Genomic DNA, 57,109 nt, shown 5'->3' with positions numbered 1-57,109 from the left:
ATCACCGGCACGCTGATCAACAGCCTCCAGTTCCACGACAAGCAGTTCGGCCTGGAGACCATGTGCGTCGGCGGCGGTCAGGGCATGGCGATGGTCGTCGAGCGCCTCAGCTGACCTGAACCCGGCTATCCAATCGTGATCGAATCTCCCCCAGGATGTGACGTACATCTCGGGGGAGATCGATTTTCGCAGGTCAGGCCCATACCCGGGCCATATTGGGGCTAAACGCCCGGCCAAAAGACCTGTCCAATTCGTGACGTAATGCACTGACAGGTGGTTCGTCCAGGCTTCAAGCTGATGTAGGAAGTCGGGGGTCGACTTGAAACCGGGAGTACGTCAGTGAGCGCCATCCCTCTTGCTTTGCTGCTCGCCACGGCCGCTGCCACGGCCGTCGGTGCCGCCACCCTGCACAACGTCCGGGGTCTGCGACGACAGATCGCGGACCTGCGCGAGGAGGTCGCACGCGGTCGCGCCATGGGCGCGCACCCCGGCGTGCCCGCCGCGCGCACCACCTCCGACATGGACGCCATACGCGTCGCCGTCGCCGACGCCCTCGCCGAGGAGCGGGAGCGCGAGCTGGCGGAGGCGCGGGCGTTCTGGGCGGCGCAGGAGGCGCGCGACACCTCGGACCTGCCGCCCTTCCTGGCGGGCGGCAGTGCTCTCAGCGAGGAGTTCTTCCTGCCGCGGCAGGCCGATTTCGCGGGCCTGGAGCCGGTCGTCGAGTCGGCCCTGGAGCCGGAGGACGAGTTCGCGGGTGAATCGCCCGAGCTGGCCGCGGCGCGGCGCAGGCACCCCTCTCACCCGGACTTCGTGCCGGTCCAGTCGCCGGTCATCAGCGACCACGAGCGCACGGTGGCGTGCCTGGAGGAGCTGGCGCACACCCGCACGGCGCTCTCCGACGTCCGCCCGGGCCCGCTCGGCACGCTCGACGTCTACGTCTTCGCCGACGGCACGACGCTGTGCATGACGCCGGGCCACCGCGAGACGGCGGAACAGCTCGCCGCGGCGCTCCGCGACGGCGACACCCCGGTGCTGCTCGGCGGCTCCGGCGTCTCCGGGGCGTACGCCCTGACCTTCGAGTGCGCGGGCGACAACGTGTACATCCTCGCGGACCGGGTCATAGCATCGGCCTAGTTCTTCCAGCGCCCCGAAACCCCCGGGACTCTGGCCCGCAGGGGCTCGGTGGGCTCAGACCCCGGCTCTCCTGACGGCCGCCTCGACCAGTTCGACGGCCTCCCCCAACTCACCGGCCCCCCGAAGGGCAACCGCCAAATCACGTGCGGCGACCGTCACTTGGTCCGCGGCGGCGAACATTCCGGCATCCGGCATCTCCCGCACCACCGTCCCCGGGTCCTCCAACCGCTGGGCCCGCGCGGACAGTTCCCTGGCCAGGGCCAGGGCCTCGGCGGCAGCACCCCGCTGCAGCCGGCTCTGCGGGGCGGCCCGCAGCCGGTCCGCGAACTGATCCACCGCGGCTGTCAATGGCGTCGTATCAAGCACTTGGCGACTGTAGCTGTTTACAAGGGAGCGACGCTCAGGCACGGTGGCGTGGAAGGACAGGCCACATCGAAGCGTTCCGGAGGCGCCGATGTCCCAAGTCTTCTCCCCGGAGACCCACCGAAATCTGCTGGCACGCATCCCCCACTGCACCGGTCGTGAAGTCTCCGACTGGCTGCGAACCGTCGAAGAGGGCCCCTGCTTTCTTCGCTTCGAAGAGAAGGTCAGCTGGCTCCGCGGGGAGCACGATCTCGCGTACGGCCATGCCAAAGCGATCATCCATGAGTACGACCTGAGGCGTGCCGCACGCCGGTTCGGCTAGCGCTCCCGACTCCCCCCACAAACGGCAAAGGGCCCGCGCACCCGAAGGTGCGCGGGCCCTGGACCGCCCGGGCGGCCGGTCGCCCGGTCAGGCCCTAGTCGTTGCCCTGCAGGATCGCGATCAGCCGCAGGAACTCCATGTAGATCCAGACCAGCGTCATGGTCAGACCGAAGGCGGCGAGCCACGCCTCTTCCTTCGGGGCGCCGTACGCGATGCCGTCCTCGACCTGCTTGAAGTCCAGGGCCAGGAAGCACGCGCCGAGCAGGATGCCGATGACGCCGAAGAGGATGCCGAGGCCACCGCTGCGGAAGCCGAGGCCGTCACCGCCGCCGAACACCGAGAACAGCAGGTTCACGGCCATCAGCAGGATGAAGCCCATCGCGGCGGCCATGACGAAGCCGTAGAAGCGACGGTTGACGCGGATCCAGCCCGCCTTGTACGCGACGAGGACCGCCGTGAAGACGGCCATCGTGCCGAGCACGGCCTGCATGGCCGCGCCCTCCGCGATGTAGTTGTCGACGACGCTCGACAGGACGCCGAGGAAGACACCTTCCAGCGCCGCGTACGCCAGGATCAGCGGCGGGGACGCCTTGCGCTTGAAGGCCTGGACGAAGCCGAGCACCATCGCGACGAGGCCGGAGCCGATCGCGATGCCGTACGACTTGCCCAGGTTGGCCTCGTCGACCGGCAGCAGCGCCCAGGCGAGCGCGGCGGTGACGATCAGCAGACCGAGGGTGGTGGCGGTGCGCATGACGACGTCGTCCATCGTCATGCGGCCGGTGGTGGCGGGCGCCTGCGGGGCGCCTTGCTGCAGGTCCTGCTGCGCGTACGGGTTCTGCGCGTACGGGTTGCCGGCCGGCGCCTGGCCGTACGGGTTGGCCTGCGTACCGACCGCGGGGCCCCCGGCCTGCGGCTGTCGCGCGTTGAACTGCGCGTAGCCGTTGTCGCGGCTGAATCCCCGTCGCGAGAAGACCGGGTTGCTGCTCCTCATCTCACTCCTCCATGGCCACCGTGTATGGCCTTGCCCCAAGAGTAATGGTCTGGCAAAGATCCGACCCTAGTGCTCAGGGAGGATCTTTCCCATCCTGTTACGAGGAACGCGGGACAGCCCCGCGATGTTCCGCTCACCGAGGGATCACAGCGGGAAGCCGGTGTAGGCCTCGGCAAGATCGGCCTCCGCCGCCTTGGAGGTGGCCAGGCGGTCGAGCCGGGCGAGCTGGATCCGGTCGTCGAAGGCGGTCGCGTCGGGCGCGCGGTGCAGCATGGTCGTCATGGCGTAGCTGAACCGCTCGGCCTGCCACACGCGCCGCAGGCAGCTGTCCGAGTACGCGTCGAGCGGCCCGGCGTCGCCCTTGTCCAGGTACGCGGCGAGGGCGCGGGCGAACGTGACGACGTCGCCGACGGCGAGGTTGAGGCCCTTGGCGCCGGTGGGCGGGACGATGTGCGCCGCGTCCCCGGCGAGGAAGAGCCGGCCGTGCCGCATCGGCTCATGGACGTAGCTGCGCATCGGGGTGACGGACTTCGACGTGATCGGTCCGCGCGCGAGCCGCCAGTCCGGGTCGTCGACGGCCAGGCGCCGGTCGAGTTCGTCCCAGATCTCCTCGTCGGACCAGTCGTCGGCGTTCGTGTCCGCCGGGACCTGGAGGTAGGCGCGGGTGACGGCCGGGGAACGCATGGACAGCAGGCTGAAGCCGCGGTCGCTGTGGGCGTAGACCAGCTCGTCGTGGGAGGGGGCGACATCGGCGAGGATGCCGAGCCAGCCGAAGGGGTACGTGCGCTCGTACGTCCGCGAGAGGGCCTCGGGGACCGCCGCGCGGGCCACGCCCCAGAATCCGTCGCAGCCCACGACGTAGTCGCACTCCAGGACGTCCTCGCGGCCTTCGTGGCGGAAGCGGACGCAGGGGCCGGCGTTCCCGGCGTTCTCGGCGTTCTCGGCGTTCTCTACGGACAGCGCCTCCGCCTCGAACAGGAGCGGGCCGCCGTCAGCCAGTTGCGCCGCGATGAGGTCCTTGCAGACCTCGGTCTGCGCGTAGACCATCACCGACCGGCCGCCGGTCAGGGCCGGGAAGTCCACGCGGTGGCGGCGCCGGTCGAACCGCAGCTCTATGCCGTCGTGCGGCATCCCCTCGCGGTCCATGCGCGCGCCGACCCCCGCGGCGCGCAGGACGTCGACGGTGCCCTGCTCCAGGATCCCGGCGCGCTGGCGCCGCTCGACGTAGGCCCGGTCACGGCTCTCCAGGACGACCGATTCGATCCCGGCGTTCTGCAGCAGCCTGGCCAGGAGGAGGCCGGCCGGGCCCGCTCCGATGATCCCGACGGTGGTGCGCATACGGATCCCTCTCGCGTCATTGCGTTCGCCTGGTGAACTTTCGTTCATTCAGACTCGTGCGGATCCTCCGCCTCCTGTCCTACGGGTGTCAATGGTTGTGCGGGCAGCACGATGCGACCCGCGCGCGTGGGACGGTCGCGCGGGTTGATGAGGGCAATCGGGGGAAAGTGGAGACGAGGGTACGAAGAAGTGAATCGGAGGTGCCCGGAACCGGACTTGAACCGGTACGCCCGCGAAGGGCAGCGAGGTTTAAGCTCGCCGTGTCTGCATTCCACCATCCGGGCAGGGTGTTGGGCTCCGCTTCGACCGTCCGAGCCTATCCGGCGGCATCCCCCGGTCAGCGGAACAACGACCCGATGTTGTCTTATTTTATTGACGTCTGAGGGTGCATCAGCACATGACAGTGGCCATACGCACTTGCCGGAGGCCCTTCCATGCGCGCCGACCTGTTTTTACGGATTGACGGGATTTCACCTGCGGTCGCCGGCCCGGCCGGGCGCCGACCTCTCAGGGTTCCGTGTCATCCCCAGGTATGACACCCGCTCCGCCGGTCCGACCGAAGTCGCCCCTCGGAACGGGAACTGCGGCTGACTTCACGGGCCCGGTCGGCCGAGACGATGGATTCGTCCCCCGCAGTCGTCCCGACAGGAGCACCACCCGTGACCACCACTCCCCTCGCCGGCCGGACCACCACGTCGGCGGCCCGCGCCACAGATCTCTCCAAGGTCTACGGACAGGGTGAGACCCAGGTGGTCGCGCTCGACCGGGTCACCATCGAATTCCGGCAGGCCGAACTCACCGCGATCATGGGCCCGTCCGGCTCCGGCAAGTCGACCCTGATGCACTGCGTGGCGGGCCTCGACACCTTCTCCTCCGGTTCGGTGCGCATCGGCGAGACCGAGCTGGGCTCCCTCAAGGACAAGCAGCTCACCAAGTTGCGCCGGGACAAGATCGGTTTCATCTTCCAGGCGTTCAACCTGCTGCCGACGCTGACCGCCCTGGAGAACATCACGCTCCCCATGGACATCGCGGGCCGCAAGCCCGACAAGCAGTGGCTGGAGAACGTGATCCGGATGGTCGGCCTCTCCGACCGCCTCCGCCACCGCCCCGCGCAGCTCTCCGGCGGCCAGCAGCAGCGCGTGGCGGTCGCCCGCGCCCTGGCCTCCCAGCCCGACATCATCTTCGGCGACGAGCCCACCGGAAACCTGGACTCGCGCTCCGGCGCGGAGGTTCTCGGCTTCCTGCGCAACTCCGTACGGGAACTGGGGCAGACCGTCGTCATGGTCACGCACGACCCGGTGGCGGCGGCGTACGCGGACCGCGTCGTCTTCCTCGCCGACGGCCGCATCGTGGACGAGATGTACGAGCCCACCGCGGACTCCGTCCTGGACCGCATGAAGCGCTTCGACGCGAAGGGCCGCACGAGCTGACCCCGGCTGCGCCGGTGCCCCCTCGCCTTCACGCCCCGCGTGCGTGATGCGCCCCGTCAGGGGCGCGGGGAACTGCGCGACCAGCCACGACGCACTCGCACTCGCCATCACATCCTCAGCCGGCAACGGCGCGAAGGCCACGGGGCTCCGCCCCGGACCCCGCTCCTCAATCGCCGGAGGGGCTTGATCTAGGACTGAGCAGACCCATGTTCAAAACCGCCCTGCGCAACGTCTTCGCGCACAAGGCCCGCCTCCTGATGACGGTGCTCGCCGTCATGCTCGGCGTCGCCTTCGTCTCCGGCACCCTCGTCTTCACCAACACCATCTCCGCCGCCATGGAGAAGCAGTCGTCCAAGGGCTTCGACCAGGTCGACGTCGCCCTCACCCCCGGCTACATCGAGGGCGGGGACGACAAGGTCGGCGAGGAGGCGAAGCTGACCGACGCCACCCTGAAGAAGGCCGAGAGCGTGCCCGGCGCCGCGTCCGCGTACGGCGTGCTCAGCGGGTACGCCGCCGTCGCCGACCAGAACGGCAAGCTCGTCGGCAACGGCTTCTCCACCAAGGGCGGCAACTACTGGGGCTCCGGGAAGAACCCCGACGGCCGCTACCCGCTCACGGCCGGCACCGCCCCGCACGGCAAGAACCAGGTCGCCCTCGACTCGGAGACCGCCAAGCGCGCCGGGTACAAGGTCGGCGACCAGGTACGGATGTCCATCGACGGGCCGGTGCTGACCCCGACGGTCACCGGCATCTTCACCACCGACGACGGGAACGTCTCGGCCGGCGGCTCCCTCGCCCTCTTCGACACGGCGACCGCGCAGCAGCTCTTCCACAAGCCGGGCGCGTACGACGAGATCGACGTGAAGGCAGCCGCGGGCACCAGCCAGGACCAGCTGCGGGCCGGGCTCGACAAGGCGCTCGGCAAGGACACCGTCGAGTCGAAGACGGGTCAGCAGCTCGCCGACGAGCAGGCCAAGATCATCTCCGAGTCGATGAGCTCCATGAAGCAGCTGCTGCTCGGCTTCGCCGGCGTCTCGCTCTTCGTCGGCATCTTCATCATCGCGAACACCTTCACCATGCTGGTCGCCCAGCGCACCAAGGAACTCGCCCTGATGCGGGCGGTCGGCGCATCCCGCCGCCAGGTCACCCGGTCCGTGCTGCTCGAGGCGTTCGTCGTGGGCGCCGTCGCCGCCGTCACCGGCCTCGCCGCCGGCATCGGGATCGGCGCGGGCATGCGCTCCCTGATGAACTCGACGGACGCGATCATCCCGGCCGGGCCGCTGGTCATCTCCGTCAACACGGTCGTCTCCGCGCTGGTCGTCGGCATCCTCATCACGATGCTGGCCGCCTGGCTGCCGGGCCGCCGCGCCGCGCGGATCCCGCCGGTCGCCGCGATGAACGCGGTGCACGCCGCCCCGACGACCAAGTCCCTGATCCTGCGCAACACGCTCGGCTCGCTCGTCTCGGCCGTCGGTATCGCCGCCGTGCTCGTCGCGACGACCATGAAGGGCTCCGACGGTCAGGCCCCGATGGCGCTCGGCGCCGCGCTGCTCGTCATCGGCGTCTTCATCCTGACGCCGCTGCTGTCCCGCCCGCTGATCGCCGCCGCGGCCCCCCTGCTGCGCGCCTTCGGCATCTCCGGCAAGCTGGCCCGGCTGAACTCCGTGCGCAACCCGCGCCGCACCGCCGCCACCGCCTCGGCCCTGATGATCGGCCTGACCCTCATCACGGGCATCACGGTCATCGCGGGCAGCGTCCAGTCGGCCATCAACAAGATGGCCGCCGACTCCATCAAGGCCGACTACGTCGTCTCCATGGCGAACGGGAACGCGCTCTCCCCCGACGTCCGCGAGACCCTCGACAAGACCTCCGGCGTCACCGCGGTCAGCGGCCTGTCCCACGCGGACTCGCAGGTCGGCGGCGACTCCGAGTACCTGAGCGGCGTCAACGGCAAGACGATCGACCAGCTCGTCGACCTCCCTTTGAAGAGCGGCAGGTTCACGGTCGGCGGCACGAGCGTCGTCGTCGACGACAAGACGGCGAAGGACCACCACTGGACGGCCGGCTCGGACTTCACCGTCACCTATGAGGACGACAAGAAGCAGCATCTGACCGTCGCGGGCGTCTACACGGCCAACGACATCCTCAGCGGCATCATGGTCGACTCCGCCACCCTCGACCCGCACACCACCGACCCCGCCACCGCCATGGACCAGGTCATGGTGAAGATGTCGGGCGGCACCTCCGACGCCACCAAGGACAAGCTGACCAAGGCCCTCGGCGAGAACCCGGCGGTCAAGATCCAGGACCGCCAGGACATCTCCAACGAGGTCGCCCAGATGTTCACGCTGATGCTGAACATGCTCTACGGCCTGCTCGCGATGGCGGTCATCGTCGCCGTGCTCGGCGTCGTCAACACCCTGGCGATGTCGGTGTTCGAGCGCCAGCAGGAGATCGGCATGCTCCGCGCGATCGGCATCGACCGCAAGGGCATCAAGCGCATGGTCCGCCTGGAGTCCCTGGTGATCTCGCTGTTCGGCGGTGTGCTCGGCATCGGCCTGGGCGTGTTCTTCGGCTGGGCAGCGGGACAGCTCATCGGCAACGCCATGCCGACGTACGAACTGATCCTGCCCTGGGGCCGGATGAGCCTCTTCCTCACGCTGGCCGCGGTCGTCGGCATCCTGGCGGCCCTGTGGCCGGCCCGCCGCGCCGCCCGCCTGAACATGCTCGCGGCCATCAAGGCCGAGTAGCGCGGGGGCAGTTGCCGCACCTACGCAAATGGGGCGCATCGGTGACGTTCGGTCACCGGGGCGCCCCAACTGCGTACGGGCGAAAGCTAGTTGTTCCAGGTACGCGCCCGCAGTGCCATTCCGGACGTGCCGCTCTGCGGTGTCCGGACCGCGAGGATCTGGTTGACCCCGATGCGGTTGCGCTCGAAGCTCAGCGCGCTGGCGGCCATGTAGAGGCGCCAGATGCGGGCCCGGCCGGGGCTGACGAGCCGCAGGGACTCCGCCCAGCGGGCCTCCAGGTTGCGCACCCACTGGCGCAGCGTGAGCGCGTAGTGCTCGCGGATCGACTCGACGTCCCGCACCTCGAAACCGGCGCGCTCCAGGAGGCCGGTGGTCGTGCCGACCGGTGCCAGCTCCCCGTCGGGGAAGACGTACGCGTCGATGAACTCGTCGACCTCGTACGCCGACTCGTCCTCCTGGGGCCGCCGGGCGATCTGGTGGTTGAGCAGCCGGCCGCCGGGCTTCAGCAGGGCGTACAGGTCGGACGCGTACTCCAGGTAGCGCTCCGAGCCGACGTGCTCGGCCATCCCGATGGAGGAGATCGCGTCGTACGGGCCGTCCCGTACGTCGCGGTAGTCCTGCACCCGGATCTCCACGCGGTCGGCGAGGCCTTCCTCGGCGACGCGCTTCCTGGCGTACGCGGCCTGCTCCTGGGAGAGGGTGACGCCGACGACGTTCACGCCGTGCTCGCGGGCGGCGTGGACGGCCATGGAGCCCCAGCCGCAGCCGACGTCGAGCAGACGCATGCCGGGCTTCAGGTCCAGCTTGCGGGAGATCAGCTCCAGCTTGTCGTGCTGGGCGGATTCGAGCGTGGCGTCGGGCGATTCGAAGTACGCGCACGAGTAGACCATCGAAGGGCCGAGGACCAGCTCGTAGAAGTCGTTGCCGACGTCGTAGTGGTGGCTGATGGCCTGCTTGTCGCTGCCCTTGGTGTGGCGGTGGAGGCGGCCCCTGCGGCGCATCTCCTCGGCGGGCGGGGCGGGCGGCAGGAACGGTCCTGCCAGCTTCGCGAGGTCGGCGACACCGGCCCGCACCTTGGGATCCCTGAGCGTCTCGACGAGGCTTCTGCGCTCGCCCTCCGCGCTCGGGTCCCGCTCCCAGATCAGCCCGGCGATGACATCGAGCGCCTCGTAGAGGTCGCCCTCGACGTCCAGGTCACCGGCGACCCAGGCACGGGCCAGACCCAGCTCGCCCGGCTTCCACAGCAGGCGGCGCAGGGCGCGACGGCCACGCACCACGAGCACGGGGGCATCCGGGGGGCCGGCCTCCGAACCGTCCCAGGCGCGCAGCCGCACCGGGAGTTCGGCACCGAGCAGCTGCTCGGCGATGTTCTTCAGCCGCTGTGCGGCGTCCTGCATGGCGCACACCTCCGTGACAGGGGGAACTCCCGGAACGGTCCAACACCACGTAAACACCAAGTGGCCGCTTCCGCAGTCCCGTTATTGCGTCACAGATAGGCAAAATACCTGTAGCCACCACGTACATGTTCGCGGAAACGACCGAAGGGACCGCCCGCACCACGGATGGCGAGCGGCCCCTTCGGGCGTGTACTGCGCAAGCGCTACGACGAACTCCGGAGAACCGGGGTCAGGAGGCCTTGGCCTTCTCCTCGACCTTCTCCGGCGCCTTCTCGGCGGCCGGCTTGGGCGCCGGAGCCGGCTTGGCGGCCTCGTAGAACTCCTCGCGCGGAGTCTCCAGGGCGCCGAGCGCGGTGATGTCGCGCTTCTGGAACATGTTGATCGTCCACTCGGCGATCACACGGATCTTGCGGTTGTACGTCGGCATGGCGAGCCCGTGGTAGCCACGGTGCATGTACCAGGCGAGACGGCCCTTGAGCTTGATCTTCATCTTGCCCATGACGATCATCGCGACGCCCTTGTGGAGGCCGAGACCGGCGACCGCACCCTTGTTGGCGTGCTTGTAGTCGCCCTGCGGGAAGCCCCGCATGCCGGAGACCACGTTGTCGGCGAGGACCTTGGCCTGGCGCATCGCGTGCTGGGCGTTCGGCGGGCACCAGGCGTTCGGGTTGCCGTTGGCGCGACCGACGAGGTCCGGGACCTGGGCGTTGTCGCCCGCGGCCCAGATGTAGTCGGTGCCCTGGACCTGGAGCTTCTCGCTGGTGTCCACGTGGCCGCGCGGGCCGAGCGGGAGACCGAAGCGGGCGAGCGCCGGGTTCGGCTTGACGCCGGCGGTCCACACGATCGTGTTGGAGTCGGCCTCCAGGCCGTTGCTCAGCACGACGTGACCGTCCACGCAGGAGGGCATCGTGGTGCTGAGGTAGACCTCGATACCGCGGGACTCCAGGTGCTTGCGGCCGTAGACGCCGAGCTCCGGGCCCACCTCGGGCAGCACCTTGTCGGCGGCGTCGACCAGGATGAAGCGCATGTCCTCGCGCTTCACGTTCTTGTAGAACTTGGCCGCGTCGCGTGCCAGGTCCTCGACCTCACCGATCGTCTCGGCGCCCGCGAAGCCGCCGCCGACGAAGACGAAGGTGAGCGCCTTGCGGCGGATCTCCTCGTCCGTCGTGGACTCGGCCTTGTCGAGCTGCTCGAGCACGTGGTTGCGCAGGCCGATGGCCTCCTCGACACCCTTCATACCGATGCCCACCTCGGCCAGGCCGGGGGTCGGGAAGGTGCGGGAGACCGCGCCGAGCGCGATCACCAGGTAGTCGAAGGGCACCTCGTACGCCTCGCCGACGAGCGGGGCGACCGAAGCGACCTTGCGGTCCTGGTCGATGGTGGTGACGCGGCCGGTGAGAATCTCGGCTCCCGGCACAGCGCGTCGCAGCGGGACGACGACGTTGCGCGGCGAGATGCTGCCGGCGGCGGTCTCGGGGAGGAAGGGCTGGTACGTCATGTACGAGCGCGGGTCGACGACCGTGACGGTCGCTTCCGCGTAACGCATCTTCTTCAGGATGCGTCGCGCCGCGTACAGGCCTACGTACCCACCCCCGACAATGAGGATCCTGGGACGCTCCGTGGTGCTCATGCCATCGAGTATCCACCCGTCTGGAGGGGGGTGCTCGTGCGCCCCTTCACAAGGACGGGTGGGGCCTCTGCTACACTTCGCCGCCCACGTGACCCATGTCATGGCCGGCCGAGGGAACCACGGTCCACCGCCAGTCGTTGCTCACCCCTCTTGAGCAGCCACAGTGAGCATTCGGACCCGCTGGACCACTCCCCGTTTTCACCTTCGCGCAACACTCCGGCAACCCCCGGAACCCCTCACGCCGGAGTCCTTGGAGAGCCCCGAACGGGCCCGAGGTCCCGAAACCGCGTCCAACGGGACCGATTTCCTTGTGAAGAACTTCACGAAGTTTCCCGACGGGGTGTCGCGAGAGCGTGTCGCGGACCCCTTTCACGGTGCTCAGACGGTACGCGACCTGCTCAGGCGAGACCCTTCCGGGCCCCGTGATCAGGCGATCGACCAGGCGATTCCGTCGAGGATGTCGTGCTCGCTGACGACCACCTCGTGGGCGCCCGTCCACTCCATGACCAGGCGCAGCACGAGGGCGCCGGAGGCGATGACGTCGACGCGGCCCGGGTGGATCACCGGGTGCAGGGCGCGCTGGTCGTGCGTGGAGGTCTGCAGCCAGTCGGTGAGCTCGGCGACCTTCTCGTAGGAGATACGGGCGTGGTGGATCGCGGCCGAGTCGTACTCCTTCAGGCCGAGCGCCAGCGCCGCCACCGTCGTCACCGAACCGGCCAGGCCGACGAGGGTGCGGGCCGCGGTCAGCGGGACCAGCTGCGTCACCAGGTCCAGCCCCTCGGCGATGTCCTCGCGGATCGCCTCGATCTGGGCCGGGGTCGGCGGGTCGCTGACCGTACCGTCGTCGGCGACGAGGTGCCGCTCCGTCATGCGCACGCATCCGACGTCGACGGACTTGGCCGCGTGGACGGTGTCGTCACCGACCACGAACTCCGTCGACCCGCCGCCGATGTCGACGACCAGGTAGGGCGTGTCCATGTCGGCGCGGCCGGTCAGTTCCCTCGTCGCGCCCGTGAAGGAGAGCTGTGCCTCCTCGGCGCCCGTGATCACCTCGGGCTCGACGCCCAGGATGTCCAGGACGCCGCGGACGAAGTCGTCCCGGTTCGACGCGTCGCGGGACGCGGACGTGGCGACGAAGCGGACGCGCTCCGCGCCGTGCTCCTTGATCACGGCGGCGTACTCGCGGCAGGCCGCGAAGGTGCGCTCCAGCGCCTCGGGGGCCAGACGCCCCGTCTTGTCGACGCCCTGACCGAGCCGCACGATCGTCATCCGGCGGTCCAGGTCGACGAGTTCACCCGTCTCCGGGTCCGCGTCCGCGACGAGGAGCCGGATCGAGTTCGTACCGCAGTCGACGGCGGCGACCCGGGTCATTCCGTCACCTCCGCGGACACGCACGCGCCCTTCTTCCACCACTGCGGCAGCATCGCGATCGCCTCGTCGCCCAGCGGGTTCACACCCGGTCCTGCCGCCAGCGAGTGCGCCACCAGGACATGGAGGCACTTCACGCGGTCCGGCATGCCGCCCGCGCTCGGGAAGTTCTCCAGGACCTCGATGGCGTCACGGCGCGCGATGTAGTCCTCGTGGGCCGCGCGGTACTGCCGCGCCAGCTCGGGGTCCGTGCCCAGGCGCTCGGTCATCTCCTTCATGACGCCGTTCGCCTCCAGCGTGCCGATGGCCGAGGCCGCGCGCGGGCACGTCAGGTAGAACGTCGTCGGGAACGGCGTGCCGTCCTCCAGCCGCGGGGCCGTCTCGACGACATCCGGGTTGCCGCAGGGGCAGCGGTGCGCGATGGCCCGCAGGCCGCGCGGCGGGCGGCCGAGCTGCTCCTGGAACGCGCGGATGTCGGCGTCCGTGGGCGCCGTGGACTCGGTCTGGGGCGGGGGCGTTTCCATGCCTGTCTTTCACTTCGGTGTATGCGGGGGCGGTACGAGTGTGCGGGGCGGTACGGGGATCAGTTTGCCCGGTCGGCCTTGTCGACGCCGTCCCAGACGTTCGAGTACCAGGGGCGGTCGGTCTCGCCCTGCTCGGCGCGGTCCGCCGCGGTGGACCGCGCGTCGGGCACCACGTACCCGGTCTCGCCCGGCATCACCATGTGCAGGCGCTCGCGGATCCGCTGCTCGGCGTACGCGTCGTCCTGCCAGCGGGCCTTCTCGTCGCGGAGCCGGTCGACCCGGTTCCTGGCCTCCTGCTGCTGACGCTGCAGATCCTCGATCTCGCCGCGCTGGGAGACGTACTGCCTTATCGGGTACGCGAGCGCGACCACGAGCGTGCAGACGACGAGGGCGAGCAGCGCCGCGCGGCCCGTGAGGCGGGAGCGGCGGGCCTGGCGCTTGTTCTGCGAGCGGTAGACGCGCTCCGCGGTCTGTTCGCCGAGCAGCCGCAGCCGGGTGGCCGTGGAGAAGCGGGCCGAGTCGTCGTGGCCCCTGCTTCGGAGCTTTCCCGGCATCGCCTGTTGCCTCCCCGTTCTGGGTCCCCGTCTGGCTGCCTACGTACGTACGTCCTCGCACACGGTACGGGACCGAGTGCGAGGACGTACGGAACTACCGGCTCACGCGGGGGCGGGTCAGCCCTTGTAGCGCGGGAAGGCCGAGCGACCGGCGTAGACCGCCGCGTCGTCCAGGATCTCCTCGATGCGCAGCAGCTGGTTGTACTTGGCGACACGCTCGGAGCGGGCCGGGGCGCCGGTCTTGATCTGGCCGCAGTTCGTGGCGACGGCCAGGTCGGCGATGGTGACGTCCTCGGTCTCGCCGGAGCGGTGGGACATCATGCACTTGAACCCGTTGCGCTGGGCCAGCTCGACGGCGTCCAGCGTCTCGGTCAGCGAGCCGATCTGGTTGACCTTGACGAGCAGGGCGTTGGCCGAGTTCTCGTCGATGCCGCGGGCGAGGCGCTCCGGGTTGGTGACGAACAGGTCGTCGCCGACGATCTGGACCTTCTCGCCGAGCTTCTCGGTGAGGACGGTCCAGCCGGCCCAGTCGTCCTCGTACAGCGGGTCCTCGATGGAGACGAGCGGGTACGCGGAGACGAGCTCCTCGTAGTACTCCGTCATCTCGGCGGCGGACCGCTCCTTGCCCTCGAACTGGTACTTGCCGTCCTTGTAGAACTCGGAGGCGGCGACGTCGAGCGCGAGAGCGACCTGCTGGCCGGGGATGTAGCCGGCCTCCTTGATCGCCTCGACGATGAGGTCGAGGGCCGCGCGGTTCGACTCCAGGTTCGGGGCGAAGCCGCCCTCGTCGCCGAGACCGGTGGACAGGCCCTTGGTCTTCAGCACCTTCTTGAGGGTGTGGTAGACCTCGGTGCCCCAGCGCAGCGCCTCGGAGAAGGACTCCGCGCCGATCGGGGCGATCATGAACTCCTGGATGTCGACGTTGGAGTCGGCGTGCGACCCACCGTTCAGGATGTTCATCATCGGGACGGGCAGCAGGTGCGCGTTCGGGCCACCGAGGTAGCGGAACAGCGGCAGGTCGCTGGCCTCGGACGCGGCGTGCGCGACGGCGAGGGAGACGCCCAGGATGGCGTTGGCGCCGAGCGAGCCCTTGTTGTCGGTGGCGTCCAGGTCGAACATCGCCTGGTCGATCAGGCGCTGCTCGGTGGCGTCGTAGCCGACGAGCTCCGGGCCGATCTGCTCGATGACGGCGAGGACGGCCTTCTCGACGCCCTTGCCCTGGTAACGGTTGGGGTCACCGTCACGGAGTTCGATGGCCTCGAAGGCACCGGTGGAGGCGCCGGACGGAACAGCAGCACGACCCGTGCTGCCGTCGTCGAGGCCGACCTCGACCTCGACCGTGGGGTTGCCTCGGGAGTCCAGGATTTCCCGGGCTACGACGACGTCGATGGACGGCACGAGCATCTCCTTCTGGGATGTGACACAACAATGCGGGCGGCTTGGCCCGCACCCATGAGCGTAACCGGCTCCGAGGCATCGGCCAGCCGACCGCCCGTCCTGTGGACAACGCCGACAGCGAAATGTTCCTTAACGGAACAAAGACAGCGACCTCCGTCCCGGATGCCGGGACGGAGGTCGCCGAAATGAGCGGCCCGCGGGGACGGGGGCGGCGTCCGGACCCCGCATCCGCCGATGCCGGGTCCACATCCCCCTGCGAGTCCCTATAAGAAGGGGGCTTACTTCAGGTGCAGCTGCTGACCCGGGTAGATCAGGTCGGCGTTGCTGACGATGTCCTTGTTGAGCTTGAACACCTTCTGCCAGTTGGTGTCGTGCGCCTCGGCGATCTTGCTGAGCGTGTCGCCGGTCTTCACCTTGTACTCGCCGTCGCCCTTCTCGACCTTCTTGCCGGTCGGGGTGGTGACGGTGTCCTTCTTCGACTCCTGCTGCTGCGGCTGCTCGCGCTGCTCGGAGCGGGTCGTCGTGGAGGACTCGGAGCGCTCCTGCTGCTGCGGCTGGGACTGCTGCGAGGAGTCCGCCGAGGAGTCCGCCGGGGCGGAGTTGCTCGTGTCGGCGCCGGACAGGCCCACACCACAGCTCGGCCAGGCACCCTTGCCCTGCGCCGCGAGAACCTTCTCGGCGACCGATATCTGCTGCGCCTTGGACGCCTGGTCGGCGGAGGACGCGTAGGAGGTGCCGCCGTACGCGGCCCAGGTGGAGGACGAGAACTGGAGGCCACCGTAGTAACCGTTGCCCGTGTTGATGGACCAGTCGCCACCGGACTCGCAGCTCGCGACCTGGTCCCACTCGGAGGTGGAGGCGGCGGAGGCCGAGGTGGCACCCATCAGCGGAACGGCGACAGCGGCACCGGCGACACCAGCGAGCGTGGCGACGCGGACGGCCTTGGACGGGCGGCGGTGCTTGCCCTTGCTGGAAAGCAGCATGGAGAGATCCCCTCACCGACGCCTACGAGGTGAGCTGTCGGGTTCGGACCAGTGAGTGTCCGGCCGCGCATCCTTGTGCGCGGCTTAACCCCAAGCCGGTTTCCCGGCACTTACCTTGGGTCCCCCGCTCCTGCCTACGGCGCTGACGCGTCGACTGTTCCCGTACGGACGTCGGCAGGATTCGGCGTGACGTCCATCGGGGCCCGCTGTGGCGAGCGGTGACGACGTTAAGCAGGCGATCCGCCCGATTTCAAAGACGATCAGGGTGTTTGAGACTCATGTCTCACTCTCGCAAAAGTGGACATACGCACCCCAACCGTCCCCGAACTCCCGCTACTTTTCGACCGATTCGAGGCCAAGATCCAGACTCTGACCAGGAAGAATGAGGTCGGGGTCGGAACCCACCGTCTTCTTGTTCAGGTCGTAGAGCGCATCCCACCCGCCGTGGACGTCCTGAGCGTCCGCGATGTCCCAGAGACTGTCGCCGGAACGGACCGTGTACGTCCCGCCGGTGCGCACCTCCTCGCGCGAGGCGTGCCGCCCGTCGGAGGTACGGGAGTCGGAGGTGTCGTCGGCGGCGGGGTCGCCACGATGGCGGCCGGCGGTGTCGGACCCGGACTCACCGGAAGCGGCGTCCGAGGGGGACGGCGTCGCGGAGGAAGTGGGGTCGGACCGACCGGGCTTGCCGGCACTGTCGGAGCTTTCGCCGTCATCGCCTGCGGCTTCATCGGTCGAGCCGTCGCTCGCCTCGCCACTCGCCTCGTCGCCGGGGTCGCCACTCGCCGTGTCACCCGAGGTATCCGCCGAGCTGCCGGCTGACGGGGCGTCCGACGCGTCGATACCCACGGACGGGTCGGACGAGCCCGACCCGTCGTGATTCTTCTCTCCCGAATCGGCCGAGTCGTCCGATTCGGACGGCTTCGGGGAGACGCTCGCGCCCGGGTCGACATCGGCCGACTCGTCGCCCTGGGTGAGACCCGCCACGATCGAGCAGCTCGGCCAGGCGTTGGGGCCCTTGGCGTCGAGGACCTTCTCGGCGACGGCTATCTGCTGCGAGCGGCTGGCCTCGTCGGCGCTCGGGGCGTAGTCGAGGCCGCCGTACTGCTCCCACACCTCCTGGGTGAACTGCAGTCCGCCGTAGTACCCGTTGCCCGCGTCCAGGCTCCACTGCCCGCCGGACTCGCACTCGGCGAGCTTGTCCCAGGTGGTGGTGGAGGCGGCGCTCGCGCTGGTCGCGGCGAGCAGCGGGATCGCGATGGCGCTGCCTGTGACGCCGACGGCGACGACGAGAGCAGGGGCCTGACGGGGGCGACGGTGTCGACCGTTCCCGGAGAGCATGCGGTTGCCTTTCGCGAGACTGATGCAGCAGCACGCGACAGGGTGATGTGGTGGTGCTTGTTGTGCATGTGTCGCGATGACTGGTGAACGTAGCGGGACTCGAACGCTTGTCACAAGTCGATGCAGCGCAGATCACGTCAAAGTCACAGAGTTGACGGAGCGTCAGTTCGGCGGCCCGATATGAAGTCCGCCGCCCGGTCGGCTCATGGGCCTTGACTTGGCATGAACTCATTCCGCGAGCGGCCGGGAGCGGCGCCGCAGGTGACCTCCAGTGCCGGAACCAATTGCTCGCGCTGAGCTTCGGTCCCTCCGCCGCTCGCATTCAGTACGTGCGTCAGCGGGGCCCGGAACCCCCTCTTGACCCAGGAGTTCTGACGGTCCTTGACCAGTGCTGGCGCGCCGCACTGCTCCGGAGGCTCACCCCACAGACACCCAGTGCGCAGCCGGTGGAGGATGCCGTTCAGCTGCGTCCGGATGCCTACAGGTCCGCGGGCGAACTGACGCCTCGGAAAGAAAGCCGCCATCGCTTCTTCCGCCAACGCCCACTGCGACGCGGTCACCTCGGCAGGCACGAGCACACCTGTCCGCATGTGCCACTCCGTCACCTCGCACCCCACTCCGGTCCGCTGCCGCACCCGCTCAAGAGGCGTGGCCCGCACATCCAGAACGTTGCATACTCGGCGCAGCTCTGGCCGGCTCTGGGGCCGCTCGTCTTAAGGGGAACTCGACGCCCGGCCGGGCTGTTCACGGTCGAATCCATGATTTCCGGCCGGCCACCCATGTCGGGATACCGCGAGCGCGGTCCGCGCCGACTCCGGTTACGGTCACCTGGTGAACGCCCCGAATACCGCACCCGAACTCTTCACCTGGGAGTTCGCGACCGACCCCTATCCGGCATACGCCTGGCTCCGGGAGCACTCCCCCGTCCACTGGACGAAGCTCCCCAGCGGAGTCGAGGCGTGGCTCGTGACCCGCTATGGCGACGCGCGCCAAGCCCTCGCGGACGGCCGGCTGTCGAAGAACCCCGATCACCACGCCGACGACGCCCAGGGCAAGAACAGAACCGGCATCCCCGGTGAGCGCAGCGCCAACCTCATGACGCATCTGCTCAACATCGACCCACCGGACCACACCCGGCTGCGGCGCCTCGTATCCAAAGCGTTCACCCCACGCCGCGTCGCTCAATTCACGCCACGGGTACAGGAGTTGGCCGACGGCCTCATCGACCGGTTCGCGGGCGCCGGTGAGGCCGATCTGATCCACGACTTCGCGTTCCCGCTCCCGATCTACGCGATCTGCGACCTCCTCGGTGTCCCTGCCGAGGACCAGGATGACTTCCGCGACTGGGCGGGCATGATGATCCGGCACGGCGGAGGGCCTCGTGGCGGGGTCGCCCGTTCCGTCAAGAAGATGCGCGGCTACCTGGTCGAGCTGATTCACCGCAAGCGGGACGATCTCAGCGACGACTTGATCTCGGGCCTCATCCGCGCGTCGGACGACGGAGAGCACCTCACGGAGAACGAGGCCGCCGCCATGTGTTTCGTACTCCTGTTCGCCGGTTTTGAGACAACCATCAACCTCATCGGCAACGGCGTCCACACTCTCCTGCGCACCCCGGGTCAGCGGGCCCTGCTCCAGGCCTCGATCGAGCGCGGCGAGCAGGAGCTGCTCGACACCGGGATCGAGGAACTCCTCCGCTTCGACGGCCCCGTCGAGCTCGCCACCTGGCGCTTCGCGACCGCGCCCCTCACCATCGGCGGGCAGCTCATCGCGGCGGGCGACCCCGTGCTGGTGGTCCTGGCCGCCGCGGACCGCGATCCCGCCCGCTTCACCGAGCCCGACGCCCTGGATCTGACCCGCCGCGACAACCAGCACCTGGGTTACGGACACGGCATCCACTACTGCCTCGGCGCTCCCCTCGCCCGGCTCGAAGGCCGTACCGCCCTGGAGACGCTGCTGCGGCGGCTGCCCGATCTTCGGCTGGCGGTCGACCCCGCCGACCTGCGGTGGCGCGGCGGGCTCATCATGCGCGGGCTGCGCAACCTTCCCGTGGAGTTCACCGCCCGCTGAGAGCCATCAGAAGGGCCCTAACCCCCCAGCCCCTCCTTGACGCGGATCGCGGCACGGTACGCGCGGGCCGCCGCTCTGAGGGCCGCCTCCGGGTCCTCGCCGGCCGCCTCGGCGCGCAGGGCCAGCGCCAGCAGCTCGTAGCCGACGCCCCGGCCCGTCGGGACGGGGACGTCCAGGTCCGCCGTGCGCACCCGCGAGCCGAGCTTCGCGGCGAGGGCGAGGCCGGGCTGGCCCACCGGGACGCCGTCCGTGACCGACGCGCGGCGCTTGGACTCGGCCTTCTTGCGCAGCCAGATCTCCCCGACCTCTTCCGGCGTGGACGCGCTCTCGTCGCCGAAGATGTGCGGGTGGCGGTGGATGAGCTTGTCGACGATGCCGCCCGCCACGTCGTCGATCGAGAAGGGCTCGTCGTCCTCACCGTCTCCGGCGGACTCCTCCGCGATGCGGGCGTGGAAGACGACCTGGAGGAGTACGTCGCCCAGCTCCTCCCTGAGCTCCGTGCGGTCGCCCGTCTCGATCGCCTCCACCAGCTCGTACGCCTCCTCGATCGCGTACTTCGCCAGGTCCTCGTGGGTCCGCCTGGACGTCCAGGGGCACTCGCGGCGGATCCGGTCCATGACCTGGACGAGGTCGAGGAGGCGGGCGCCGGGCAGGTCGTAGGAGCCGGGGAGGAGTTCGAGGGAGGGCATCTGTTCGCGGCCCGAGCCGGCCAGCGTCGCCAGGCCGTCCGTGAGGCGCCGGTCGCCCTCGGCGGTGGCCAGGACGACGACGGTGCGGCCGCCGTCGGCGCACCGGTCGACGAGGTCGCGGGCGGCGAGCGGCGCCGTCGCGAGGGTGACCGCGACACCGGCGTCCTTCAGGTACGGCAGCTGCTGGTGCGCGGCGTCGGCGCACAGCACCGCGTCGGCGCCGCGCAGCGCCTCCCACGCCTGCCAGGACAGCAGCCCCGGGGCGACCCGGTGGCTCGTGGTCAGCAGGACGATGCGGCCCGCGTCGCCGGGGGTGTGGTCGCTGGTGGTGCCGTGCACCTCTCGATCGTTCACCACCCGAACGTAACGCAGGCCGCCGACAGTCCCGGACGGGCGACCGGCTAAGCCGTCTGCTGGGTCGCCGCCGGCTGCTCGGTGACCTGCTTGATCCAGGGCGTCTTCGCGTCCACGAGGCGGCTCGTGGGCGACACTTTCCAGGCGCCGTAGCGGGGATTCAGATCGACGTTCAGTTCCTTGGACGCCGTGCCGAGAGCCTTCCAGAACACGCTCTGGCCCTCCTGTGTCTGCATGTCGGCGCCGAGCGCGGTCGCCAGCTTCTGCGCCTCGATCTCGGTGCGCAGGCTTTCGGTCAGCCGCTTCGGCGGGACGCTGTACTGGGACAGCCAGGCGGACTCCAACTGCTTGGAGCCGCCCGCCTGTTGTTCCAGACCGGCCCGCATGTCCTGCATCTCCTTGCGGGTGACGCCGACGCCCTGGTCGGTGGCGGCGCGGTGCAGCACCCGGTCGAGGACCATCGTGTGCAGCGTGTTGCGGGTGAGGCCGCCGGACTTGGCGATGGCCTGTTCGTACTGGGCGCTGTCGGTGGTGGCGGCTTGTTGCGCGTCGCGTACCTCGTTCACCCGGGTCTCCAGTTGGGAGACCGTGATGCGCTGTCCGCCGACGACGGCCGCGGCGCCGGGGTGCGCTCCGCTTCCGCAGGCGGTGAGAGCGGGGACCGCGGCGATGGCGGTGGCGGACAGGATGAGCGCGGTACGGCGACGGCTGCTGGTGCGGCGGTGCAAGGTGAGCCTCCCTGCGGCGAGTTTGTGCGTCGGTGCACAAAGTCCGTGATCGATGGTAGGAGGTGGCCGCTGCCTCGGCCACCTATTCGACAACGATTCGCCGCGAGTTGAGGTACTCGTTCCGGCTCGGCCCTGTGGAGCCGCGGTCAGCCGATGATCGCGACCGGGGCGTCCCACGCGTCGCGGTCCACGGTGATCGTGTAAGCGCCGCGCTTCTCCTTGCTGTTGACCATGTACTGGTGGGCGCGGCTGTGGTTCGTGTACAGCGTCTTGGCCCAGGGCCAGTCGGAGGTCGTCGTGTTGACCTTGTCCCACTTGGCGTACCAGAGGTTGCCCGGCAGGTCGGTGCGGTCCGTCGCGGTGGCGATCGCGGCGGCGCTGGAGCTGCTGAAGCCGTAGTAGCCCGCCCGGTAGATCTTGCCGCGCAGGACCTTGTCGAAGGCGCGCACGTAGGTGAGCACGGCCTTGTTGCAGGACGCGTTCTCGATGTCGTACGGCTCCATGTCGAGGTAGAGCGCGCTGCCCGTCTTCATGCCGAGCGCGGTGGCCTTGGCGACGGCGTCCTTGCCGTCCGCGGTGCCGAGGGAGGCCGCGTTCGTCGTGGTCATCTTCTCGTTCCTGGTGCCGGTCTGGCAGGGCGGCTGGGCGCCTACGTAGAGCGGAATCAGCTTCCAGCCCTGCGAGTTGACCGTCTTCACCCAGGACTTGGTGAGGTTGGGCTGGGCGCAGCCGCGGTTCTTGCCGCCCATGTAGACGGCGGCCGCACCGTAGAAGCCGGTGTGCCAGGCCTTCATCGCCGCGGCCGAGGGCGCGGTGCAGGTGTCGAAGGCGCGGCCGGTGAACGTCTTCTGCGCGGGCCACGTCGTGGCCGACGCGCTGGTCGCGGCGAACGTGGCTCCTGCCGCGACGACGGCGCCCGTGGCCCCCCAGGCCACGTAGCGGTTGCGCTTGGAGAGTCTGTGGCTCCCCGGTCTGGAACGTCCTTCTTCGGACATGGGATCCCCACCCCTGGTGTCGTGATGCGTGTGCTGGTGACGTACGTGGATCAGCGGATCGCCGGTCAGCCCCTGACCTGGCCCAGCCATTGCAGCGTCCGGCGCACCTCCGCCGGGAACGGGTGGCCGGGCCCGTGCAGTCGCTCCGCGTCGTGCAGCAGGCGGATCAGGGTCTCGTGCGCGGCACCCCGGTCGCCAACGGCGAGCAGCAACTGGCCGATGCGGCGGCGCACTTCGAGTGCGAGGCGCAGATCGGTGGTCGCGTACTGGTTCTCGTAGTAGGGCAGCAGTGCGCGGTACTCGGCGAGCGCGGCGGCCGGTTCGCCGAGGGCTTCCAGGCACTGGGCCGCTTCGTACCGGAACTGCAGTGACTGGGGGTCGGCGTGGCCCGCCTCGGCCGCGCGCTCGTCGGCGAGGCGCCGCAGCTCGGGCAGGGCGCGGCGGTACTGGCCGTCGTCCATGAGGGTGGCCGCGTACTGCTTGCGCAGGGTGCGGACGACGGGTGAGTGCTCGCCGTGCTGGGCGGCCGCGGCGGGCAGGATCGCGCCGAGGATGTCGACGGCCTGGGTGATGCGGCCCTCGCCGAGCAGGCGCTTGACCTCGTCGACGGCGCCCGCCACGTCGGGGCGCTCGCCCTGCACGTCGGACCCGGCGGGCTGCGGCGCGGGGGTGCGCGCCCGGTCGGGCCAGGGGGCGTGCGGGCGCAGGAACGGGCGGGTGGGGTCGAGCGGATGGCCGGTGGGCACGCCGCGCGCGGGCAGCAGCGGGAGCAGCTCCTCGTAGGTCTGCTGCGCGGAGGCCGGCCGGTGCTGCGGGTCCTTGGCGAGCAGGCGCAGGACGAGGTTCTCCAGCGCTTCCGGTATCTCGGGGCGCAGCCGGCGCACGGGCACCGGGGCCTCGTACAGGTGGCGGTGGAGGATGCCGAGGGCGGTGGTGCCCGCGAACGGGACGTCGCCGCTGAGGAGTTCGAAGAGCAGTACGCCGAGGGCGTACAGGTCGGTGTACGGGCCGACGGCGCCGCCCATCGCCTGTTCGGGCGCCATGTAGGCGGGCGTGCCGATGGGCGAGCCGGTGTGGGTGAGGCGGGTGGTGTCGGTGTCGAGGACGGAGGCGACACCGAGGTCGAGGACGGTGACCGTGCCGTCCTTCTTGACCATGACGTTGCGGGGCTTGAGGTCCCGGTGCACGATCGGCACCGCGTGCACGGCGGAGAGCACGGCGCACAGCTGGGCGGCGACCGAGGCGGCCCACTGCCAGGGGTACGGGTCGTGCTCGGCGAGGTGGTCGGCGAGGTCGGAGCCGTCGATGTACTGCATGACGAGGTACAGGAACGAGGAGGTGCCGTCGGCGCCGCCGACGGCACCGTCTTCGCTGCCCGCGTCGTGCACGGTGACCAGGCCGGGGTGGTCGACCTGTGCGGTGACGCGGCACTCGCGCAGGAAGCGGCGGCGCAGTTCGTCGGCCTCGGCGCCCGCGACCCGGTCGGGGCGCAGCAGTTTGACGGCGACGCGGCGGTCCAGGCGTTTGTCGTACGCCGTCCAGACCTGGCCCATGCCGCCCTGGCCGATGAGCGTGGACAGTTCGTAGCGCCCGGCGATGACACGGCCGCCGTTCGCCGCCGGGGACGGAGAGGTCACCGGCCGCCGTCCCGCTTGCGCAGGTAGTCGCTCAGCTCGTCCAGCTCGGCGCGGACCTGGTCGATGCGCTGGGGCGGCTGCGGCTGGCCCTGGTTCTGCGGCTGCGGCTGGGGCTGCGGTTGCGCGGGCGGCGGGACCGGGGTGGGCGGCGGAGTCGCGGCCTGGGTGGGCAGCGTGTGGGCTCCCGGCTGGAACGGCTGCGGGTACGGCGGCCGCTGCTGCTGCGGGTACCCGTAACCGACCGTGGGAGCCGCCCCCGGGTACGCGAGCGGCGCGCGCGGGCGGCGTATGTCGAACACCAGGAAGTGCGCGGCGCTGGCCGCGCCGATGATCAGGACCAGGGCGAGCGCCACATCGGTGCGCGGGTCCGTCTCCGGGAGCGAGCCGACGACGGCGAGGAGCGCGAGGGTGACGGGGAGCGTCGTCCAGGCGAGCGCCCAGTCGATCGGCTTTCCGCGCAGCACCGCGATCCGGAACAGCGGGGCGCAGGAGAGCAGACCGCAGCTGAGGACGGACAGCACGGGGAACAGCACCCGCAGGGTGATGACCGTGCCCTCGTTGCGCGAGGGCGGCGGCGCGCCGGGCCCGTACATGTCTGCTCCTGCTGGTGTGTTCCTGCTGCGAACTGCGCGCTACCAACGGCGTGCTGCTCCGAGCGTATAGGCCGACAAGGACAACAGGCCCCGGGATGTGCCCACTCCGGTTCACTACGGTTTCGCTACGGCTCCAGAACACCGTCCGTCAGACCGTCGTGCAGGCCCTGGACGAGCTGCTCGCCGAGCCGGCCCGCGAGGCGCAGGGCGTCCTCGAAGGCGGCGAGGGACCTGAACCGGGCGCCGTATCCGGCCTGTTCGGCCAGGGGCAGGCGGGGCAGCTGGAGGCGGCGCACGTCGAGCCGGGTCGCGGTGGAGGCGTAGCTGCTGGCCTGGCGGTTGTTGGCGGTGCCGCGCAGGAATCCGGCGAGGAACCAGGGGTCGAGCGCGGCCGGGTCGGGCCTGAGCAGGGCGAGGCCGCGGCCGAGGGCGGCGCCCGCGGTGGCCTCGTCGACGACGCGGACGGCGGCGCCGCCGCCGACGACCGGCACGATGACGTCCCCGGCTTCGAGGAGTACGGGTTCTCCGTCGAGGGCGGCGCCGGTGTGGGTGCCGGAGGGGGCGGCGCCGGTGAGCACGTCGTGGTCGGTGAGCACGGGTACGCGCGCGTGACCGTCTGCGCCGCTCGTCGCGGCGGTGGCGGTGGCGGTGGCGGTGCGCAGGGTGAGGGCGCCCGCGCGCGCGAGTTCGCCGATCGTGGTCTGCGGCCAGCGTGCGGGGGACGCGGCCGGGGTCGCGGCCGGGGGGGCGAGCTTCGTGGTCAGGCGCAGGGTGTCGGCGAAGCGCTCGCGTACGGCGGCGAGTTCCCCGGCGCCGCCGGCCGCGGCCGGCGGTGGCAGGCGGCGGGCGGGCGCGAGGTCGACCTCGTCGTCGAGGAGTTCGATGACGGGCACGGACCGGGCGAGCCCGGGGCGCTCGGCGAGTGTCCCGGCGCGGTCGAAGGCGCGCCAGGCGTCGAGCACGGCGTCCCGGACGGCGGTCCAGGCCTGCTTCTCCCGTACATCGCCGGGGCCGGCCTGCGACGTCGTGTCGACGAGCAGCAGCTCGGGTGCGGCGGGGGCGGCCGCGGCGGGCCTGCGCAGGACCCACAGGTGCAGCGGGATGTTGTTGGGCGGGACGGCTCCCGCGGGCAGGGCGATGACCGCGCGCAGGGCGCCGCGGCGCAGCAGGTCGGCGCGGATGCGGCGGCCCGAGCGGCGGGACGCGACGGTGGGCGGCATCAGGAGCACCGCGGTCCCGCCGTCCTTGAGGCGGGCCAACGCGTGCTGCACCCAAGCCAGTTCGGACTCGGTGCGGGCCGGGAAGCCGTACTCCCAGCGCGGGTCGTAGGCCAGTTCGTCGTGGCCCCAGCCGCGCTCGTTGAACGGCGGGTGGGCGAGCACGACGTCGGCGCGCACGGAGCCGAGGGCGTCGCGGCGCAGGGTGTCGGCGGCGGCGGTGCGGATCGCGGGCGCGGCGCCTTCCCCGTCATGTCCGTCGAGGGCCAGGCGCAGTGCGGTCAGGGCGGCGAGTTCGGCGGTGGCGTCCTGCCCGTAGAGGTGCTGTCCGGGGCGGGTGTCCAGGGCGCGCACGGCGTGCAGCAGGGCGCCGGTGCCGCAGGCCGGGTCGAGGGCGGTGGAGGCGGGTCCGGCGAGGGCGGCCATCAGTTCGGCGGGGCCCGGCGGGGTCAGGGTGTACTGGCGCGGGTTGGCGTCGAGGTGACGGCCGAGAAGGAACGCGAAGGTGGAGCGGGCGCCCCGCTCGGCGGCGAGTTCGGCGGCGCCGCGCAGCAGCGCTACGGACGGCAGCAGTGCGGTGGAGTCCGGGGTCGCCAGGGCGCGTTCGGTGGCGTGTCCGAAGCGCGGGGTGAGGACGCCTTCGAGAGCGGCGGGCAGTCGCTCGGCGAGGGCGCGGTCGTCGTCCGTCCCGGTGAGCGCGAGCCATTCGGTGGGCCGGTCGTGGACGAGCAGCAGGACGCTTCCGGCGTGCAGCAGTGCGGTGACCGGGCCCGCCGGGTGCCCGGCGAGCTGCTGCCAGACGCGCTCGCGCAGCGGGACCTCGGCGAGCTTGCCCTGGGCGCGCAGCCACTCCTCGATCTCGGCGAGCGCGAAGGAGGGGCTGGTCTCGGTGCCGCCGACGGGCTTGGGGAAGTCGGTGTGGCGCCGCCGCCAGTTGCTGACCGCGGCCCGGCCGACCCCGGCGAGCCGGGCGATCCCGGCTGCTGTCACCTCTGTCGCGTTGTCCTGCACCGCGTCGGCTCCTCTCGTGGCGTTCGGTGGCATCGGGTGTGTACCGCCTGTGTACGCCCGACTCTATCGACCTCCGCGCAAGAGCCCGGTTCACAAGCTCGGAGACGTTGAACTTCGTGAACACGGTTGACTCGGTTCACACGTCATGGTGTGCTTAACCCAGCCAACCGCCGGATACACGGAAAGCCGGGGGGAGGTTGGCGTCTCTCATCTCGGAGGAATCCATGTCCCAGACCCAGCAGCAGCCCCAGTACCCGCCGTTCCAGCCGCAGCAGCCGCAGCAGCAGGTCGCGCGCAACGGTCTGGGGACGGCGGCGCTGATCCTCGGCGTCATCGGCGCGCTGTCCGGCCTCGTCCCGATCCTGTTCTGGCTGGCCGGCGTCCTCGGCGTGATCGCCTTGATCCTCGGCCTGACGGGCCGGGGCCGCGCCAAGCGCGGCGAGGCCACGAACAAGGGCGTGGCGCTGACCGGCGTGATCCTGGCGCTGGCCTCGCTCGGCCTCGCGGTCTTCGGCGCGTACACCACGTTCAAGGCCGTCGACGACGCGGTGGACCAGATCAACAAGTCGGTGTCGGACACGAAGGCCAAGGACACGAAGTCGTCCGGTGACGCGAAGGGTTCGGGGGACTCCGGCACCGGGACGGACGACAAGAAGCCGGACGAGGGCAAGGCGCTCGACGCGGGCGACTCCGTGGTCTACGACGACGACCTGACGGTGACGGTGTCGAACGCGGTGGCGTACAGCCCGAGCGAGTTCGCTGCGGGCCACACCAACGGGAACCACGCCTACAAGGTCACCGTCACGGTCACCAACGACAGCAAGGAGAAGTTCGACTCGACCCTGCTCACCGCCGGCGCCCGTGCCGGTGCGGACGGGGTCGACGCCGAGCAGGTCTTCGACGAGAAGGTCGGCACCGGGTTCGACGGCACGATCCTGCCGGGCAAGAAGGCCACGGTCGTCTACGCCTTCGACGCCCCGGCCGCCGCCAAGAACCTGACCGTCGAGGTCACCCCGAGCTTCGAGTACAACGCCTCGCAGTGGGACCTGAAGCTGTAACCGTCAGCGTCCCGGGGGCAGGTGCGGCACGCGCTCACAGCGCGTGCCGCACCCACACGTTCGGCTCGACGTACGCGGCGTGGTCGTGCTCCGGCGCGCAGGCCACCGGCACCAGGGCGCCCGGCACCTCCACCGGCCCGGCGCTGTCGAAGGGGAGCCCGGTCCACGCGCGCCACTGCCCGAGCGAGCCGGACACGGCCATCGAGGCGGGCGCGACCTTGTCGATGACGGCGCCCGCGCGGACGTGCACGCGCAGCCACGGATCGCTCGGCAGGCCGTCCGACTCCCGTACCCGATACGCGTATTCGCTCATCGGCGTGGTCGGCTCCAGGTGCTTGGCGCTGGGCCGCACGGGCGCGACGACCTCACGAAAGCCCCGGCCCCGCGCGTTGTCCCGCATGGCCGTGAGCATCCGCCCGGACAGGCCCTTGCCCTGCATCCCCGGCACGATGGTGATCTCGATGGCGCTGACCGTGTCCGGGGCGATGCCGCGCTCCCGGTCGGCGAACGCCCAGTGCAGCACCTGGTCCCAGCCCCGGTCCGGCAGTTGCCCGCGCCCTTCGGCGTGCAGCGCGAACGGCACGCTGAAACCCCGGGCCACGACGGCCCCTTCGGCGTCGGTGGCGACCAGCACGTACTCGGGCAGCTCGTCGCGCACCCGGGGCATCAGCAGCACGGCGACCGGGTCCTGCACGGCGAAGACGGGCCAGTTGTCCGGCATGCCCCACATCGGGGCGGCCAGTTCGGGCCGCTCGGCGAGCGTGGTGATGGTCAGGGCGGGGGCCGAGGGCGCCGGCGACTGCGGGTTCATCCCCTCACCGTGCATGGAAGCGGGGCGGCGCCGCAGTCGGATTTCCGCCGGTGGGCAGCTTCTGGTCCGGGCAGCCGCCGAGCACCTTCTTCATGGCGGCGCTCTCGGCGGCGGTCACCCACACCTCGTACTTCTTCTTCACCGCGACCTGCCCGGCGACGTACGTGCAGCGGTATCCCTTGTTGGGCGGGAGCCAGGTGGCCGTGTCCCCGTCTCCCTTGCTGCGGTTGGGAGTCGCGTCCACGGCGAGGAGGTTCAGCGGGTCGTTGGCGAACGCTATGCGCTTGGCCGGCTCCCACTTGGCGGCGCCCTTCTGCCAGGCGTCGGAGAGGGCGACGAGGTGGTCGATGTCGACCTTGCTGCGCCCGCGCGTGAAGGAGATGTCCTTGCCGCCGTAGGGGTCGGGGGCGAGCGTGCCGGAGACGACCTTGCAGTCACCGTCCGAGTACCGGACGGACTCGAGGTCCCGCTTGAGGATGTCGTCGCGGGTGTCGCAGCTGTTGGAGTCGGTGTCGGCCCAGGCGGTGCCGAACCGTTCCCGCGCGTAACCGGTCTTGGGCGCACGGCCCTTGACGGTCAGTCCGTCGACGGCGGCGAGCGCGCTGCCCGCCTTGCCCTGCGGCTCGGGTCCTGCCCCGCCGCCGCCCGCCTTGTCCGTCTCGACCTTGCACCCGGTGACGGCCACGGCCGCCATGAGCACGACGGCCGCTCCCCGCCCAGCGCCTCGCAGCACGGCGCTACCTCCCCTTTTGTTCACGTTTCGACCCCGCTGACCGCCACCGTACCCGAGGCAGGATCACGCCCCGCCGACGCCCGTGCCCCGGGCTCGGCGCGGCAACTGCCCGAGGATCGGCTACCCCAGGATCGAGGTGAGGAACTCGCCCACCCAGGCCAGCAACTCCCGCCCGACCAAGGGCTTTCCGCCCACCTTGGCCGTCTTCGGACGCGGTACGAGGACCTGGTGCGAGGCCGTCTTGATCACCGTGCCCGGGTAGAGCCGCTTGAGGCGCAGCTCCTGCGACTCCCTCAACTCCACCGGCGCGAAACGGATGTTGTTGCCCTGCAGCACGACCTCGCCGACACCGCACGCCCGCGCGAGCATCCGCAGCCCCGCGACCAGGAGCAGGTTCTCGACCGGCTCCGGGAGCTTGCCGTAGCGGTCCGTCAGCTCCTCGCGGACCTGCTTGACGTCCTCCTCCGTGTTCGCCGAGGCGATGGCGCGGTAGGCCTGGAGCCGCAGGCGCTCGCCGGGCGCGTAGTCGTGCGGGACGTGCGCGTCGACCGGAAGCTCGATCTTGACCTCCAGCGGCGGCTCCTCCTGCACCCCGCCGTCGAGGGACGCGCGGTAGTCCGCGACGGCCTCGCCGACCATCCGTACGTAGAGGTCGAAGCCGACGCCCGCGATGTGGCCCGACTGTTCTCCGCCGAGCAGGTTGCCCGCGCCGCGGATCTCCAGGTCCTTCATCGCGACGTACATGCCCGCGCCCATCTCCGTGTGCTGGGCGATGGTCGCGAGGCGCTCGTGGGCCGTCTCCGTCAGGGGCTTCTCCGGCGGGTACAGGAAGTAGGCGTAGCCGCGCTCCCGGCCTCGTCCCACGCGGCCGCGCAGCTGGTGGAGCTGGGAGAGGCCGAAGTTGTCGCCGCGCTCCACGATGAGCGTGTTGGCGTTCGAGATGTCGATGCCGGACTCGACGATCGTCGTCGAGACGAGGACGTCGAACCGCTTCTCCCAGAAGTCCACCACGACCTGTTCCAGGGCCTGTTCGGACATCTGGCCGTGGGCCGTCGCGATCCGCGCCTCCGGGACGATCTCGCGGAGCCTGGCGGCCGCCCGGTCGATGGACTCGACGCGGTTGTGGATGTAGAAGACCTGGCCCTCGCGGAGCAGCTCGCGGCGCACGGCCGCGCCGATCTGCTTCTCCTCGTAGGGGCCGACGAAGGTGAGGACCGGGTGGCGCTCCTCGGGCGGCGTGGTGATCGTCGACATCTCGCGGATGCCGGTCACGGCCATTTCGAGCGTACGGGGGATGGGGGTGGCCGACATCGTCAGCACGTCCACGTTCGCGCGCAGCTTCTTCAGCTGCTCCTTGTGCTCGACGCCGAACCGCTGCTCCTCGTCGACGATGACGAGGCCCAGGTCCTTGAACCTGGTCTCGGAGGAGAAGAGGCGGTGGGTGCCGATGACGATGTCGACCGAGCCGTCCTGCAGCCCTTCGAGCGTCGCCTTCGACTCGGTCTCCGTCTGGAAGCGGCTCAACGCCCTTACGTTGACCGGGAATTGGGCGTAGCGCTCGGAGAACGTGCCGAAGTGCTGCTGAACGAGGAGCGTCGTGGGGACCAGGACGGCGACCTGCTTGCCGTCCTGCACGGCCTTGAACGCGGCGCGCACCGCGATCTCGGTCTTGCCGTAGCCGACGTCGCCGCAGATCAGCCGGTCCATCGGGACCGTCTTCTCCATGTCGTCCTTCACCTCGGCGATCGTGGTGAGCTGGTCGGGCGTCTCCACGTACGGGAACGCGTCCTCCAGCTCCCGCTGCCAGGGCGTGTCCGCGCCGAAGGCGTGGCCGGGCGCCGCCATGCGCGCGCTGTACAGCCTGATCAGGTCGGCGGCGATCTCCTTGACGGCCTTCTTGGCGCGGGCCTTCGTCTTGGTCCAGTCGGCGCCGCCCAGGCGGTGCATGGTCGGGGCCTCGCCGCCCACGTACTTGGTGATCTGTTCCAGCTGGTCGGTGGGGATGTAGAGGCGGTCGCCGGGCTGGCCGCGCTTGGCGGGCGCGTACTCGACGACGAGGTACTCGCGGGTCGCGCCCTGGACGGTGCGCTGCACCATCTCGATGTAGCGGCCGACACCGTGCTGCTCGTGCACGATGTAGTCGCCGGATTCCAGGGTGAGCGGGTCGATGGTCTTGCGGCGCCGCGCGGGCATCCGCTGGCCGTCCTTGCCGGCCGTCCGCTGCCCGGTCAGGTCGGTCTCGGTGAGGACCGCGACCTTCAACTCCGTGTGCACGAAGCCGACTTCGAGGCAGCCGCAGGACACCTGCACCACGGACGGGGCGAGTTCGGCGAGGTCCTTGTCGAGCCGGGCCGCGATGCCCTCGCCGCCGAGCACCTCGACGGTGCGGGCCGCGGGGCCGTGCCCCTCGGTGACGAAGACCGTGCGCCAGCCGTCGGCGAGCCAGCCCTTGGTGTCGGCCAGCGCCTTCGCGGTGTCGCCCCGGTACGTGTCGGGGGCGTGCATGCCGAGCTGGAGCGTGTCCGCGTCCGAACCCGAGGCGTCGGCGGCGAACGGCGACACCGACCACCACATCATGCCCAGCTCACGGGCCCGGTCCCGGACGTCCGCGATGCCCCACAGCGAGGCCGCGCCCACGTCGATGGGGGCCTCGCCGCCGGTCGCCGACGCTGCCCAGGACGCCTGCAGGAACTCGTGCGAGGTGGCGACGAGGTCGGCGGCGCGGGTGCGCACCCGCTCGGGGTCGCAGACCAGCGTCATCGAGCCCTCGGGCAGGACGTCGAGCAGCAGCTCCATGTCGTCGACGAGGACGGGCGCGAGGGACTCCATGCCCTCGACCGCGATGCCCTCGGCGATCTTGCCCAGCAGTTCGCCCAGCTCCGGGTGCTGCTCCGCGAGGGCGGCCGCCCTCGCGCGGACGTCGGCGGTGAGCAGCAGTTCCCGGCAGGGCGGAGCCCACAGACCGTGCTCGGCGATCTCCAGGGACCGCTGGTCGGCGACCTTGAAGTAGCGGATCTCCTCGATGTCGTCGCCCCAGAACTCCACGCGCAGCGGATGTTCCTCGGTCGGCGGGAAGACGTCGAGGATGCCGCCGCGGACCGCGAACTCGCCGCGCTTCTCGACGAGTTCGACCCGGGCGTACGCGGCCGCGGCCAGCGCCTCGACGGTCTCGTTCAGATCGGCGCTCTGCCCGCTGCGCAGGGCGACGGGCTCCAGGTCGCCGAGCCCCTTGACCTGCGGCTGCAGTACCGAGCGCACGGGCGCGACGACCACCGACACCGGGCCGGTCTCGGGGTCGTCGGCGCGCGGGTGCGCGAGGCGGCGCAGGACGGCGAGGCGGCGGCCCACGGTGTCCGAGCGCGGGGAGAGCCGCTCGTGCGGCAGCGTCTCCCACGACGGGAACTCGACGACGCCTTCCTCGGGCAGCAGCGAGCGCAGCGCCGCGGCCAGGTCCTCGGCCTCGCGGCCGGTGGCGGTGACCGCCAGGACGGTCCGCTTCGCCTCCCGGGCGAGGGCGGCCACGGTGAAGGGCCGGGACGCGGGCGGTCCCACGAGGTCGATGTGCATCCGGTTGCCGTCACCGGCGGCCTTCACCGCTTCGGTGAGGGCCGCGTCCTTGACGACGGCGTCGAGAAGTCCGTACAGGCTCATGTGGGCGATTCCCGTCGGGGGTGGGCAACGCGAACAGCCCGGTGCGTGTCACGCACCGGGGGTTGTCCAGCCTACGACGGCCGTCTGACATACGCCGACCGCTACGTGTCTGCGCAGCTCAGCGCCGGTGGATACGCCGGGATGGGGGTTATGGGGACCGGCGCAGAGGGCCGATGGCGTGCTCGGACACGGCGAACGCGGCGAAGTCGGCGTGCTGCGCGCGCGGGGTGGCCCAGCTGGGGTCGCCACCGCCGAAGAACGTCGAGAAGAAGACCCCTTCGATCCGCAGCTCGTCGGTGGTCCGGAACTCCAGACCGGTCCGCCCGAGCACCCGGCGGCCGTCCAGGAGGACGGTCACCGAACCATCGGAGCGGCCGGGTCGGTTGAGCCGCACGGCCTGTTCCACGCAGACCCAGCGGCCGGTCGGCCAGGACCAGTCGCCGCGGCCGAGCGAGGTGCCGTGCACGACCGAGGTCGGCAGGTACGCGTAGACCTCGCCGCGGCCCTTGGCGCGCCACATGTAGCGCGTGGACAGACCGTTCTCGCCGTCCGGGACGTGGCCGCCGCTGGTGGCGCTCCCGCCGTACAGGCCGGGCAGCTTGCCGCCCTTGACGAAGTCGAAGCCGTGCGGGAAGCGCAGGTAGTAGCGGAGGTGGAGCCGGTCGACCGGTCCGTCGCGCAGCGGCAGGTACAGCTGGGTGCCGCCCTCGGGCCGGTCGTAGGTGCGCGCCACCGTGGGGCTGGCCGAGCGCGCCGGGTAGCGCACGCGGAGGCAGGGGCCCGCTGCCGGGCCGCCCGCGGTGAGCACGGCGGTGCGGTCGAGGCCGAACGAGCCGGGGCGGCGGGCGCGCACCGGGGCGTCGCGGAAGAGCCGGAGCACCTGGGCCGCGCGGCCGTCGAACGCGCTGTCCGGCGGCCCGGTGGCCGGTCCGCTGCGGGACGGGCCGCCGGACGGCCCGCCGTCCCCCGAATCGGAGGAGCAGCCGACGAGCGCCGCCCCGGCCGCGGCGGCGCCCGCCACGAGGAACTGCCGTCTGCGTATCGCTGTCACTGGCGGTCATCCCCTTGCTGTCACATGTGGTGTGCGGTGCCGGGCGGCGGGTCAGGTGATGTTGCTGACGTGGGGCGCGACCCGCGGTGGTGGGGTCCTGCGGTGCCGGACCTGGTGGACGGTCTGCAGCAGGACGGCGAGGCCGAGCGCGATCAGCGCGGCGAAGCCGAGCCACGGGAACGGCGGGAGGCTGATCTCGGTGTCGCCGTGCCGTCGTACCGAACCGTCCCCGGCGAGCGCGACGGGCGCGCGCACCCGGGAGTCCGTCAGGTCGAGACCGGCCCCGGCCTCGGTGTCGACGCCCTTGCGTTCGGCGATGACGTCCAGGCCGACGGCGTGCACCCGGGTCCCGGCGGCGACGTGCAGGCCGCGGCGGGTCCGGCTGACGGTGAGCGCGTCGAGGCGGGCCCGGCCCCGCAGATCGACGGCGGTGCGGCAGCCGGTGACCGAGCCGCCGCTGACCCGCAGCCCCGGTGACGCGGAGGACAGACCGCTCCGGGACGTGCCGCTGATCCGTACCCCGCTCAGGGTCACGTCGCGGGTGGTGTCGGCGGCCGTGACCCCGATCCGCCCGCCGCTGACCTCCATCGCGCGCAGTTCGACGTCCCGGGCCGGGCCGTGGACGGCGGCTCCGGTGCGGGAGCCGCTGATCTCGGTGCCGTCGACGACGACGTGCGATCCGGCGACGGTGACGCCCTGCTGGAAGCCGCTCACCCGGCCGCCGGAGACGGTCGCGCCCGTGATGCCCGCGCCCAGCGAGATGCCGTCGCCGTCGCCGTCCCCGGTCAGCTCCGGCGCCCGCACGGTCACCCGGGAGCCAGGGCCGAGGACGTCGACCGCGCGGGGCTCCCCGTGCACTCCGTGCACCCCGTGCACGACGGGCCGCGACACGGTGCACGCGGCGCAGGACGTCAGCCGGATGCCGCCGCCCAGATCGCCGTTCGAGACCGGGCCGGTCAGGGTGAGGCCGCGCTGGGCCGTCGCGTTGATGCCGACGTCGTAGTTGGCGCGGGTGGTGACTCCGGACAGCTCGCGGTCGTCGAGGCCGCTCACGACGACGCCGTGCCGGCCGTTCCGCTCGGCGGACAGGTCCCGGACGGCGGTGTTCCGGTCGCCGTTCAGGACCGCGCCGTCCTCGACGGAACCCGTCACGGTGACCCGGTCGAGCCGGACGCCGCGGGACCCGGCGAGGCGCAGCCCGGTGCGGTTGTCGCGGAACGTGGAGCGGATCGCGCGGCCGGTGCTGCCCTTGCCCCAGGTGACCCCGGACTCGTTCGACGGGGCGGCCGCGGAGCGGCCGAACCCGGTGACGGTGGAGTTCGCGATGTTCATCCGGCCACCCGCGCCCATCGCCAGGTACGGCCGCCCGGCGACGTGCCCGGCCACCGGCCCGGTGCCGTCCGGGGGCGCCGAGGCGAGGGTGGCGCCGGCGATGTCCAGCAGGGCGTGGGAGCCCCTGATCCAGGTGCCGGAGGCGGCGGTCGGTCCGGCGCTCAGCAGGACGGTGCCGTCCGCGGGGCCGATCTGCAGGGCGGTCCCGGGCGCGAGCAGGACGGCCGCGCGCACCCGCATCCTCGGGGTCGGCCCCGGCTCGTACGTCACCCAGCGCCGGCCCACGTTGGCGGAGAGCCAGCCGAGCGTGACCGTGCCGGGCCCCGGGTAGAGCCGGCCCACCGTCGCGCCGCGTTCGACCATCGTGACGGAGCCGGGCCGCAGCACCATCAGCCGGTCGGGGCGGCCGTGCCGGGTCCACGCCGCGATGTCCGGGTCGGTGCGAGGCCGCGTGGCGGGAAGCGCGGCGGGACCTGTGGTGGGACGGGTGGGGGCTTGCGCGCCGGGTCCCGCGGCCGGACCCGTGACCGGACCGGCGGGCGGCCCCCCGACCGGGCCGGTGGACGGACCGTCGCCGTCCGCCCGGCCGTGTGGTGCCGCGCCGACCAGGAGGGCCAGCGCGGCCGCGACGACGACACCGAGGCGCGCGCGGGCGCGGGCGCGGGTGGCCGCCGGCATCAGGCGGCCTCCGCCTTGTCCGTGGCCGGCGCGGTACGGACCACGACGCCGTTCTCCACGGAGACCTGCCGGGTGAGCCAGCGCTGTTTGCGGATGGTGATCAGAGCCCAGATCTTGATCACGGACATCACGAAGGACACCACCACGAAGCCGGGCACCAGGAAGAACGACGTGGGCCTGCGCACGAGGTGCGGCAGGATCTTCATCGACCGGCTGACCCACCACCAGCCGAAGAGACAGGCGACGAAGAACCAGTCCTCGCGGACGATGGCGTACGTCATGAAGAACGGCGACAGCAGGAGGGTGAAGCTGCTGACGCCTTTGTCGACCATGGTGCAGGCGAGGAACGGGTGCCGCCAGACCCAGCGGCGGGAGAGAGCTCTCAGATCGGAGCGCCAGGTGTTGCGGGCCCACCGCAGCCGCTGTCTGACGAAGATCCGCGGGGTGCTGGGGAAGGTCGACCAGACCCGGGCGGTGCGCTGCATGTAGGTGAGGTGGCCGCGCTCCAGGACGAGGGTGGTCAGGCGTTTGTCGTCGCCGGACATGCACGGCACGCCCCAGAACGTCTCGGACATGAAGTCGTCGGACACCTCCAGGAGAAGGGCGCGCCGGTAGACGGCGGTGCGCCCGGACAGGCAGGAGACCGCGCGGCCCATGACGGTCTGCGCGGCGTTCTCGTCGAAGTAGCGGTAGTCGAGGAACATGTCGGTGACGCGCAGGAGGAAGCCGCGCGGGTTGTAGACGTTCTGCCGGGTGCCGACGCCTCCGATGCGGGGGTCGGCGAAGGGCCTGCAGACCTCGGCCGCCACGTCCTCGGCCCAGATGGTGTCGGAGTCGACCAGCGCGACCAGCTCGGTTCCGCACGCCTCCCAGCCCCTGCGCAGCGCGTCGCGCTTGCCGGGCACGTCGGTCACCACGACGGTGACCGGGTAGCGGTCGGCGACCTGGCGGCAGGCGTCGTCGGTGACGTCGATGACGAGGACGACCTCGTCCACCCCGTTCGCCAGCCAGGACTCGATGGCGTGGGCGAAGATCTCCGGGTCCTCCTGGTAGACGGGGACGACGACACCGATCGACCGCCGGAAGTCGTTCTTCACCGGCCGGTACAGCACCGCCGGCGCCCGCCGCAGCAGCCAGCAGGCCCAGCGGACCAGGCCGAGGATGCCCAGGGGCAGGTAGACGAGGTAGTACCTGAAGTCGTCGAAGGTGCTGGTGAAGAATCTGCTCATGGACCTGTCCTCAGGGGAGTGCCTTCGGGATCGGCCGGGCCGTCCGGCGGCCCCCTCGTGACGGGGCCGCCGGACGCCCCGGCGCTGTCGGACAGGTACTAGGCCGCGCCGACGGCCAGCTCGTCGACCTCCGGCGCGGACTCACCGGCGAGCAGGTCGTTGACCTTGACGACCGCTTCGAGCAGCGGCATGTCCACCCCGATGGTCTCGGCGAGACCGAGGAAGCCCCGGGTGTCCTTGGGCAGGCAGACGCCGCCGTACGGGCTGCCGCCGCGGATGCCGTAGTCGGGGTTGTACGAGGCCTCTGCGGAGCGGGCCACGGTCTGCGCGATGGGGTCCAGGTCCAGCCCGAGGGACTGGCTGACCAGCCACATCTCGTTCCAGAAGCTGATCTTCGTGGCGTTGTAGATGTTGTGGGCGCACTTCACGAACTCGGCCTCCGCCGGGTCGGTGAAGAGCCGGATCTCGCCACCGAACGGGACCAGCAGTTCGGCGAGCCGTTCCCGGGTGCGGGCGCTGCGCGAGGCGATCACCGTCATCCAGGGGTGACGGAAGTCCTCGACGGCCGAGGCGGCCCGCAGGAACTCCGGGTTGCTGGCGAGCGTGAAATCCTCGCCTGCCGTGCGGCCGGACTCCTTCTCCAGGAGCGGTTTCACGACCTCCTCGGCGGTGCCGGGCGGCACGGTCGAGCGGACCACGACGACGTGGGCGGCCGTGGTGTCGGCCAGGGCCCGGCCGACCGCGGCGGTGCCCTCCTTGAAGGCCGTCAGGTCGTAGCCGTGGCCCAGGCTCGGGGTGGGCAGGGTGAGGAAGATGAACGCGTCGGGCTCGCCCCGCAGGTCGAGCACCTCCTGTGCGTCGAGTCCCTGGGAACGCAGGTGGTCCAGGCGCGGCCGCGCCACGTCGACGAAGGTCACCTCGTGCTCAGCACGGAGGAAACCCTTGCCGGTGGCACTGCCCACGACACCGGAGCCAACGATGAAGATCCTTGCCATGGTGAACTCGTCTCCTGGTCGGACGCGTGTGTTCAGCCACACGCGCATACGGAAACGGGACAGGGAATTCACCCGTGGCCGGTCGAAATGGCGCGCGGGCGCACGAAAAAGTGAGGGCGGGGACACGGAGGCGACGACTCAGCGTCGTCGCGTTCTCCGGTCGACCACCGCCCGTGCTCTCGGTTCCCGGGATTCCCGCAGCTCATGGCCGACGGCGTCGGCGGCGCGGGAGTCCACGGCAGAAGACGAGCGCACTCCCCCTCAACCCCTCTGAATTACACAAACTGTGGAGCGCCCTAAGGCGCTCTCCCCTCCATGTCAGACATTAGGGGCTTTCCTGCCCTGGAGACCAGAAGAAAAGGATTGTGGCTATTAATGGCGCATGTCTCAAAATTGACGCTTTGCCCGCCAGCAGGGGTTTCGTTCGGCGGACGCGGCGAACCGTGACGGAAAAAACGGCTCCCGGCGCACGGTGAGTGCGCCGGGAGCCGTCTCCCTACGGAGAGAACGCGTCAATCTGTCGCGATCGCGTTCAGCACGTTCATCCGGCCCGCCCTGAACGCCGGCACGAGCGCCGCGAACAGGCCCACGAAGGCCGAGCCGACGAAGACCGCGATGATCGTCGGCCAGGGGATCTCCAGGACCCCGAGGCCCTCCAGGGCGAGCAGCTTCTGGGCCGTCGCTCCCCAGCCCATGCCGAGCCCGAGGCCGAGCAGGGCGCCGAAGAGGGCGATGACCACCGACTCCAGGCGGATCATGCGGCGCAGCTGGCGGCGGGAGAGGCCGATGGCCCGCATCAGGCCGATCTCCCGGGTCCGCTCCACCACCGACAGGGCGAGGGTGTTCACCACGCCGAGCACCGCGACGATGATCGCGAGGGCGAGCAGCCCGTAGATCATGTTGAGGAGCTGGCCGATCTGGTCCTTGAGGGTCTGCTTGTAGTCGGTCTGGTCCTTGACCTTGACGGTCGGGTCGGCGGCGACGGCGGCCTTGAGCGTCTTGTACGCCTGGTCGGCCCTGCCGTCCGCGGCCTTGGCGAACATCATCCCGTTCAGCGGCACCCGGTCCGCCGGCAGGTACCGGGTGGCGGTCGCGAGGTTCGTGTACATCGCGCCCTTGTCGAACACCGTGTCGTCCGAGGTGACCGCCGCGATCCTGAGCTTCGTGGTCCGCCCGTGCTCGAAGGCGACGGTCAGCGCGTCGCCGACCTTGAGGTCGTACCTCTTCGCGAACTCGGAGCCGACCGACATGGCGTTCCTGCCGTACGCCGCCTTCAGCTCGCCCGAGGTGGCCTCGCGGCGCAGGTCCTGGGCGTAGGACGGGCTCGCCGCGACCAGCTCTTCGTCCTCCTTCTTGCCGCCCGGGGTGGTCAGCGTCGTCCTGACGTACTTGACCTCGGTGACGTGGGCGACGTCACCGGACGCCGTGACCTTCTTCAGGGCGGTGGCGGCCTGCGGTGTGATGGCGCCGTTGCTGGGTTCGACGATGAAGTCCGCGCCGACCGACTTGTCGAGCTGGTCGGTGGCCGAGGCGACCATCGAGGAGCCGACGACCGAGAGGCAGGCGACCAGGGCGAGGCCGATCATCAGGGCCGCGCCGGTGGCGCCGGTGCGGCGCGGGTTGCGCAGCGCGTTGCGCTCGGCGAGCCGGCCGACGGGGCCGAAGAACCGGAGCAGTACGGCGCTGAGCACCCGGACCACGAGGCCGGCGAGGAGCGGGCCGATGACGACGAAGCCGATGAGCGAGGCGACGATGCCGACGCCGAGCCACAGGGAGCCCTGGCTCGCCTTGTCGGCCTGCGTGGCGAGGTAGAGCGCGAAGCCGCCGCCGCCCGTGAGGACGAGCCCGAGGACGGCGCGGACGACGCCGGCCTTGACGTCGGCGGGGGTGCCCGCGTCGCGCAGGGCCGCCATCGGGGAGACCTTGCCGGCCCGGCGTGCGGGCAGGTAGGCGGCGAGGACGGTGACGACGATGCCGAGGAGCAGGCCGATCGCGGGGGTCGTCCACTTCACGGTGAGGTCGTTCGTGGACAGGTCCATGCCCGCGGCCGACATCAGCTTCATCAGGCCGACGGCCAGGCCCACACCGGCGGCGACACCCACCACGGAGCCGACGACGCCGAGCAGCAGCGCCTCGATCAGCACCGAGCGGTTGATCTGCTTGCGGCTGGAGCCGATGGCGCGCATCAGGCCGATCTCGCGGGTGCGCTGGGCGACGAGCATCGAGAACGTGTTGATGATCAGGAAGATGCCGACGAGGAACGCGATCCCGGCGAAGCCGAGCAGCGCGTACTTGATGACGTCCATGAAGGAGGAGACGTCGGAGGCGTTGGCGTCCGCGGCCTCCTGCTGCGTCTGGATCTTGTACGTGCCGTCCAGGGCGGCCGCGACGTTCCGCTTGAGCTGGATGTCGGAGACGCCGGACTCGGCGGTGGCGCTGATCTGTGTGAACCGGCCGGTCGCGCCGATGAGTTCACGCTGGGAGGTGGCGGTGTCGAAGTACACGACGGCCGCGCCGGGGTTGGTGACCTTGAAGGAGGCGATGCCGACGACCTTCGCCTTGAAGTCGCCGGTGGCGGCGATGGTGCGCAGCTCGTCGCCGAGCTTCAGGTGGTGCTTGTCGGCGGTGTCGGAGTCGATCATGGCCTCGGTCGGGCCGCGCGGCGGGTGCCCGGAGGTGATCTCCATGGAACGGAGGTCGTTCTTGGTCCAGTTGCCCGCGATGGTGGGCGCGCCGGTCTCGGAACCCATGTTCTCGTTGTGGGAGTCGACGACGGTCACGTTCATCGAACTGATCGCGCCCTCGGCCGACTTGACGCCGTCCGCCGCGCGGACGGTGGCGAGCGTGGACGCGGGCAGCGACTCGGGGCGGCCCGTCGCGGTGCCCTCGGACTCGGCGTCCTTCGGGCTGACGGAGACGTCCGCGGCGGTGGCCGTGAAGATCTTGTCGAACGTCTTGTCCATCGTGTCCGTGAACACGAGCGTCCCGCAGACGAAGGCCACCGAGAGGAGCACGGCGACCGCGGAGAGGGCCATCCGGCCCTTGTGCGCGAGGAAGTTGCGCAGCGAGGTCTTCAGCACGGTGTTGCCGCTCATGACGTACGTCCCCGGGCGTCGAAGTCCTTCATCCGGTCCAGGACCGCCTCGGCCGTCGGGCGGAACATCTCGTCGACGATGCGGCCGTCGGCGAGATACAGGACGCGGTCGGCGTAGGAGGCGGCGACCGGGTCGTGGGTGACCATGACGATCGTCTGGCCGAGCTCGTCGACGGAGCGGCGCAGGAAGCCGAGCACTTCGGCGCCGGCCCGCGAGTCGAGGTTCCCGGTCGGCTCGTCACCGAAGATGATCTCGGGCCGGGCGGCCAGCGCCCGGGCCACGGCGACGCGTTGCTGCTGGCCGCCGGAGAGCTGGGTGGGCCGGTGCTTGAGCCGCTCGGCGAGGCCGACCGTCCGCACGACGCGGTCCAGCCACTGCTTGTCGGGCTTGCGGCCCGCGATGTCCATGGGGAGGGTGATGTTCTCCAGGGCGTTCAGCGTGGGCAGCAGGTTGAACGCCTGGAAGATGAAACCGATCCGGTCGCGGCGCAGTTGCGTGAGCCGCTTGTCCTTGAGGCCGGTGATCTCGGTCTCGTCCAGGTGGATCTGGCCCGAGGTCACGGTGTCCAGGCCCGCCAGGCAGTGCATCAGCGTCGACTTGCCCGAGCCCGACGGGCCCATGATCGCGGTGAACCGACCGCGGTCGATGTCCACGTCGACCTGGTCGAGCGCGACGACGCGGGTCTCCCCCGACCCGTACGCCTTCACGACCTGCCGCGCCCGCGCGGCAACGGCCGTACGCTCTCCAGTGCCCCCGTGCCTGGGAATGGTTACAGCCGATGTCACGGTTTTCTCCTAGGTCGGTCCCGCCCGTCCGCAGTGGTCTGCGGTACGTCCAAGTCTGGTGATGCGGGGCCCCGGGCGCCCTGGTGGAAGTCACCGTCTTTCCCGGGGGGAAACCCCACCCCTCGAAGGTAGGAAGAACCCCCCACCGGCCTCGTCCTCCAGGGGGACGAACGGCCCCCGGTCCGTTGTACGGAGACACCCCTAGGGGAGATACACCCTTCGGTGGACCTCTACTCAGGGTCGACTCCACCCGCATAAGCTCCTGGACGGAGATACGTGCAGGGGGAACACATGCAGGGGAAGAAGACGGCGGTCGTCGCCGCGCTGATGCTGTGCATGGCGCTCGCCGCGCTCGACTCCACCATCGTCTCCACGGCGGTGCCCCAGATCGTCGGCGAACTCGGCGGGTTCTCCGTCTTCTCCTGGCTGTTCTCCGGGTACCTGCTCGCGGTCACGGTCACGCTGCCCGTCTACGGCAAGCTGTCGGACACCCTGGGCCGCAAGCCGGTGCTGATCGCGGGCAGCGTGCTCTTCCTGGCCGGCTCGCTGCTCTGCTCCTGCGCGTGGAACATGGGCGCCCTGATCGCCTTCCGGGTGGTGCAGGGGCTCGGCGGCGGCGCGATCCAGGGGACGGTGCAGACCCTCGCCGCCGACCTGTACCCGCTGAAGGAACGCCCCAGGATCCAGGCGAAGTTGTCGACCGTGTGGGCCACGTCGTCCGTCCTCGGCCCGGCACTCGGCGGCCTCCTCGCCTCGTACGCGGGCTGGCGCTGGATCTTCCTGATCAACCTGCCGGTCGGCGCCGTCGCGCTGTTCCTCGTCGCGCGCCATCTGCACGAACCGCGCCGCGAACCCGGCCCGCGCCACCGCATCGACTGGGCGGGCGCGCTCGCCGTGTTCGCGGCCGGCGGCGTCCTGCTGACCTGGCTGGTGCAGGGCGGGGTGGCGTGGGACTGGGACTCGACGCCCTCCATCACCCTGCTCTGTACGGGAGTCGCGCTGATCGGCGCGATCGTCGTGATCGAGCGCCGGGCCGCCGAACCGATCCTGCCCGGCTGGGTGTGGCGGCGGCGCACCATCGCCGCGGTCAACCTCGCCCTGTGCGCGATGGGCCTGCTCATGGTGGCGCCGACCACCTTCCTGCCCACGTACGCGCAGTCGGTCCTCGGCCTCTCCCCCACCGCGGCCGGCTTCGTGCTGTCCGTGATGACGCTGAGCTGGCCGGTGTCGGCGGCCCTGAGCCAGCACGTGTACCGCAGGATCGGGTTCCGCTCCACGGCCGCGCTCGGCATGACGGCGGCCCTCGCGATCCTCGTCGCGTTCCCGCTGCTGCCCTTCCCCGGCGCGGTCTGGCAGCCCACGCTGCTCAGCCTGCTGCTCGGCGCGGCCCTCGGCCTCTTCCAGCTCCCGCTGATCATCGGCGTGCAGTCCTCGGTCGGCTGGGCCGAGCGCGGCACGGCCACCGCCTCGATCCTCTTCTACCGGCAGATCGGACAGACCGTCGGCGCGGCCGTCTTCGGCGCCGTCGCCAACGGCGTGATCTCCGGCCGCCTCGGCAGCGGCACCGACCTCGACTCGGTGACCCGCTCCGGCGCGACCGCGGTGCGCCGGGCGGTCGACGCGGCCGTGGACTCCGTCTACATCGGGGCGGCCTGCGCGGCCGCGCTCGCCCTCCTCGTCCTCCTGCTGCTCGCACCCCGCCGCTTCCCGGTCCTGGACCCCGCACCCGCACCGGAGGACGCACCGGCGCAGGACCGACCGGCCGGTTCGCGCAAACCCTCGCCCAACTCCCCTACCTACGAGTAACGTTCCGGCTCCCCACGCACCTCCCTGCGGCCCGCGCGTCCCCGGCGGGCCCTGGTCGCGCAAGGAGATCGGGATGCCGCACCCCTCCCACGCCCACCGCTCGCCGGTCCACCGCCTCCCCCGCCACCCCGACCTGCCACCGCCCGGCGGCCCGAGCCACGAGCTGCGCCTGCTGCGCACCGCGTACCGCTGGCAGCGCCGCGTCGCCACGCTCACGGCGCTCGGCTACTTCACGCTCTTCCTGCTCCTCTCGGCGTTCGCCCCTGCCGTGATGAACCGCTCCGCCAGCGGCGGTCTCTCCACCGGACTGCTCATCGGCCTCTGCCAATTCCCGGTCTCCTGCGCGGCGTTGCTGCTCTACGAGTACACGGCCAGGCGGCGTGTCGACCCGCTCGCCCACCGGCTGCGGCGGCAGGGCCGGGGCCCGCGGGGCGGCGGCCGATGACCGGCCCCGCGTCGGAGTCGATGTCACTGGTGGCGTTCACCGCGGTCGCCACCGTCACGCTCCTGCTGTGCGTCATGACCGGCCCCGACCGTGACGACCTGGAGGAGTTCTACACGGGCTTCGGACGCCTGACGCCGATGAGCAACGGACTGGCTATCGCGGGCGACTACATCTCGGCGGCGACCGTGCTCGGCACCGGCGGCATCATCGCCCTGATGGGGTACGACGGTGTGGTCCTCGCCCTGAGCACGGGGCTCAGCCTGATGCTCCTGATGTTCCTGCTGGCCGAACCGCTGCGCAACGCGGGCCGTTTCACGATGGGCGACGCGCTGGCCCGCCGGATGCCGGGCCGGGCGGTGCGCATCGCCGCCTGCGTCACCACGCTCACCGCCCTCACCCCACTCATGCTGGTCCAACTCGCGGGCGCGGGCGACCTGTTGGGCTTCCTCCTGGGTTTCACCAGCGAGGGGTTCAAGACCGGCTGCGTGGTCGCCCTGGGCGCGCTGATGATCAGCTACGCGGCGATCGGCGGCATGAAGGGCACGGCCGTCATCCAGATCGTGAAAATGGTGATGCTGCTCGGCTCGGGCGCCGTGGTCGCGGCCCTGATCCTGCACCGCTTCGACTGGGACCCCGGCGCGCTGCTCGCGACGGCGGCCCGGCAGAGCGGCGCGGGCCGCGCCTACCTCAGCCCGGGTCTGGAATTCTCCGGCGGCCCCCACCCGCGCCTGGACCAGGTCAGCGCACAGCTGACGGTGGTCCTCGGCGCGGCCTGCCTGCCGCACGTCACGATGCGCATGTACACGGCGCGGCACGCGCGCGAGGTGCGGCGCTCGATGTCGTGGGCGGTGTCGTCGGTGGGCGTCTTCGTCCTGATCATCTCCGTCGTCGGGATCGGCGCGACGGCACTGCTCGGCCGCGCGGCGATCGCGACGGCGGACGCGCAGGGCAACACGGCGTACCTGCTGGGCGCGCGGGCGGCGTTCGGAGCGACGATGTCCACCACCGAGTCGCTGCTCTTCACGACGGTCACGACGGCCCTGTTCCTCACGCTCCTGGCGTCGGTGGCGGGCATGATCCTGGCCTGCGCGAACTCGCTGGCGCACGACGTCTTCGCGTACGGCAGGCAGCAGTTGAGCGCGCGCACGGAACTCAGGACGGCGCGCGTCTCGGCGCTCGCGGTCGGCGCGCCCGCGATCCTCCTGGCCACCCTGGTCCAGCACCGCAACCTGCAGCCCCTGATCACGCTCTCCTTCTGCCTGGGAGCGTCGGCCCTGGCCCCCGCCCTGGTCTACAGCCTCTTCTGGCGCCGCTACACGCGCGCGGGCCTGATGTGGACACTGCTGGGCGGCACGGCGGCCTGCCTGATCCTGATGACGGGCACCAACCTGGTCTCGGGCTCACCCGCGTCGGCCTTCCCCGGCCGGGACTTCAACTGGTTCCCGTTCACGACGACCGGCCTCGTCTCCATCCCCCTCGGCTTCCTCCTCGGCTGGCTCGGCACGGTGCTGACGCCGCCGCGCGGGGCCGCGGAGCAGCAACGCCAGTACGAAGCGGTGGAGGAGTGGATCCTGGCCGGGGCCGTCCGGCAGGAGAGCACGAGACGCTCGAAGGACCCCGGGCCGAAGGGGTAGCCGCACGGGCGCGGTCACTTGCCGAGTCGCTCCGCCACGGCCGCCCGCCGCGCGAACACCTCGTCCCGCGCCTCCGCCATCTCCCGCAGGGCGTCCCGGCGCTCCCGCTTGCCGAGCCGGTCGAGGTAGAGCCGGCCGTGCAGGTGGTCCGTCTCGTGCTGGAGGCAGCGGGCGAAGTAGCCGCGGCCCTCGACGACGAGGGCGTTGCCGTCCTTGTCCCGGCCGCGCACGACCGCGTGATCGGCGCGGGCCAGTGACTTGAAGGGGCCCGGGACCGACAGGCAGCCCTCCAGCTCCTCGACGAGTCTGCGCCCGGCGACCGGCTCCTCGTCCAGGACCGGGTTGGCGATGTGCCCGACATGGCGCACCCCCCAGTCGTCCTCGATGTCCCAGACGAACAGCCGCAGGTCCACGTCGACCTGGTTGGCGGCGAGGCCCGCGCCGTGCGCGACGTGGTTCGTGGCGAACATGTCGTCGATCAGGCGCGCCAGTTCCGGCGTACCGAACTCCGCGTCCGTGACCGGCGTGCAGCGCCGGTGCAGCACCTCCTCACCGACCACCGTGATGCGCCGCACGGCACCCCGCTCGACCTCCGGCAGCAGCCCTTCACTCATCGCCCTCAACTCCCCGATCCCGCCGACCACTTGACCAAACACTTTGCAAAGTAGCATCCTTTGCAAAGTGACCGAAGAAGATCTGACCGAAGAAGGCCCGACCGAAGAGGCCGGCGAGACGGGCCGGGCGGCGCGCCCCCTGCCCGACCATCCCGTCCGCGTCGCCCTCCTCGACCTGCTGGCCGAACTGGGCACCGTCACGTCCTCGCAGGCGGCGGCCCGCCTCGGGTACAGCTCGGGGCTGTGCTCGTTCCATCTGCGCCGGCTCGCCCGGCACGGCCTCATCGAAGAGGCCTCGCACGGCGGGGGGCGGGTGCGGCCGTGGCGGCTGCGGTGGGACGACCCGCGGCAGTCGGTGCGGGCCGTCGAGCGGTCCGTCGAGGCCCTCGTCCATCTGACGCCCGACGAGGCCGACCAGCTCGCCCTGCGCATCAAGGGGTTGCTCGAACCCTACGAGCGCCGTCGCGACCACCCCGCGGGCGCCGTCCCCGTCTCGGCCGTCACCCTGCTGCGCCCGCTGCCCTCACCGGGCGGGGCAGCGACCTGACCGTCCCGGTCGCCTGGACCACCGCCAGCAGAACCAGCGTCATGAGGACGAGCGTGCCCGGCGACAGCCCGCGCGGGGTGCCGTCCGCGTCCCGCACCGCACCCATGAAGTCCAGCGGCGCGAAGCCGTTCACGACGAAGTACCACAGCGGCGGGTACACCGCCTGGAACAGGCGGTGGCTGCGGCTCAGCGTGCCGAGCGCGAGCGCAAGGGTCGGCACGAAGAACGCCGCGCAGCCCCACAGCGCCAGACCCGTGCCGTCGCCGCCCCACGCCATCCGCACTCCGGCCCCGGCCCCGGCGACCGCCGTCAGGAGCACCCCGGCCGCCCACTCCGCGTACAGCCTGCGGCCCGCGAACGGGTACGCCCCGAGGAACGCCTCGACCCCGCACTCGCGGCGCTGCGTGCCGAGCCGCGACCACAGCAGCACCGGCCAGATCCACGCCAGCGGCAGCAGCACCCGGCTCACCCCGGAGACCGGCGTGAGCGTGAGGGACAGCACGGCGATCCCGGCCGCCACCGCCCACCACCACCAGGCCGTGCCCCGCACCAGGATGCGCGCCTCGCCGGCCATCAGGCGCAGAGCGGTGCCACCGGTGCGGACGGGCGTGCCGGGCACCTCGCCGAAGGTCGCCCGCCGGGCAGTCCGGTCCGCGAACTCGGCCGCCACGGCAGCTGGTTGAGACGGGGTGCCGCGCGACGGGTCGAAGCGCGCGAACCACAGCGCCGGGACCACCGCGACGGCCACCGCGATCACCGTCAGCGCGAGGCGTTGCAGCAGATAGCCCTGCGAGGGATCGAAGCCGTGCCACTCGAACGTCCTCAACGGCCGTTCCACAAAGGTGAGTCCGAGGCTGAACTCGCCCGCACCGTGCGGGTCGACACCCTGCGCCCGCAGGGCCGATCCCAGGGAACGTACGACGTCGGCGACGCCGATCCCGCCGAGCGGGGCGTGCGGCGACTGCCCGCCGAGGACCGCGACCGTCCACACGAAGAACCAGACCACGTTGCCGAGTCCCGCTTTGAGCAGCGGGATCGTCTCGAACAGCAGCGCCGCGGCCGCCGTCACCGCCGCCATCGGCAGCGCGATCAGCACGAACGGCTGCAGCAGCGCCACCGGGTCGACGGCGCGGGACTCGCCGCGGGCCCACTGCAGGACGAACGCGGCGAGCGCGAGCACGCCCAGCATCGAGGCCAGCACGAGGAGGGAGCTGAGGAACTTGGCGAGCAGGTATGTGGGCGTCGGCAGCCGGGCCGCCGCGAGGAGCCGGCCCACGCCGGTGTCCGCGTCACGGGCGACCGCGCCCCGCACGACGTAGAAACCGCCGAGTGCGAGCCACACCGTGCTCGCGAGCGCGACGACCATGCCGGTGTACGCGCTGTTGTAGGCGCCGCGCCGGTCGCCGAACTGCATGACCGTCCAGTGTGCGTCACCGCCCGGCGCGGCCACGATCGCGAGGCCCGCCGCCGCCGCGAGCACGACGAGGTAGACGGGCCTGCGCACCCGGTCCTTGAAGTCGCCGGCCACCAGCGGCACAAGACCCCGCGTCAGCATGCGGGCACCGCGTGGACGGCGGCGAGGTAGGCGTCCTCCAGGCCCGGCGCGGCCGGCACGCAGTGGTCGTACGGCGGCGGTACGTCACTGAGGACGCGGGCCCGTGCACCGGTGGCGGTCCGGGTCAGCGCGCCGACGACGTACCGGCTCCGCAGATCGCTCAACTGCGCTTGCGTGGCGGTCACTTCCCATACGTGGCCGGTGACGCGCGCGATGAGTTCTTCCGGTGTGGCCAGGGCGAGCAGTCGCCCGCCGGCGACGACGGCGATCCGCGCGGCGACGGACTCGACGTCGGAGACGATGTGGGTGGAGAGCAACACGATCCGGTCGGCGGCGAGCGCGGAGAGCAGGTTGCGCAGCCGGACGCGCTCCTCGGGGTCGAGCCCGGCCGTCGGCTCGTCGACGATGATGACGCGCGGGTCCGCGAGCAGCGCCTGCGCGATGCCGACGCGGCGCAGCATGCCGCCGGAGTAACCGCCGAGGCGGCGGTTCGCGGCCCCGGTGAGGTTGACCAGTTCGAGGAGTTCGTCGACGTGGGCGCGGGCGGACCGGCCGGTGAGGCCCTTCGCGGCGCCGAGGTAGCGCAGGAACTCGCGGGCCGAGAGGTTGGGGTAGACGCCGAAGTCCTGTGGCAGATAGCCGAGTTGGCGGCGCATCCGGCCGGGGCGGCGCACGAGGTCGTGGCCGTCGAGGAGGACCTGGCCCGTGGTGGGGCGGGTGACAGTCGCCGCGATGCGCATGAGGGACGACTTGCCCGCGCCGTTCGGACCGAGGAGCCCCAGGAGGCCGGTGTCCAGGCGCAGGGTCATCCGGTCGACCGCGCGTTTGCCGCCGCGGTAGGTCTTGGTGACGTCGACGAGTTCCAGCACGGGGCTCCTCCGGAAGGGCGGGGTGGGATGCCCTCAGCCTCCGGCCTGCCGGGAGGCGCGCACATCTGCCGTTCGGCAGAGATCGGGGAGTGCGTCGCGCGTGGGCATGCTCGCCTCGACCGTCCAGCCGGCGGCCTTCGGGGCCGGGCCCGCCGTGAGCGTGCCGCCCGTCAGCCGGACCCTTTCCTCCAGGGCCGCCAGGCCCGTGCCCCCGCCCGCGCGAAGGGCGCGCCGGGGTCGCACGGGCCCGTCGTCCGTGACCGTGACCGTGACGGCGGCGGGGCCGGTGCGGTGCGCGGAGACCGTGATCCGGGTGGCGTTCGGGGCGTGTCGGCGTACGTTCGTGAGGGCTTCGAGGACCACCCGGTAGGCGGCGTCGTCGGCGTCCCGGGGCAGCACGAGGTCCGGGTCCGCCCGCAGGGTGGCCCGCTCCCCGAACCTCCCCACCAGTTCCGGGAGTTCACGCATCCCGTGGTGGGTGCGGTCCGCGCCGTCCGTGCGCAGCGCCCGCAGCGTGCGGTCCATCGACTCCAGGGCCCGCGCCCCCGACTCCTCCAGGCGGCCGAGCAGCGCCGCCACCTCGTCCTCGTCGTAGGGGCCGACCCGTGCCGCCTGCACCTCCACGACCATGCCGGTCAGTTCGTGGGCGACGAAGTCGTGGAGATCGGCGGCGACCGTGAGGCGCTGTGCGCGGCGGGCCTGTCGCACGGCGGCCCGGCGGCGCTCGTCCTGGGCGCGCAGAAAGCAGCCGACGCCGACCGCGCACACCACCGGGAACAAGGTCGCGGCCGCCATCAGGACCGAACCCGTCAGCGGGTCGGGCGGGTGGCGCAGGCTGAAGCGCAGGGGCGCGGCGAGTGTGGTCAGCCCCGCGAGCGCGCCCAGCGCCACCACGCGCCGCGCCGGGGCCCGCCGCAGCAGCCGGGCCGTGAGGACGAGCAGCCCCGCCAGCTCCACGGGCAGCCACAGCAGGACGAGACCCGGCCTCCCCATGTATGCCACGTCCACCAGCCAGGAGACGGCGAACGCGGCACACGCCGCGCGTTCGAGCCGGCCGCGCGACCACGGCCGCACCGCCGTGACGAGCGCGGTCGCCGCGGCGGCGGCGAGCAGCAGCGCGCCCCAGGACGCCAGGGCCGCCGGCACGAACAGCAGGACGACCGCGCCGGCCGCCGCCACGCGCCGCGCGCTCATCCGGCGTACCCCAGCTCCCACGCCTTCACGGCGATGCCCACCCGGTTACGTACGCCCAACTTCCTCTGAACGGCGGCGACATGGGTCTTCACGGTGCCGGGCGAGATGAACAGGAGCGCCGCGATGTCCGCGTTCGTGAGGCCCTCGGCGACCTTCCCGGCGATCTCGGTCTCGCGCGGTGTCAGCGGTTCCAGCGGCTGGGCGACGGAACGGGCCCGGGGTCCGGTCACTTGCCGGAGCAGCCGCACCGTCACGGACGGGCTGATCAGACTGTCCCCGGCGACGGCCGCCCGGACCGCCTCGACGAGCAGCGCGGGCCCGGACCGCTTGAGGAGGAACCCGGAGGCGCCGTACCGCAGCGCCGGGTACACGTACTCGTCCAGGTCGAACGTCGTCACGATCACGACCTTCACCGGGAACTCCGCGTCCGGGTCCGCCAGTTGACGGGTCACCTCCAGGCCGTCGAGGTGCGGCATCCGGATGTCGACGAGCGCGACGTCCGGCCGTGTCTCGCGCACGACGCGCAGCGCAGCCCGCCCGTCAGCGGCCTCCCCCACGACGACGATGTCGCCCTGCGCCTCCAGCATGCGCCGCATGCCCCGCCGTACCGCTTCTTGGTCGTCGGCGACGACCACCCTGATCCCCATCGGGCCATTGTCGCCGGGCGGCCGCGGTCAGGGCACGAGGACGATCCGCTCACCGGGTCCGGTGGAGGCCGCCCACGCCTGCTCGACCTGCGACAGCGGCATCGGCACCGGGTGCACGGCCAGGGTGCCGGCGGTGATCTCGGCGGCGAGCGCGGGCAGTTCGGCGACGATGTCGGCGGTGGCGACGGAGCCCTGCCCGCTGCCCAGGACGCGCAGGTTCGCCTTGCGCAGGAGCGCGGACGGCAGCGCCGCCTCCTGGCCCGCCATGGAGCCGATCTCGATCCAGTCGAGCGGCGCGGCACGGTCGGTGCGGGCCATCAGCAGTGCGGGCATGACGGTCTCGGTGACGTGTCCCCACACATAGTCGATGACGACGTCGACGTCGGCGGCGCTCTTCGCGACGCGCTCGGCGATCTCGTCGGGTTCGCCGCTCAGCGGGAGCGTCTCGTCGGCGCCCAGCGCGGGCAGCAGCGCGAGCCGCTCGGGGTCACGGCCCGCCGCCACCACACGGCCCGCGCCGAGGTGCTTCGCGATCTGCACGGCGAGCTGTCCGGCGCTGCCGGTGGCGCCGAGGACGAGGACCGAGGCGCCGGGCCGGAAGTCGATCCGGCGGCGCAGCGCCACCCAGGACGACATGCCGGGGTTCATGGCCGCGGCCACGGCGGCCGGGTCGGTGCCGGGCGGCAGCGGGACGGCCCGGCGCCGGTCGACGACGGCCCGCTCGGCCATGGTGCCGACCGCGTCGTCCAGGGCGACGAAGTAGTGCAGCTCCCCGTCGGCCGTGCAGCCGACGCCGTCGACGCCGGGGACCATCGGGAGCGCGCCGTCGGACGCGTAGTGGGTGCCGCCCGCGCCGGAGCGCACGCGCGGGTGCAGCCCGGCGGCCAGCACCTCCACCAGGAACTGGTGCTCGCCGCGCGGCACGGGCGTCTCGAAGGTGTCGTAGCGGGGCGGGGCGTCGAAGGAGTGGACGACGGCTGCGCGCATGAGGGCCTCCCGGGGTGCGGGGACGGATCAGAACCGCACATAGTTTGCGGCACGTACTACTTGGCCCGACGTTAGTTTGCGTCGCGTACTACGTCAAGCGGAGACTGTCCCCATGACCGCCCCCGAGAACCCGGCGCAGCCTGAGCTCCCGGCGCAGCCCTTGAGCACCGTCGACGCCCTCGTCCAGTTGTCGTTCCTCGTGCAGGGCGCGCTGACCCGCATCGCGGCCGAGCACGACCTCTCCGTCATCCAGGTCCGCCTGCTCGGCATCCTGCGCGACCGCCGCCCCGGCATGCTCGAACTCGCCCGCCACCTCGACCTGGACAAGTCCTCCATGACGGGCCTGGTCACCCGCGCCGAGAAGCGCGGCCTCGTCACCCGCGAGCGCTCACCGCACGACGGCCGCGGCGTCCTGGTCGCTCTCGCCCCGAAGGGCCGCGCGCTGGTCGACCGCTGCGCGGCGGAGGCGGAGCGACGGATCGCCGACCTCACGGAGCCGCTGACGGCCACCGAGCGGGACCGCCTCCGCGACCTGGCGGCCAAGGTGCTCGTCCCGGGCCCCTTCGCCGGCTGAGCCCGGGAGCGGGACGCGCGCCTACTCCGCCGCGGTCCGCCCGGTCAGGGCCGCCAGCGAACTGCGCACGCGGTCCATATGGGCCCGCACCTCGTCCCACGCCTCACTGTGCTCACGCAGCACCCGCTCCGTCTCCCGGACGACCCCCTCTTCCCGCATCCGCGCCTGTGCGAGCAGTTCCGCGGCGGCCGCCTCCGCGTCCTCCTGCCCGTGCCTGGCCGCCTCCCCCGCCTCCGCGAACGCCCGCTTCGCCGCCGACAGCCGCTCCTCGGCCGCGGCGACGGCGGCGGTCTCCCACTCGTCCGCCGCGGCCTCCCGCTCGGCGGCCTCCCGGTCGAAGGCCTCGATCCGCTCGGCGTGCTCCTTGGCCTGGTCGCCGAGGACCGCCTCGCCGCGCTGCCGCGTCTCGCGCAGGACCGCCAGGGCCTCGCCCCGCGCCTCCTTCACATCCCGCCGTGCGGAGACCCGGATCTCGTCGGCGTGCGCCCCCGCCTCGCGCTCCCGGCGCCGGGCCCGTTCGTCGGCCTCGCCGCGCACCTCGTCGGCGTAGGCCTGCGCGGCGTCCCGCAGCTCGCGCCCCGCCGCCCCGGCGGCATCGGCGACGGCCTGCGCCTCGGCCCGCGCCGCGTGCCGGACGGCGGCCTCCTCCTCCTCGGCCAGCTCCAGCAAATACTGCGCACGCCTGCCGAGCGTCTCGTACGTCTGCGGGGCCAGCTGGGCGACGACCGCGCGCAACCGCTCCGCCTCCGCCCCCATCTCCTTGGCGAGGACGGTCAGTCGCGCGGCCCGCTCCCACGCCTCGTCGCGGGCCCCGGACAGCTCCGCGGCCCGGGCCTCCACCTGCTCGGGGCGGTAGCCACGGCCCCGCACGACGACGAAACCGTACGGCGACGCCGATGCGCCTGCACCGCTCATCTCGATCCCCTCTCCAACCCGTACGACGTGACGCGCGACGTTCCGCGCGATTGGCGCACATCTTGATGGATCAAGCGGAAGCGTCCATAACGCGACACACGTGACACACCGCCCGACCTACTCGGTCAAGGATGCGTCAATTGGCGTCGAAAGTCGGAATCGCCGTGTCGGCGCGCAGTGCCGCGAAGAGTTCTTCGGCCTCGCTCCGGTTCCACTCGACGACATCGCCGACCCCGGCCACGTACGGTTCGCTCGCCACCGGCACCGTGGTCGTTCCGGACAGACCGGACACTTTTCGGCCCATTGTGGCCAGCGCGCCGATGCCGGTGTCGGGATCGACGGTGAGCGCGTCGAGCGAGGTGCCCAGGAACGGGATCAGCTTCCACGGCGGGACCAGCACCGCCGGGCTCAGCGCCTTGCCGGCGATCGCGTCGACCAGCTGCTGCTGGCGCTTGACCCTGCCGAGGTCGCCCTGCGGATCGGAGTAGCGGGCCCGCGCGTACTGCAGCGCCTGGACCCCGCCCATGTGCTGACAGCCCGCGTCGAAGTCGGCCCCGGACTTCTCGTCGTGCAGGCCCCCGTCCGGTACGCAGAGGGTGACCCCGCCGAGGGAGTCGACGACGTCCACCAGACCCAGGAAGTTGATCTCCGCGTAGTGGTCGAGGCGCAGCCCCGTCGCCTGCTCGACGGTCTGCGTGAGCAGCTCCGCGCCGCCGAGCGCGTACGCCGCGTTGATCTTGTTCGTGCCATGGCCCGGGATCGGGACGTACGAGTCGCGCGGGACCGAGATCAGATACGGGCCGCTGTCCCCGTAGTGCAGGATCATGATCGTGTCGGTGTTCAGGCCCTGGTCGTTGCCGACGTGCAGCTCCTTGCGCTGTTCGGGCGTCAGGTCCGCGCGCGAGTCCGAGCCGACGAGCAGCCAGTCCGTGCCCTTGCCCGCCGTCGGACGGCCCTCGAACTCGGTGAAGGCGTCCATGGTCCGCAATCGCGAATCCGCCCAGAAATACAGCCCCGTGCCGTACCCGACGAGGATCAGGAGCACCACGAGCAGCGCCAGCAGGACGCGCCTGGGCCACCGCCGCCTCTTCGCCGGCCCGCTCTGCCTCCGTGTGCCCGCCATGAGCGCATGATCGGGGCGCCCGACCGATTCCGCAGGTCGAGCGCCCCGAGCTGGCATGCGGTGCTACGTGGCTACAGCAGGCCGTCCCACATCTGCTCCAGCAGCACCGACCACCAGGTCTCGGGCGAGCCGAGTGCCGCCGGGTCGATCGCGTTCAGCTGCGCCTGGAAGTCGACGGTCCAGCGGCCCGCCTGCTCCTGGTTGAGGCCGTAGCGCAGCCGCCACATCCGGCCGAGCAGCCCGAGCGAGCGCGCGAACTCCGGCAGCCCGCTGTTCACGAACTGCGGCGGCACGGGCGCGCCGGCTGTGTTTCCGGCGCCTGCCTCGACCGGCACGGCCACGATGTTCGCCGTCCCGTACTGGACGCAGACCGCCTTGCCGAAGTCGCTGCCCATGACGAGGTACGAGCCCGCGTCCGACGCCGGCTGCACCCCGCGCTCCTGCGCCAGCTCGGCCAGCGTCGGCACCGGACGGCCCGGCTGGGCCTGCGCCCAGAAGAACGGCCCGAAGTCCGCGGGCAGTCCGGCCACGACGAGCGTGTGCGCCACGACGTCCGGGACGCCCTGCCGCGACACGGCCCGCTGGTCGAACCGGAACACCCCGGGACCGAACGCCGCGGCCAGCTCCTGCGCGATGCCCTCCGGCGGGATCGGCGGCGCGGGCTGCGCGGGCGGCAGCGGCGCGCGCACCGGCGCCGGCCGCGCGGGGCCGTCGGCGACCTGGTGCAACTCGGCCTGGTGCGCGATGAGTTGCTGCATGCCCTGCTGACGGGACGCGTGATCCGTACCGTACGGCGCGATCGACGTGATCCGCGCCTGCGGCCACTGCTCCTGGATCATCCGCGAGCAGTACGCGCCCGGCAGCGCACAGGACTCCAGCTCCGTGTGGAGTTCCAGAACCTGGTCCGCCGGGACGTTCATGCCGCGCAGCTCGTGGAAGATCTGCCACTCCGGGTGCGGCGTACCCGGCGCGGAACGCCGGATGAGCTGCTGCTCGGAGCCGTCGGGCGCGCGGTAGCGCAGCACGGCCTGATAGCCCGGGCCCACCGTCGGCTGACCCATCGGCGGGGCCGTCTGCTGCGGGTAGCCGTACGCCGCCGGGGGCGGGCCACCGGGGAGCTGCTGCCCGGGCACGGGCGGCGGCATCGCGCCGGGCGGCGGGCCCACGGGCCCCTGCGGACCGGGTCCGGAGAGCATCGTCGCCGCGTGGTGCACACCGCCGCCGGGCGGCGGGGGCGTGCTCCCGGGCGGCCTCGGCGCGGCGGGCGGCTGCGGTGCGCCCGGGGCGCCGGGCGGTCCCGGCGGCGGCGGGGCCTGCCCACCGGGGCCGCCGACAGCCGGCCCGGACAGCATCGTCGCCGCATGGTGCACACCGCCGCCGGGCGGCGGGGGCGTGCTCCCGGGCGGCGGCGGGCCGCCGGGCGCACCCGGGACCTGCGGCTGCCCGTCGGGGCCCAGCGACGACACCAACTGCGTCGGGACATAGCCGCCGGCCGGGGCCCCGGGCACACCGGGCGCACCCGGCGGCGGCGGGGTCTGCCCGCCACCCCCGCGGTGCGGCGGCTGCGCCTTGCTGGTGGCGACATCCGCGATGTCCCCGGCCCCGGGCGCGAGCGGCCGCCCCGCGCCGTCCCGCACGGGACCGGGCGGAGCGGGTGGCGGCGGCGTACCAGGAACAGCCGACCCCGGCACCGGAGGCGGCAACGGGGCGCCCGGAGCGGGCGGCGCCGGGGTGTCGGGGCTGGCCGGGCCTTGCGGGTAGCCGTACTGCGGAGCGGGCGGCGGAGGCGTACCCGGTACAGCCGACCCCGGCACCGGAGGCGGCAACGGGGCGCCCGGAGCGGGCGACGGCGGGGTCGTGGAGTCGGCGGGCCCTTGCGGGTAGCCGTACTGCGGCGCGCCCGGCGAAGGCATACCCGGTACAGCCGACCCCGGCACCGGAGGCGGCAACGGGGCGCCCGGAGCGGG

General features: G+C 71.6%; 48 protein-coding genes, 1 tRNA gene and 1 riboswitch (1 of these 50 only partly in view). Of the genes, 12 read left to right on the top strand and 37 right to left on the bottom strand.

The features are described 5' to 3' along the window. Both AB0J02_RS18840 and AB0J02_RS18835 read left to right on the top strand, forming a co-directional pair. Positions 1-114, top strand: partial view of an acetyl-CoA C-acetyltransferase gene (locus tag AB0J02_RS18840; protein WP_363194802.1) — the final stretch only. The gene continues 1,107 nt to the left of window position 1, outside the view; only the last 114 of its 1,221 coding nucleotides appear in the window; its start codon lies off the left edge, out of view; its stop codon occupies positions 112-114. A 225-nt stretch (positions 115-339) separates the two neighbouring features. After that, the gene (locus AB0J02_RS18835) at positions 340-1,134 is read left to right on the top strand and encodes a hypothetical protein (RefSeq protein WP_363194801.1); all 795 of its coding nucleotides are present in this window, start codon (positions 340-342) and stop codon (positions 1,132-1,134) included. Positions 1,135-1,188: 54 nt separating this feature from the next. On the opposite strand, the gene AB0J02_RS18830 is transcribed toward AB0J02_RS18835, so the two are convergent. Next, entirely contained in the window at positions 1,189-1,500 is a 312-nt protein-coding gene (locus AB0J02_RS18830; protein WP_363194800.1) for a hypothetical protein, read from the bottom strand. 88 nt (positions 1,501-1,588) lie between these two features. Here AB0J02_RS18830 and AB0J02_RS18825 point away from each other — a divergent pair, with 88 nt between their 5' ends. Next, on the top strand, positions 1,589-1,819 hold the full coding sequence (locus AB0J02_RS18825; RefSeq protein WP_363194799.1) for a DUF4287 domain-containing protein: 231 nt from the start codon (positions 1,589-1,591) through the stop codon (positions 1,817-1,819). Positions 1,820-1,913: 94 nt separating this feature from the next. Here AB0J02_RS18825 and AB0J02_RS18820 read toward each other — a convergent pair whose 3' ends face one another. From AB0J02_RS18820 to AB0J02_RS18810, 3 genes are all read right to left on the bottom strand, one after another. Next, on the bottom strand, positions 1,914-2,810 hold the full coding sequence (locus AB0J02_RS18820) for a Bax inhibitor-1/YccA family protein (RefSeq protein WP_363194798.1): 897 nt from the start codon (positions 2,808-2,810) through the stop codon (positions 1,914-1,916). A 144-nt stretch (positions 2,811-2,954) separates the two neighbouring features. Next, entirely contained in the window at positions 2,955-4,148 is a 1,194-nt protein-coding gene (locus AB0J02_RS18815) for a 4-hydroxybenzoate 3-monooxygenase (protein WP_363194797.1), read from the bottom strand. Between the two features lie 201 nt (positions 4,149-4,349). Continuing rightward, positions 4,350-4,432, bottom strand: a tRNA-Leu gene (locus AB0J02_RS18810). 375 nt (positions 4,433-4,807) lie between these two features. Between AB0J02_RS18810 and AB0J02_RS18805 the strand changes: the two genes are divergently transcribed. Together AB0J02_RS18805 and AB0J02_RS18800 are read left to right on the top strand one after the other, a co-directional pair. Further along, positions 4,808-5,578 (top strand): ABC transporter ATP-binding protein, encoded by a 771-nt coding sequence (locus AB0J02_RS18805; RefSeq protein ID WP_363194796.1) that lies wholly within the window; start codon positions 4,808-4,810, stop codon positions 5,576-5,578. A 206-nt stretch (positions 5,579-5,784) separates the two neighbouring features. Next, positions 5,785-8,328, top strand: coding sequence for an FtsX-like permease family protein (locus AB0J02_RS18800; protein WP_363194795.1), 2,544 nt, complete (start codon positions 5,785-5,787; stop codon positions 8,326-8,328). Between the two features lie 86 nt (positions 8,329-8,414). Here the strand turns inward: AB0J02_RS18800 and AB0J02_RS18795 are convergent, their stop codons facing one another. From AB0J02_RS18795 to AB0J02_RS18755, 9 genes are all read right to left on the bottom strand, one after another. Further along, positions 8,415-9,725 carry a cyclopropane-fatty-acyl-phospholipid synthase family protein gene (locus AB0J02_RS18795; protein WP_363194794.1) on the bottom strand — a complete coding sequence of 437 codons (1,311 nt, stop codon included), beginning with the start codon at positions 9,723-9,725 and terminating at the stop codon, positions 8,415-8,417. Between the two features lie 229 nt (positions 9,726-9,954). Beyond that, on the bottom strand, positions 9,955-11,355 hold the full coding sequence (locus AB0J02_RS18790) for an NAD(P)/FAD-dependent oxidoreductase (RefSeq protein WP_363194793.1): 1,401 nt from the start codon (positions 11,353-11,355) through the stop codon (positions 9,955-9,957). 426 nt (positions 11,356-11,781) lie between these two features. After that, the gene (locus AB0J02_RS18785; protein ID WP_363194792.1) at positions 11,782-12,726 is read right to left on the bottom strand and encodes a Ppx/GppA phosphatase family protein; all 945 of its coding nucleotides are present in this window, start codon (positions 12,724-12,726) and stop codon (positions 11,782-11,784) included. Next, positions 12,723-13,247, bottom strand: coding sequence for a DUF501 domain-containing protein (locus tag AB0J02_RS18780; protein WP_363194791.1), 525 nt, complete (start codon positions 13,245-13,247; stop codon positions 12,723-12,725). Before AB0J02_RS18780 ends, AB0J02_RS18785 begins: the two co-directional genes overlap by 4 nt. Positions 13,248-13,306: 59 nt before the next feature. Beyond that, positions 13,307-13,801: a septum formation initiator family protein gene (locus AB0J02_RS18775; protein WP_363194790.1), complete on the bottom strand. Its 495-nt coding sequence runs from the start codon at positions 13,799-13,801 to the stop codon at positions 13,307-13,309. A 117-nt stretch (positions 13,802-13,918) separates the two neighbouring features. Continuing rightward, positions 13,919-15,205, bottom strand: a complete 1,287-nt coding sequence (gene eno / locus AB0J02_RS18770; RefSeq protein WP_363194789.1) for a phosphopyruvate hydratase — start codon at positions 15,203-15,205, stop codon at positions 13,919-13,921. A gap of 272 nt (positions 15,206-15,477) precedes the next feature. Then, positions 15,478-16,182: a transglycosylase family protein gene (locus AB0J02_RS18765; protein WP_363194788.1), complete on the bottom strand. Its 705-nt coding sequence runs from the start codon at positions 16,180-16,182 to the stop codon at positions 15,478-15,480. 4 nt (positions 16,183-16,186) lie between these two features. Beyond that, a riboswitch (cyclic di-AMP (ydaO/yuaA leader) is annotated at positions 16,187-16,334 on the bottom strand. 181 nt (positions 16,335-16,515) lie between these two features. Then, on the bottom strand, positions 16,516-17,520 hold the full coding sequence (locus AB0J02_RS18760; protein WP_363194787.1) for a transglycosylase family protein: 1,005 nt from the start codon (positions 17,518-17,520) through the stop codon (positions 16,516-16,518). Between the two features lie 203 nt (positions 17,521-17,723). Continuing rightward, positions 17,724-18,110, bottom strand: coding sequence for a transposase (locus AB0J02_RS18755; protein ID WP_363194786.1), 387 nt, complete (start codon positions 18,108-18,110; stop codon positions 17,724-17,726). A 241-nt stretch (positions 18,111-18,351) separates the two neighbouring features. On the opposite strand from AB0J02_RS18755, the gene AB0J02_RS18750 reads away from it, so the two are divergent. After that, positions 18,352-19,590, top strand: coding sequence for a cytochrome P450 (locus AB0J02_RS18750; protein WP_363194785.1), 1,239 nt, complete (start codon positions 18,352-18,354; stop codon positions 19,588-19,590). Positions 19,591-19,607: 17 nt separating this feature from the next. Here the strand turns inward: AB0J02_RS18750 and AB0J02_RS18745 are convergent, their stop codons facing one another. From AB0J02_RS18745 to AB0J02_RS18720, 6 genes are all read right to left on the bottom strand, one after another. Then, a complete protein-coding gene (locus tag AB0J02_RS18745; protein ID WP_363194883.1) occupies positions 19,608-20,618 on the bottom strand; it encodes a nucleoside triphosphate pyrophosphohydrolase in 1,011 nt (336 codons plus the stop codon). A gap of 62 nt (positions 20,619-20,680) precedes the next feature. Next, positions 20,681-21,361 carry a SurA N-terminal domain-containing protein gene (locus AB0J02_RS18740; protein WP_363194784.1) on the bottom strand — a complete coding sequence of 227 codons (681 nt, stop codon included), beginning with the start codon at positions 21,359-21,361 and terminating at the stop codon, positions 20,681-20,683. A 146-nt stretch (positions 21,362-21,507) separates the two neighbouring features. Further along, the gene (locus AB0J02_RS18735; RefSeq protein ID WP_363194783.1) at positions 21,508-22,356 is read right to left on the bottom strand and encodes a glycoside hydrolase domain-containing protein; all 849 of its coding nucleotides are present in this window, start codon (positions 22,354-22,356) and stop codon (positions 21,508-21,510) included. Between the two features lie 65 nt (positions 22,357-22,421). Then, the gene (locus tag AB0J02_RS18730) at positions 22,422-23,993 is read right to left on the bottom strand and encodes a serine/threonine-protein kinase (protein ID WP_363194782.1); all 1,572 of its coding nucleotides are present in this window, start codon (positions 23,991-23,993) and stop codon (positions 22,422-22,424) included. Then, the gene (locus AB0J02_RS18725; protein WP_363194781.1) at positions 23,990-24,586 is read right to left on the bottom strand and encodes a hypothetical protein; all 597 of its coding nucleotides are present in this window, start codon (positions 24,584-24,586) and stop codon (positions 23,990-23,992) included. The genes AB0J02_RS18730 and AB0J02_RS18725 overlap by 4 nt, the downstream gene beginning before the upstream one ends. Before the next feature lie 125 nt (positions 24,587-24,711). Next, on the bottom strand, positions 24,712-26,814 hold the full coding sequence (locus AB0J02_RS18720; RefSeq protein ID WP_363194780.1) for an N-6 DNA methylase: 2,103 nt from the start codon (positions 26,812-26,814) through the stop codon (positions 24,712-24,714). Between the two features lie 224 nt (positions 26,815-27,038). On the opposite strand from AB0J02_RS18720, the gene AB0J02_RS18715 reads away from it, so the two are divergent. Next, positions 27,039-27,872, top strand: coding sequence for a DUF4190 domain-containing protein (locus AB0J02_RS18715; protein WP_363194779.1), 834 nt, complete (start codon positions 27,039-27,041; stop codon positions 27,870-27,872). Positions 27,873-27,906: 34 nt separating this feature from the next. Here AB0J02_RS18715 and AB0J02_RS18710 read toward each other — a convergent pair whose 3' ends face one another. The 9 genes from AB0J02_RS18710 to AB0J02_RS18670 form a co-directional block, all read right to left on the bottom strand. After that, positions 27,907-28,683 carry an N-acetyltransferase gene (locus tag AB0J02_RS18710; RefSeq protein ID WP_363194778.1) on the bottom strand — a complete coding sequence of 259 codons (777 nt, stop codon included), beginning with the start codon at positions 28,681-28,683 and terminating at the stop codon, positions 27,907-27,909. Between the two features lie 4 nt (positions 28,684-28,687). Beyond that, positions 28,688-29,377: an HNH endonuclease family protein gene (locus AB0J02_RS18705; protein WP_363194882.1), complete on the bottom strand. Its 690-nt coding sequence runs from the start codon at positions 29,375-29,377 to the stop codon at positions 28,688-28,690. A gap of 159 nt (positions 29,378-29,536) precedes the next feature. Then, positions 29,537-33,067 carry a transcription-repair coupling factor gene (gene mfd / locus AB0J02_RS18700; protein WP_363194777.1) on the bottom strand — a complete coding sequence of 1,177 codons (3,531 nt, stop codon included), beginning with the start codon at positions 33,065-33,067 and terminating at the stop codon, positions 29,537-29,539. Positions 33,068-33,215: 148 nt separating this feature from the next. Further along, positions 33,216-34,118, bottom strand: coding sequence for a polysaccharide lyase (locus AB0J02_RS18695; protein WP_363194776.1), 903 nt, complete (start codon positions 34,116-34,118; stop codon positions 33,216-33,218). A gap of 51 nt (positions 34,119-34,169) precedes the next feature. Beyond that, positions 34,170-36,128: a right-handed parallel beta-helix repeat-containing protein gene (locus AB0J02_RS18690; RefSeq protein WP_363194775.1), complete on the bottom strand. Its 1,959-nt coding sequence runs from the start codon at positions 36,126-36,128 to the stop codon at positions 34,170-34,172. After that, positions 36,128-37,357: a glycosyltransferase gene (locus AB0J02_RS18685; protein WP_363194774.1), complete on the bottom strand. Its 1,230-nt coding sequence runs from the start codon at positions 37,355-37,357 to the stop codon at positions 36,128-36,130. The genes AB0J02_RS18690 and AB0J02_RS18685 overlap by 1 nt, the downstream gene beginning before the upstream one ends. A 98-nt stretch (positions 37,358-37,455) precedes the next feature. Further along, positions 37,456-38,352 (bottom strand): 2-dehydropantoate 2-reductase N-terminal domain-containing protein, encoded by an 897-nt coding sequence (locus tag AB0J02_RS18680; protein WP_363194773.1) that lies wholly within the window; start codon positions 38,350-38,352, stop codon positions 37,456-37,458. Positions 38,353-38,864: 512 nt separating this feature from the next. Continuing rightward, complete coding sequence (locus tag AB0J02_RS18675) at positions 38,865-41,447, bottom strand: FtsX-like permease family protein (protein ID WP_363194772.1); 2,583 nt, start codon at positions 41,445-41,447, stop codon at positions 38,865-38,867. Beyond that, positions 41,444-42,232, bottom strand: coding sequence for an ABC transporter ATP-binding protein (locus AB0J02_RS18670; protein WP_363194771.1), 789 nt, complete (start codon positions 42,230-42,232; stop codon positions 41,444-41,446). The genes AB0J02_RS18675 and AB0J02_RS18670 overlap by 4 nt, the downstream gene beginning before the upstream one ends. Positions 42,233-42,523: 291 nt before the next feature. Here AB0J02_RS18670 and AB0J02_RS18665 point away from each other — a divergent pair, with 291 nt between their 5' ends. From AB0J02_RS18665 to AB0J02_RS18655, 3 genes are all read left to right on the top strand, one after another. After that, entirely contained in the window at positions 42,524-44,038 is a 1,515-nt protein-coding gene (locus AB0J02_RS18665; protein WP_363194770.1) for an MFS transporter, read from the top strand. Positions 44,039-44,111: 73 nt separating this feature from the next. Further along, the gene (locus tag AB0J02_RS18660; protein WP_363194769.1) at positions 44,112-44,483 is read left to right on the top strand and encodes a DUF485 domain-containing protein; all 372 of its coding nucleotides are present in this window, start codon (positions 44,112-44,114) and stop codon (positions 44,481-44,483) included. Beyond that, a complete protein-coding gene (locus AB0J02_RS18655; protein ID WP_363194768.1) occupies positions 44,480-46,117 on the top strand; it encodes a cation acetate symporter in 1,638 nt (545 codons plus the stop codon). Before AB0J02_RS18660 ends, AB0J02_RS18655 begins: the two co-directional genes overlap by 4 nt. Positions 46,118-46,131: 14 nt before the next feature. Here AB0J02_RS18655 and def read toward each other — a convergent pair whose 3' ends face one another. After that, positions 46,132-46,731, bottom strand: a complete 600-nt coding sequence (gene def, locus AB0J02_RS18650) for a peptide deformylase (RefSeq protein ID WP_363194767.1) — start codon at positions 46,729-46,731, stop codon at positions 46,132-46,134. Between the two features lie 67 nt (positions 46,732-46,798). Between def and AB0J02_RS18645 the strand changes: the two genes are divergently transcribed. Then, positions 46,799-47,278 (top strand): helix-turn-helix domain-containing protein, encoded by a 480-nt coding sequence (locus tag AB0J02_RS18645; RefSeq protein WP_363194766.1) that lies wholly within the window; start codon positions 46,799-46,801, stop codon positions 47,276-47,278. On the opposite strand, the gene AB0J02_RS18640 is transcribed toward AB0J02_RS18645, so the two are convergent. From AB0J02_RS18640 to AB0J02_RS18620, 5 genes are read right to left on the bottom strand one after another with little or no spacing between them, the layout of a single operon-like run. After that, positions 47,232-48,833 carry a hypothetical protein gene (locus tag AB0J02_RS18640; RefSeq protein WP_363194765.1) on the bottom strand — a complete coding sequence of 534 codons (1,602 nt, stop codon included), beginning with the start codon at positions 48,831-48,833 and terminating at the stop codon, positions 47,232-47,234. The genes AB0J02_RS18645 and AB0J02_RS18640 overlap by 47 nt on opposite strands. Next, positions 48,827-49,702: an ATP-binding cassette domain-containing protein gene (locus AB0J02_RS18635; protein WP_363194764.1), complete on the bottom strand. Its 876-nt coding sequence runs from the start codon at positions 49,700-49,702 to the stop codon at positions 48,827-48,829. Before AB0J02_RS18635 ends, AB0J02_RS18640 begins: the two co-directional genes overlap by 7 nt. A gap of 33 nt (positions 49,703-49,735) precedes the next feature. Then, entirely contained in the window at positions 49,736-50,896 is a 1,161-nt protein-coding gene (locus tag AB0J02_RS18630; protein ID WP_363194763.1) for an ATP-binding protein, read from the bottom strand. Further along, the gene (locus AB0J02_RS18625; RefSeq protein WP_363194762.1) at positions 50,893-51,543 is read right to left on the bottom strand and encodes a response regulator transcription factor; all 651 of its coding nucleotides are present in this window, start codon (positions 51,541-51,543) and stop codon (positions 50,893-50,895) included. The genes AB0J02_RS18630 and AB0J02_RS18625 overlap by 4 nt, the downstream gene beginning before the upstream one ends. Positions 51,544-51,570: 27 nt before the next feature. Continuing rightward, entirely contained in the window at positions 51,571-52,530 is a 960-nt protein-coding gene (locus tag AB0J02_RS18620) for a zinc-binding alcohol dehydrogenase family protein (protein WP_363194761.1), read from the bottom strand. Between the two features lie 112 nt (positions 52,531-52,642). On the opposite strand from AB0J02_RS18620, the gene AB0J02_RS18615 reads away from it, so the two are divergent. Then, complete coding sequence (locus tag AB0J02_RS18615) at positions 52,643-53,104, top strand: MarR family transcriptional regulator (RefSeq protein WP_363194760.1); 462 nt, start codon at positions 52,643-52,645, stop codon at positions 53,102-53,104. 21 nt (positions 53,105-53,125) lie between these two features. On the opposite strand, the gene AB0J02_RS18610 is transcribed toward AB0J02_RS18615, so the two are convergent. From AB0J02_RS18610 to AB0J02_RS18600, 3 genes are all read right to left on the bottom strand, one after another. Further along, complete coding sequence (locus tag AB0J02_RS18610) at positions 53,126-54,019, bottom strand: cellulose-binding protein (RefSeq protein ID WP_363194759.1); 894 nt, start codon at positions 54,017-54,019, stop codon at positions 53,126-53,128. Between the two features lie 136 nt (positions 54,020-54,155). Further along, positions 54,156-55,142, bottom strand: coding sequence for an LCP family protein (locus tag AB0J02_RS18605; RefSeq protein ID WP_363194758.1), 987 nt, complete (start codon positions 55,140-55,142; stop codon positions 54,156-54,158). Positions 55,143-55,213: 71 nt separating this feature from the next. Further along, a partial coding sequence (locus AB0J02_RS18600; RefSeq protein ID WP_363194757.1) for an SUKH-4 family immunity protein occupies positions 55,214-57,109 on the bottom strand: 1,896 nt, incomplete at its 5' end.

Origin of the sequence: Streptomyces sp. NPDC050264, from assembly GCF_040655895.1 — a bacterium.
In the GTDB taxonomy this organism is placed as follows: domain Bacteria; phylum Actinomycetota; class Actinomycetes; order Streptomycetales; family Streptomycetaceae; genus Streptomyces.
The sequence above is the reverse complement of the archived record's forward strand: the minus strand, read 5'-3'. Positions and strand labels throughout refer to the sequence as shown.

Bases quoted from the DNA above. Each gene is read 5' to 3' on its own strand.
- AB0J02_RS18680 (WP_363194773.1), bottom strand. From the start codon at position 38,352: ATGGCAAGGATCTTCATCGTTGGCTCCGGTGTCGTGGGCAGTGCCACC.
- AB0J02_RS18665 (WP_363194770.1), top strand. From the start codon at position 42,524: ATGCAGGGGAAGAAGACGGCGGTCGTCGCCGCGCTGATGCTGTGCATG.
- AB0J02_RS18660 (WP_363194769.1), top strand. From the start codon at position 44,112: ATGCCGCACCCCTCCCACGCCCACCGCTCGCCGGTCCACCGCCTCCCC.
- AB0J02_RS18675 (WP_363194772.1), bottom strand. From the start codon at position 41,447: ATGAGCGGCAACACCGTGCTGAAGACCTCGCTGCGCAACTTCCTCGCG.
- def (WP_363194767.1), bottom strand. From the start codon at position 46,731: ATGAGTGAAGGGCTGCTGCCGGAGGTCGAGCGGGGTGCCGTGCGGCGC.
- AB0J02_RS18605 (WP_363194758.1), bottom strand. From the start codon at position 55,142: ATGGCGGGCACACGGAGGCAGAGCGGGCCGGCGAAGAGGCGGCGGTGG.
- AB0J02_RS18620 (WP_363194761.1), bottom strand. From the start codon at position 52,530: ATGCGCGCAGCCGTCGTCCACTCCTTCGACGCCCCGCCCCGCTACGAC.
- AB0J02_RS18685 (WP_363194774.1), bottom strand. From the start codon at position 37,357: ATGAGCAGATTCTTCACCAGCACCTTCGACGACTTCAGGTACTACCTC.
- AB0J02_RS18795 (WP_363194794.1), bottom strand. From the start codon at position 9,725: ATGCAGGACGCCGCACAGCGGCTGAAGAACATCGCCGAGCAGCTGCTC.
- AB0J02_RS18755 (WP_363194786.1), bottom strand. From the start codon at position 18,110: ATGCGGACAGGTGTGCTCGTGCCTGCCGAGGTGACCGCGTCGCAGTGG.
- AB0J02_RS18625 (WP_363194762.1), bottom strand. From the start codon at position 51,543: ATGGGGATCAGGGTGGTCGTCGCCGACGACCAAGAAGCGGTACGGCGG.
- AB0J02_RS18820 (WP_363194798.1), bottom strand. From the start codon at position 2,810: ATGAGGAGCAGCAACCCGGTCTTCTCGCGACGGGGATTCAGCCGCGAC.
- AB0J02_RS18760 (WP_363194787.1), bottom strand. From the start codon at position 17,520: ATGCTCTCCGGGAACGGTCGACACCGTCGCCCCCGTCAGGCCCCTGCT.
- AB0J02_RS18825 (WP_363194799.1), top strand. From the start codon at position 1,589: ATGTCCCAAGTCTTCTCCCCGGAGACCCACCGAAATCTGCTGGCACGC.
- AB0J02_RS18690 (WP_363194775.1), bottom strand. From the start codon at position 36,128: ATGCCGGCGGCCACCCGCGCCCGCGCCCGCGCGCGCCTCGGTGTCGTC.
- AB0J02_RS18790 (WP_363194793.1), bottom strand. From the start codon at position 11,355: ATGAGCACCACGGAGCGTCCCAGGATCCTCATTGTCGGGGGTGGGTAC.
- AB0J02_RS18765 (WP_363194788.1), bottom strand. From the start codon at position 16,182: ATGCTGCTTTCCAGCAAGGGCAAGCACCGCCGCCCGTCCAAGGCCGTC.
- AB0J02_RS18725 (WP_363194781.1), bottom strand. From the start codon at position 24,586: ATGTACGGGCCCGGCGCGCCGCCGCCCTCGCGCAACGAGGGCACGGTC.
- AB0J02_RS18715 (WP_363194779.1), top strand. From the start codon at position 27,039: ATGTCCCAGACCCAGCAGCAGCCCCAGTACCCGCCGTTCCAGCCGCAG.
- AB0J02_RS18655 (WP_363194768.1), top strand. From the start codon at position 44,480: ATGACCGGCCCCGCGTCGGAGTCGATGTCACTGGTGGCGTTCACCGCG.
- AB0J02_RS18800 (WP_363194795.1), top strand. From the start codon at position 5,785: ATGTTCAAAACCGCCCTGCGCAACGTCTTCGCGCACAAGGCCCGCCTC.
- eno (WP_363194789.1), bottom strand. From the start codon at position 15,205: ATGCTCGTGCCGTCCATCGACGTCGTCGTAGCCCGGGAAATCCTGGAC.
- AB0J02_RS18630 (WP_363194763.1), bottom strand. From the start codon at position 50,896: ATGAGCGCGCGGCGCGTGGCGGCGGCCGGCGCGGTCGTCCTGCTGTTC.
- AB0J02_RS18815 (WP_363194797.1), bottom strand. From the start codon at position 4,148: ATGCGCACCACCGTCGGGATCATCGGAGCGGGCCCGGCCGGCCTCCTC.
- AB0J02_RS18705 (WP_363194882.1), bottom strand. From the start codon at position 29,377: ATGGCGGCCGTGGCCGTCACCGGGTGCAAGGTCGAGACGGACAAGGCG.
- AB0J02_RS18610 (WP_363194759.1), bottom strand. From the start codon at position 54,019: ATGAGCGGTGCAGGCGCATCGGCGTCGCCGTACGGTTTCGTCGTCGTG.
- AB0J02_RS18615 (WP_363194760.1), top strand. From the start codon at position 52,643: ATGACCGCCCCCGAGAACCCGGCGCAGCCTGAGCTCCCGGCGCAGCCC.
- AB0J02_RS18775 (WP_363194790.1), bottom strand. From the start codon at position 13,801: ATGCCGGGAAAGCTCCGAAGCAGGGGCCACGACGACTCGGCCCGCTTC.
- AB0J02_RS18785 (WP_363194792.1), bottom strand. From the start codon at position 12,726: ATGACCCGGGTCGCCGCCGTCGACTGCGGTACGAACTCGATCCGGCTC.
- mfd (WP_363194777.1), bottom strand. From the start codon at position 33,067: ATGAGCCTGTACGGACTTCTCGACGCCGTCGTCAAGGACGCGGCCCTC.
- AB0J02_RS18735 (WP_363194783.1), bottom strand. From the start codon at position 22,356: ATGTCCGAAGAAGGACGTTCCAGACCGGGGAGCCACAGACTCTCCAAG.
- AB0J02_RS18640 (WP_363194765.1), bottom strand. From the start codon at position 48,833: ATGCTGACGCGGGGTCTTGTGCCGCTGGTGGCCGGCGACTTCAAGGAC.
- AB0J02_RS18780 (WP_363194791.1), bottom strand. From the start codon at position 13,247: ATGGAAACGCCCCCGCCCCAGACCGAGTCCACGGCGCCCACGGACGCC.
- AB0J02_RS18710 (WP_363194778.1), bottom strand. From the start codon at position 28,683: ATGAACCCGCAGTCGCCGGCGCCCTCGGCCCCCGCCCTGACCATCACC.